Source organism: Candidatus Tumulicola sp., assembly GCA_036490475.1.
Lineage (GTDB): Bacteria > Vulcanimicrobiota > Vulcanimicrobiia > Vulcanimicrobiales > Vulcanimicrobiaceae > Tumulicola.
In genome coordinates, this window is the sequence record DASXDT010000005.1 from 230,686 (window position 1) to 286,141 (window position 55,456).

Sequence of the window (55,456 nt, forward strand, 5' to 3'; positions counted from 1 at the left end):
GTCTCGCATGCCGGCCCGGTCGACGAAATCGACGAACTCGGTGCAACACGCCAAAAACACGTGCTGACCGTTATCGACTTCGCGTCCACCGACTTCGAACGACGTAGCGCGCCCGCCCAGCAGCCTCGACCGCTCGAACACTTCGACCGCGACGCCGGCGTCGGCCAAATCCATCGCCGCCGCCAACCCCGCGAGACCGGCACCGACGACGGCTACGCGCTGCTGAGCCACGACCGCACGACGACGCGCAACTTTTCGGTTTTCGACAGCGCGGCTCGCGCGCGTAGCGGAAGCGCCGGATCGCGTTCGATCTTCTTCAGCAACTCCTGGTAGATGCCGGCCATCGTTTGTACGCAGGCCGCCGGGCGGCGCGGGATATAGTTGAGCACTTGGTAACCGCTCACGAAATACTCGTGCGCGCGGCGCGCGTAGCCGGCGACGAAATCGTTCCAACGCGGGGCAACCGTGCCGTCGGCGAAGCCGGCTTCCGCAATGCCGTAGCGTTGCAACTCATCCTGCGGCAAGTACACCCGATTCATATCCACCGCATCTTCGCGAACGTCGCGCAGAATGTTAATCAGTTGCAAGGCCAAACCTAAATCATCCGCCCGTTGCAGCGCCACCGGATCGGTGAAACCGAAGATTCGCACGCACATGCGTCCGACCACCGAGGCGACCAGATTGCAGTACTCGCGGAGTTCCTCGAACGACGCGTAGCGCGCGTGGCTAAAATCCATCTCGACGCCGTCGACCAACATCTGCAACTCGCGCTCCGGAATCGAATAGCGCTGCATGGCTTCGGCCAGAACGTGCAAGATCGGATCGTCCCCGGCATCACCTCGGCCGGCCCGGACGATGCGGTCGCGATGCACCAGCAGCCGCTGCGGAAGGTTCTCGACCCCGCCCGAGTCCGCTTCGTCGTCGACTTGGCGTGCGAAATTGTAGAGCGCGTAGATGGCCATGCGCTCGTGGTATCCCAGCGAGATAAATCCCCAATAAAAATTGCCGGCTTCGCGCCGGGCCATATCGCGGTTGAAGCGCTCGGCGCTTTGCAATCCTGCCATTAACCCGCCGCCAACGCGCGCACCGCGAGCGCCAGCTTCACCGGCGTCGGAACGCTCGGACGGATATTGACGGTGTCGTAGTTCACGCGTTGGATCGCGTCGCAGATCGCCCGGCCGCCCAAGCGATAGAGCGCCAATTGCAGACGCAACGCCATCGGCGCCCGGCGTTCCAACTGCAGGCCCGACTCCAACAGCGTGCGGGCGCGATTCACCAGAGATTCGACTGCGAATGCCACACCGCCGCTACGTACGTCTTCTTGCAGCAAGTACGAACGTCCGATCTTGCGATCGCGGCTGACATCCTGCGCGTGATTGGCCAGTTGCAGCCCGACGCAGACGTCGTCCGACCAGCGTTGGTTCTCTTCGCCGGCGATACCGAACACGTGCAACACCATACGCCCGACCGGCGCAGCCGATAGCATGCAATATCCCAAGAGTTCGGGCCATGATTCGTACGATGTCACGCGTTGATCCATCAAATTCGCTTCGATCAAGTCCAAGAACGGCTGCGCCGGAATCCCGCACCGGGCGACCGTCTGCGACAGCGCCAGCAACACCGGGTGCACCGGCGCGACGCCTGCGAACGCATCGCAAACTTCGGAACGCCAACGCTCCAATCTCGGGACGGCTTGTGCGCTCGCACTTTCGTCGCCGAGATCGTCGGTGGTCCGGCAGAACGCGTACAAACGCGCCAGGTCGGTACGACGGCTCCGGTCTACGAAGGCCGATGCGACGCTAAAGTTTTCGTAATGGCGTCCCGTTAGATACCGGCAGTAGGCATCGGCGGCATCCAAGGTGAGGCCGGCCGTCGCGGAGGGTTCCCGCATAACCGGCTTCCTCTTTCCCCCCGTTGCGTGCCGAACCTCCGCCGTCAATCGTGCGGCTCCGCTCGGTGAAGACGTTGCGTGCGACGTAAGTCCGCAATCGTTCGCGCACCGATGCAGAACATCGCCACGCGCAACGTTTCGATCAACTCGCGCGCTAAATTAGCCGTTTCGACCGTTCCTGCATCGGCCGCCCGCAAAAAGGCGCCCGCCACACCTGCGAAATCCGCGCCGAGCGCGATCGCTTTGGCGACGTCGATACCGTTGCGAATTCCTCCGCTCGCGCCGATCGTCGCGTGCGGCGCGACCCGGCGAGCATCCACCACACAACGCGCCGTTGGTATGCCCCAACCCGCAAACGCTCCGGCAACGCGCGCGCGCCAGGGTTCGGCGATACGAAATCGCTCGACCTCGCTCCACGATGTTCCGCCCGCGCCGGCCACGTCGATCCCGCGTACGCCGGCATCGATGAGGCGACGGACGGTATCCGGGGCGATTCCGTTGCCGACTTCCTTCACAATAACGGGCACGCCGACACCGGCGCACACGTCCGCAATCTGCGGCAACAAATTCGCAAAGCGCGTGTCGCCCTCGGGCTGCAACGCTTCCTGGAGCGGATTACAGTGAATCGCCAACACGTCTGCCTGCAATAGATCGACCAAACGACGGCATTCGTCGGCGCCGTAACCTCGATTCAATTGCACGGCGCCGACATTCGCGAAGAGGACGACGCTGGGCGCGATCTCGCGCACCGCGAATGTCGAAAGTTGCTCGGGCGATTCGATCAGCGCGCGGCCGGAACCGAGCCCCATCGCTAGGCCGAACGATTCCGCCGTTTCCGCCAGCCGGCGATTGATGCGGGTCGCTTCGGGCGTGCCTCCGGTCATGCACGAAATCAACAGCGGCGCCGCCAACGGCCGACCGAACAATTGGCACGACGTGTCGACCGTAGAAAAATCGAGGTCGGGCAGCGCTTCGTGGACGAAAACGTAATCCTCGAAACCGGCGGTTACACCTTTGGCGTCGACGTCGCATTCGAGGTTGATTCGAATGTGTTCGGCTTTGCGCGACGACGTCGCGCGATCAGGCGGCCTGCGCGACGACGTAGTCGACCACCTCACGAAATCCGCGCGCGGGTTCGGGCGCGGTCAAACAGCGATCGACCGCGGCGGCGGCTTTGGCCGCAATGCGAGCGCATAGCGCGCGATCTCCGCTCGACTCGGCCGCCGCCAGCAGCCGTCCGGCGCGGTCGAATCCGCGTGTGACGAAGGCATCCGCGCCGGCGACGATCGCCCCGGCAGCGAGGGCCGCTCCCGTCAGCGTCGCGCTGCGGCGGCGGACCGATCGGACGCGCTGCAACAATCCGGCGCGGTGGCCGCGGACTTCGAGCTCGACATCGCTGGTGCGGCCCTCGATGGCTTCGAGTACCGCTCGTCCGAGCGAGGCGGCGACCTCCAACCGGCGCGACGCGTTCACAACGTCTTGCGCCAGCGCCCGCAAGGCGAGCGCATACAGGGCATCGCCCGCGTTCAAGCTCTGCCCTAAACCCCATCGCGCGACGAGCGACTCGCTGCCCTCGGCCGAAGCGCCGTCGACCAATTCGTCGTGCAGCAGCATGAAGCGGTCGAACAGATCCATTGCCGCGGCCACCGGAACGGCGTCTTCGATCGGACCGCCGCAGGCGTCGCAGGCCCACAACACGAGGGTCGGCCGAAGCAACGCGCGAGCCTGTGCGCCCTCCGACGAACGTTCGATGATCGTCCATGCAGTCGACCGAAGTGGCAGCGCGATTCCTTGCAGATACTGCAGGATGCGGGCACGATAGTCGCCCAACGGAAGCGGCTCGAAGGTCGTCGCCATACGGGGACTGGCCTTCGTCGCCCGCCATCATCGTCCGCTTTGGAGAATTACATGCTGATCGGTTCGGAAGAACACAAACGGCTTTTCTGCGAAACGTTTATCGCGTCGCACAACCGCTACGAACCGCAAGACATGCCGTGGCCGCAACTCGACGACGTTTCGCTGGCGCGTCTGCGCGCGATCCCGATCTGGACGATGGCGCTCGATATCGAGTTCAGCGCCGGTGCGATGCTGCAAGGCTTTTCTACAACCGAAAGCGATCCGCTGGTACGCGATGCGCTGGCGATGCAGGGATTCGAAGAAGATCGCCACGGGCGCATCCTTGCGGAAATGATTCGCCGCTACGGTCTAACGGTCCAAACGAAAGAACCGACTAAAGACCCGACGCGTCGGGCGTTCGTACACTTCGGCTACGACGAGTGCGTCGACTCGTTCGCGGGTTTCGGCATCTTTAAACTAGCGCGCGACGCGCGCATTCTTCCCGAGTCGTTAACGTCGCTGTTTGCGCGCGTACTCGAGGAGGAAGCACGGCACATCGTCTTCTTCGTCAACTGGATCGCTTGGGATCGCGCGCGGAGCGGCTTGACGCCGCCATACATGCAGATCGTGCCGTCCCTCGTGAGTTACGTCGCCGCGATCGTTCGCCGCGTACAAGGCGGCAGCGCTATGGCCGGCAGCGGCAACAACGACGGAAGTGCCGCGATGGGTCTATTTTCGGACGTGATGCGCGATCTCACGCCGGCCAAATTTCTGCGGGCGTGCCTTACCGAAAACGATCGTTACATGCGCTCGTTCGACCGGCGGCTTTTGCGGCCGCGCGTCATACCTACGTTAGGAATGGCCGTACTCGTCGTCATGGAACTGATCGACGCGGTGCGGGCGCTTCTCGGCCGCGCGCAAGCGCGAGCATAAAAACCACACGAACTTCGGAGGACAACAGCCATGGCGTTACGCCGATATGTCATCGAACGCGCGATCCCGGGCGTCGGAACGCTCGAACGCGAGCAGCTGCGCGAAGCGGCCGCAACATCCAACGCAGCCCTCGCCCAACTGGCTCCCGACATCCAATGGGTCGAGAGCTACGTCGCCGGCGATAAGACGTTTTGCGTCTATCTGGCTAAAGACGAAGACGTGATCCGCAAACATGCCGAGATCAGCGGATTTCCCGCCACGACGATCACCGAAATTCGCAAGACGATCGACCCGACCACCGAACGCGCTTAACCCGGAGACGACTTTTCCACGGCGCGGGCCGTTTCGGTTTCGAGCCGGTCCACCGCCGTTCGTAGATCCGTCGCCTCGGCCATCTGCTCGGCTTCCGAATCGTTGCGATCGGGCAGCGTCGGATCGTCTTTGCGTAACGTCTCGAGCAATTCGACGATTTTCGCGGCTTTACGATCGATAACTAGCGCCAACTGCAGTGTCACTTGGGCGCGCTGATCGGCGAGTCGACCCTGCCGGTTCTCGCTGATCAAAATCAGCGCCGCCATCATGAGCGAGAACGTTCCGACGATCAATTGCAGCCACGAAAACGCGCCGGTATCGAAGGGACGATGCAGTCGCCCGGCAACAATATCGACCCCACTCCATAACAGGACGAAGGCAACAAGCGAGTACGCGAACCACGGTCGGCCGATCGTATCGGTCAGCCACTCGATCCCTCGTTGCGAGCGCGGCACCCGCCGTAAATTGTCGGCGTGGATCTCCGCCAACATTTTGACCGCGTTTTCAACCGGGTGCGGACTTTTCTCGTCGTTCATGCCCCCGGGGCCGTTTACGGGCGCTGGGGCCAGTTCCCGCCGAAGACGGTCAGCCGGCGACCCTGGACGCGGCGGCGCACGGCACCCGCCGAGCGTAGGCGCGCTCCCACTTGCTCTTCGGATTCCTCGCCGATGTAGTTGCGCAATGCGATTTCCACAATCGCCGAAGTGGAGCAAGAGTGCCGTGCCTTGAGGCGCTCGAGCCGCTCCAGCAAGGGAGCGGTGAGGGTCACGGTGATGCGGCCGAGATTTGCCTTCGTATCCATAATCTTATTGAGAACGGGCGACGACGCCGGTTGGATTGTTTGAATTCGGGGCGATTTTACCCGAGGCGTTCGATCTGCCGCAGCGATGGGAACAGTTTCAACCACAAAACGGCGATGGCGATGCATGCCAAGCCGCCGAGCCCGGCCGCGGCCACCGGCCCGAGCAATGCCGCCGCCGTTCCGCTCTCGAACTCGCCTAGTTGATTCGACGCATTGATGAACAGATAGTTGATGGCGCCGACCCGCCCGCGCATCTCGTCCGGGGTAGATAACTGAACGAGCGAGGCTCGAATCACGACGCTCACCGTATCGGCGGCACCCATCAGCGCCAGCGCGGCCAGTGACAGCGCCGTCCAGCGCGATAGGGCGAATACCACCGTCGCCGCCCCGAACACGCCGACCGCCGCCAGCATTTTGATGCCGACTCGCCGCCGGATGGTCCGGCGTGCCAGAACGATCGTCATCGCCAGGGCGCCGACAGCCGGAGCGGCTCGCAGCGCACCTAAAGCCCAGGGGCCCGCGTGCAAGATGTCGCGCGCGTAAATCGGTAAGAGCGCGGTCGCACCACCGAACAACACGGCGAAGAGATCCAACGAGATGGTGCCGAGGATCGCGGGATTGTCGCGCACGAACGCGATGCCGGCGAAGGCGTCGCGCAGTGTCGGACGTTCCTCCGGCGCGGGCGAACGGTCGACTCGAATCGAGGCGCTCAGCAAGGACGCCAAGAGCCAAAACGCGGCCATGATTACGCACGGAACGCCCGGCGAAAATGCATACGAAATGCCGCCGAGCGCCGGCCCAGCGATCGCCGCGACCTGAAAGGCTCCCGACGATAGCGCAGCTCCGCGCGACAAGTCTTTGTCGCTGGTGACGCCCGGCAAGAGCGCGGCCGACGACGGACTTTCGTACGCGCCGGCGATGCCGAGAAGCAACACCGCGGCGTACAACTCCCAAACGTTCAGCCGATGTGCGAATGCGCCCCACGCAAGAAATCCGGCGGTTATTCCCTCGACCGTTTGGCAAATCTGTACGATGCGCCGCCGCTCGAAGCGATCCGCCGCATGTCCCGCGACGAACACCAACGCCGCTGACGGAACGAATTGCACCAGGCCCGCCAATCCGAGGGCGAACGCGCTTCCGGTGATGGCGTAAATCTGCCAACCAATGAAAACGGCCGAGATCGTGTACGCGAACTCCGATCCGGCTCGCGACGAAAAGTACAGGACGAACGGCCGATGCCGCAACAAGCTGCGTGCGGACGTCACGATGCCGAAAGGAGCTTTACGAGCTGAGCTTGACCAGCGCGATCGGTTTGGTAGTCGGTTTGAGCGATCCGCCTTCGGGCTCGACGCTCAGGGCCACCATCGCCAGCGATTGCGCCGACGCCGGAATTTCTATTATCGTCATCGAGCTGCCCGGCGCACTGAAAGTAATCGACGGTCGAACGACCTTCGAACCTTTAGCAATCGTCCAGGCTTGATACACGCGACCCTTCGGAAGCGATTCGGGCGCGCGCATCGCGACGTACAGATGCGAACCGCGCGTGACAATCACACCGTTTTCGAACGGGTACCGCCGCGCATCGCCCGCAGCGAGATCGGCCAACATCCGATGCTCGCGCTGCGCCGACGCGTTGGCTGCGAGCAGAGCCGTCTGCTCCGATGCAGAGGTCGCACGCTGGGCCGCTATATCGCGTTGTAACCGTTGGTTTTGCGCGCCGAATCCGAGCGCAATGGCGACGCATGCCGCGGCAGCCAGCCAACCGGGCCAAGCCGAGATCGAACGCCTTGCCAGCACCGGCGGGCGGGCGGCCTGCATGATGCGCGCCTTGAGTTCGGGTCCGGGAAGTTGCGCTGCAGTCGCCTCCGCGGAGTACGCGATTGCCGTAACTGCCGGCGCGAGCGCATCGTATTCCGCGCGACACTCCGCGCACGTGTCCATGTGCGTTTGCACCGCTGCGGCTTGGCTCGCCGGAAGAACGCCTAACGCGTATGCTGCGACGTCGTCGAGCATCGTCTCGTGCGAATCCATCACGATATCGCCACGTGTAGCAGCTCGCGAAGCCGGCGCAGTCCGGATCGAATTCGCGTTTTTACCGTGCCGAGGGGCAAACCAGTTTGCCGCGCGATCGCGTCGTGCGTCATGCCTCCGAAAAATCCCAGTTCGAGTAGCAAGCGCTGTTCGTCGGGTAACCGACCCATTGCGGCTCGCGCGCGCTCCCCGTCCAAGCGTTCCATCGCCGACTGTTCCAACGTAGAATCCGCAGGAATTGATTCGGAGAGTTCGCTTTCGGAGCGCAGCTTTTTCGAACGTAGGACGTCGATGGCGCGATTCCGGGCAACGCGAGCGAGCCAACCTTCGAGGTTGCCCGATTGAAACGCATCCGGAGCGGTCCAAATTTTGAGGAACACGTTCTGCGTCACGTCCTCGGCCGCAGAAGGATCGGCTAGGACGCGCAAAGCCAGACCGTATACCAGCGCGTGGTAACGGTCGTAGAGGCTCTCGAAAGCGTCCGCATCACGAGCGCGCACGCGCTCCATGAGGCGCGACGCATCTTGCATGTCAGCAACATTCGCGCCACTCCCAACGAAGGTCCGTTTTTTCATCAACGGCCGCCGGGACGCCGCGGATTGGCCGCGACATGCAGAGAGCCGGCGCAGAGACGTTCCACGCCGGCTGGTATGACGATCATCGAGGCCGGGGCGCTAATTCGGCTATCCGCGCAGAACGGCTAGCGAGCGGCGTTCGGTGACGGTGGTGTCATCGGCGTGGGAACGGTCGCCGGCGAGGGCAACTGGCCGGGCGACGGAATCGCACCCGGCGTCGGCGCGGGCATTCCGGATGCCGAAGGCGAGGGCATCTGCATCGGCATCATCGTAGCCGCCGGGCTGGGCATCGTTTGTTGAGCGGACGCGACGGCCGTGCCGGCGCCCATGCCGATCGCCACGGCGACCGAAAGAATTGTCAAGGCTTTGTTCATCATAGCTCGTGCTACCCAATTGCACGCTCGTCTACTCAGCGGGTGTCACGCGAAGCACGATCTTCGCGCCCGCGCGACCGGCCGATAGATCGTCGAGAATCTCCGGCGCCTCCTCCAATGGCCGTTCGGAATACTGGACTTTTATCGTCCCGTCGGCGACGAATCGGGCGACGGTTTCCAGTCCCTGCGGCGACGATTGCGGCGTTTGCGCCATCGCGATATTCGATGCGACCCGGTCGCGCGCCGCAAACCACTCGACGTCGGCATCGTGAATGGTGGTAACCAAAGAGCCGCCGGGGCGCAGCACCGTGTTATATTCCTTGAGCGTTTCGCCGTCACTGACCAAATCTAAAACGGCGTCGTACTTTTCATCGCCGAGCCCTGCGATGCCGGAGGATTCGTCGACGGCACGCGATGCACCCAACGCGCGAACCCGTTCGATTTGACTGGCTTTCACGATCGCCGTTATCTCGGCGCCGCGAGCCCGCGCCATCTGCAGCGCAGCCGAACCGACGGAACCGGCCGCACCCGCGATGATCAAGCGCGTACCGCGGCCCACGTTCAACATTTCCAACGCACCTAATGCCGTCAACAAGGGAGTCGGTAATGCGGCAGCCGTCGCGTCGTCGACGCCATCGGGGATACGCGCGAACGGCGACGCCGCGACATGTTCGCGCAGCATCGTTCGCTCGACGTAACTACCCGAACCGCGCGCTACGCCGAAGACGCGGTCGCCCGCTGCGACGCTTCGAACATCGCTGCCCGCCGATTCGACGACGCCGGCGAAATCTTGACCCAACACGAACGGGAACCGCTCGATTTGGCCGGCAAGCCCGTCGCGCACTTTCCAATCGATCGGGTTGACTCCGGCGTACGTAACGCGGACGATCGCATCGCCTGGACCGGGCGCCGGAGCCGGAATATCTGCGAGACGGCCGTGCTCGCCGGCGCGATCGATGACGATGGCTTTCATAGGGACGTCGTTACCCGCGCCGCCTGCAAACGACCCAACAATAAGTGAAAGTACAAGAGGCCGCGACGGTCGCCCAGTTCGTGGAGCAACTCTGACAGATCGACCCCGGAATCGCCCGACAACGCGTGCACGGCGGCACGCACGCCGGAATCTCCCGGCGGGAAAGCGTCGAGCCGCCCGCATCCGCGCAGCAGCGCCACGTTAGCGCTCCAGACGCCGATACCCGGAAGCGCTCGCAATGCCACCACGGCGGCGTCCAGCGGGGCCGCGCGCAACGCGGCAACGTCGAACGCACCGTGTTCGCGTGCGATCGCACGAACGTAGGCCGCCTTCTGGCGGCTAAGTCCCAGGCCGCGCAGCTCTTCTTCCCCGGCGCCGGCAATCGACGCGGCTGCCGGAAACGGATACAGCTTCGTATCTCCAGCGCGCACCGGTGATGAAAATCGCAAGACGAGACGCTCCATGATTGCCGCCGCCGCAACCAGGCTGATCTGTTGAAAGACGACGGCGTTGCACAGCGCCTCCCACAACGACGGGTACCGTGGCGGCCGGAGGCCGCGCAGCCTGCGCGCTAATCGATACAGCCACGGAAACCGTCGCGTGCGCGATTCCCACGGTGCGACGACGACGCCGGTGCCGAGCATGACGGCGATTCGCTCCGGCGCGTCCGCAGGAGTTGCTCCGCGCATTCGAACCCGCACGGCGCCGGTATCGGGTTGGTCGACCGTCACCGACCACGCGCCGCTTGTGTCGTCGAAGGCGCGCAGATACCGGCCCCGCTCGTCGACCCGATCGACGGCATTTACCGACGTTCGCTGTAGTGCCGTCGCCGTGAGATCCAGGCGGTACGGAGGCCGTACCGCTATCGCGAACTCCCTATCCGAGATAGGCGATCGCCGTTTGTATCACGCCTTTGGTGTCTTCCGGATCGCGAACGGAAATGCAATCGGCTCCGGTCGAGCGCGCCGGATAATCGTTGCCGCCCGGAAACAGCGCGTCGCCGACGTACAACATTCGCTCGATCGGAATCTTCAGAACATCGCGCAATTTATAGATGCCGTAAGCTTTATCGATGCCGGGCTTGGTGACGTCGATCGACGTCTCCCCGCCCATCCGGACCGAGAAATCTTTGAGTGCCGGAGCGGCCAACTCCGCGATTTTCTTACGTTTGCTAAAATCGGGATCCCACGTTTTTTTTGCGTCCAGCGGCGCCTGCTGTCCCAGGGCGGAATACGTAATCTGGCTGCCCCGGTCTTCGATCGCGGGTCCCCACGTTTTCGCAACGCCGAATCCCGACTCGGCGACGGCGGCGTCGAGCGCGCTCTCGATCAACTTCTTTTGATCCGGCGTCAAGTCTTCAGAGTACAGCTTTTGCCAACCGTTGTCGTAACGGAAGAATTTAGTTCCGCATGTCGGCAGCAGCGTCAGTCGCGTCAAATCGCTGCCGGGCGCGAGACGGTCCACGACCTGCTTCTGAAATTGCGGAAAGTCGCCGCCCGAGATGATCGATACTTGGCTGCGCGCGAGCAAGTCGCGCAACAGTCCGGCCATCTCGTCGTCGATCGAAGATTTGCTCGGCGCTAGGGTGCCGTCTAAGTCGAAGACCATCAGTTGCTTCATTGGCCGATTGTCTCGGGGCGGCACCCTGTTGTCAATCGTCTAAGGGCGCCAGCCGGAGTTTTGGTGCCTAAGCCGTAATCCCAGAGAATCTAGAGCCTAACCCCGTTCGTTCTACGAACGAAGGAGAACCTATGAAATTTTTTACTATTCCTCTCGCCCTTGTGGCGGTCGTTCTCAGCTCGCATGTCGCGCTCGCACAAACGTCGGGATCGAGCATGCAATCCAGCAGCATGATGTCGAGCATGCCGAAATGCGCCTCCGGCGATTCGGTCGTCGCCGTCAACACCAGCACCAAGATGTACATGACCATGGCGCAAGTGAAGGCCGCCACGGCCAACATGACCCCGGCGCAAAAACAGGCCATGATGGCCAAGAATCACGCCAAAATGATGTGTACGTCGCAGGCGACCGCGATGGGCGCCAAACCGATGACCAAGCCCCCGATGTAAACCCACGTGACGGGCGGTCTCGGCGCAACCGAGCCGCCCGTTTCCGGTTCGAGCCAAAATAGTGGGTTCGCTCTTCCGCCGGCGCGAGCAAGCGCCAGTCGCCCTGATCACCATCACGGTCATGCTCGGCATGATCATGGCGATCATCGACACGACGATCGTCAATGTAGCGTTGAATACCATCGGTGGAAACCTCGGCGCAACGGTCGACGAGGTCGCATGGGTGGCGACCGGATACATCCTCGCCAGCGTGATCGTGATGCCGCTCAACGGCTGGCTCACGGCGCTTCTCGGCCGCAAAACGTTTTACGCTATTTCGCTCGGACTCTTCACCGTGGCGTCGCTCTTATGCGGCACCGCACATTCCATATGGATGTTGGTGTTCTATCGCGTGCTGCAAGGTTTCGGCGGCGGCGCGCTACAGCCGACCGCGCAAGCGATCATGTTCGAAACCTATCCACCAGCGCGACGTGGCGCAGCCATGGCGATCTTCGGTTTGGGCGCGATGGTTGGTCCGGCCATCGGTCCGGTGTTCGGCGGCTATATCGTCGATAACGCGAGCTGGCCGCTGATTTTCTACATCAATATTCCAATTGGAATCGTCGCCTTCTTGATGACGTTAGCGTTCATTCCGAATCCAAAATTTCTCGAGAAACCCAAGGGCGGTATCGACTGGACGGGGCTCGCTCTACTCAGTGCCGGTTTAGCCTGTCTGCAATACGTGCTGGAGCGCGGCGAACGCGACGACTGGTTCCAGTCCTCGACCATCACGATCTTGACCGTCGTGGCAGTGTTCTCGCTGATTTGGTTCGTCGTGAAGTCGTTGCGCGACAAGTATCCGATCGTCGAGTTGGATGTCTTCAAACACCGCTCGTTCTCAATCGGATCGATTTTGGCGGTCGTCATGGGATTCGGTCTCTACGGTACCGCGCTCATCTTGCCGTTGTTCTTCCAGTCGATCCTGAACTTCACGGCCTTCGACACCGGGATGGCGCTGCTGCCCGGCGCATTATCGACCGCCGTTTCGATGCTGATCATCGGACGGATGCTCAATCGCGTCGACCCGCGCTGGCCGATCGTAATCGGCATCCTCATCTTTGCCTATTCGACGTGGATGCTCGGCGCTTTGAATGCGCAGGCGGGATATTGGGACGTCTTCTGGCCGCGGCTGATCCAAGGATTCGGTCTGGGTTTCTTATTCGTGCCGCTCACGACGGTGTCGCTCAACGACGTTCCGATTCACGAGATGGCCGGTGCGACCGGCGTGTACACGCTCTTGCGGCAATTGGGCGGGAGTTTCGGCATCGCCATCCTCACGACGATGTTGACCCATCAAACCGCAGTCGCGTGGAACGTCCTGGCCTCGGGCGTAACGACACTGCACGGACAAAGTACCGGCGCGATAACGCAACTCGTCGCGCAACAGTCGAGCATGATCGCTTACGACTACCTGTTCCGCATTTGTGCGATCGTCTTCGTGTTGGTTACGCCGCTCGTGTTTTTCATCAAGAAGCCGAGGGCCGCCGGTGCGTCCGCGCCGATGGCGATGGCCGCAGCGGAATAACCGCTACCGCGATCGGGCCCATTCACGCCACGACGCTTGCATCTCAGGAACCAGCAGTTCGCTGGAACGCTCGTGCTCGAACATACGAATTCGCGCCGCATCCCTAATCGTCAAACGATGCGCGGGGCGCCAGATCACTTCGATCTCGTCGCCGGCAGCGATGCGCCCCTCCGTAACGATGGAAAGATACGGGCCGGGACGCAATGCCTGCGCGAACTGCTTTAGAAACCGCGGGTCGCCCATCTTCAGTCCGAGCTTGAAGCACGGCACCCTCGGGATGGTTATGCGGAGTACGGTCGAGCCAATACGCCATCGTTCGCCGACGAGCGCGTCGTTGACGTCGATTCCTTTGGTCGTTACGTTTTCGCCGAATTGCCCGGGCTCCATCGGACGGCCGAGCGTCTGCGACCACCACCCATAATCTTCAATCGCGTATGCGTAGACGGCTTGGTATGGACCGCCGTGAACGGAGCGATCGGCTTGATCGTCGCCGTCGAGATTGACGCCCCGCACGGCGACCGGGCCTTCAACCGGCTCTTTGAAAATAGCGGTCGTTATTTCTTCGCCAGCATATGAAACCGCGCGAATGGCGCCCACGTTCACAGAAGTTAGCGTCGCCATCGTCATGCAGCGAGCATGCGAGTTAGGGCCACGCCAGCCCTTGTACGCTGAGCGAAGGCTTCGCAACACTTTTATAAGGAGCCGGATACATGAGCTTTATCACGACCCGAGACGGGACCGAGATCTTCTATAAGGACTGGGGCACCGGAAGGCCGATCGTCTTTCATCACGGCTGGCCCTTGTCGGCTGACGACTGGGACGCCCAGATGATGTTTTTTGTGCTCAAAGGTTTTCGCGTCATCGCGCACGATCGCCGCGGTCACGGCCGGTCGAGCCAGACCGACACCGGCAACGAGATGGACACCTACGCGTCGGACGTCGACCAGCTCACCGCACACCTCAAGCTCAAAGACGCGGTGCATATCGGGCATTCGACCGGTGGTGGCGAGGTAGCGCGATACGTGGCACGCTACGGCGGGAACGGTCGCGTTGCGAAAGCCGTCCTGCTCGACGCCGTGCCGCCGATCATGGTCCAATCAGACAAAAACCCGGGCGGCCTTCCCATCGCGGTATTTGACAGCTTTCGAGCCGGTCTCACGGAAAATCGCCCGCAGTTTTATCTCGACATCGCGTCCGGCCCGTTCTACGGTTTCAACCGGCCCGGCGCGAAAGTGTCGCAAGGTCTCATCGATAACTGGTGGCGCCAGGGAATGGACGGCGGGGCCAAGGCGCATTACGACTGCATCAAAGCGTTCTCCGAGACCGACTTCACCGAAGATTTGAAAAACATCGACGTTCCGGTTCTCGTGATCCACGGTGACGACGATCAGATCGTCCCGTACGCCGACGCAGGTCCGTTGTCAGCCAAACTCCTCAAACACGGAACGCTCAAAACCTACAAGGGTACGCCGCACGGGGTGCACTCGACCAATCCGGACATGGTGAACGCAGATTTCTTAGCGTTCATCAACAGCTAGACTAACGAAGAAGGCTACGGGCGAGCGGGTCCAGCGCTCGTCCGCGCCAACGTAATTCGTAGTTGGCTGCGCGCGCGAGGTTGCGCAGCTTGACACTCACCGGCTGTTCCCGCACCACGCGCTCCGTGAGCGAGTGCCACGGCGCCAAAGCCGGGCGCAAACGTTGTAAGGTCGCGGCGGCTGCAGAAGGATGGCGGCCGTAAAAACGCAGCAACCGCGGATATTCCGGCGCGAAGTAGCGGCGCACGTCAAAATCGTCAAGCTGATCTTCACGTAACACGTCGCCCGGCGCGCCCAGCGACGAGTAGTGGCGACCCTTCTCCGCGTGCCGCCGAGGTGCAAGCGTGTGCCCGTAGTGCGCGTACACGTACGGTAACGCGATCCGCCGGCCCGGCACACCCTCCAACCGTTCGTGCACGTCTCCGGTCCAGCGCGCCTGCGGATCGAATCGAAAAAACGCCATGCGGCGTTCGATCGACGTAAAGTATTCGAACGACTGAAAGAAGTGCCACGTATAACCGTCGACGAAGCCGGCGCCGGCCGGAACTCCGGGCAGATGTGACGCGATACGTGCGGCTGCTTCAGCGTGCACCTCGTCGGCATCGACGAATGCGACCCACGGCGACGTGAGATTCGCGGCGTGCGCGCGTAGACAGGCGTTTCGCGCTTCGGCAAAACTGGTGAACGGCGTACGGTCGACGATCAGCCGGCCCTCGCGGCCGAAGCGACTCCGTTCGAGCACGCCGCTGTGTGGAGACTCGCCGGGCCCATTATCGTTGACGACGAGATTGCCTGCGACGGGCTCGATCGATGCGAGAAGAGCCTCCAGAAACGGCTCTTCGCGCGGGCCGAGGATCAAATGCGCGGCGACTAGTTCGTCGGCCCAGGCCATCGTAGCCCCGTTCGTGCGCGCGAACGGAGTTTCCGCCGCACGGACGAACTCGCCGACCGATGCGCCCTCTGCGGCTCGCGGTCGATGCCGGTGTGGTCGACGAAGATACGCGCGGCATCGGACGCTACGCGCGCGCGTTGCTGCGTCGCATTGCCGTCCGCGACGATGTGGAACTGCTATTGCTGCGACACGGGCCGCTCGCGTTTCGTCATCGAGCTCGCTTGGAAAAGGCCCTCGAGTCGGATCGCTTTCGCATTCGTTCCGACGCGCCGGCGCAGTGTGCCGATGTGGTGTGGCATCCGGCCAACGGCATGTTTTTCCGTACCACGATTCCGGCCGTGGCGACGATTCACGATGCGGTGCCGTTTCGCTTTCCCGACCCGGACGAGCGCCGGCGCCGGCACGCACAAGCACCGTTCTTGCGCTCGGTGCGAACGGCAAAGCACTTCATCGCGGTTTCGGAGTTCGGACGCAACGAACTTTCCGACGTATTCGACATCGCTCCCGAACGCGTCGACGTCATCTATCACGGCGTCGAAGCATCCTTTGCGCCGGGTCCGGCGCAGCCGCTGCCGGCGGGCGTGCCGGAAGGCCGCTACTTTCTGTTCGTCGGCGACCCGACGGCCGAACCGCGCAAAAATTTCCCGTTGCTGTACGACGCGTACCGGCGTGCGTTTTCGGCCGACCGCCGTCCCCCATCGTTAGTGGTCGCGGGTAGCGGCGCCCCGCAACTTCCGGGGGTTATCGACGCGGGACGAATCTCCGACGACTTGCACGCGCGCGCCAACGACGTGCTACGGGCGCTGTACCGCGGTGCGATCGCACTCGCACTCGCGTCGTACCATGAGACGTTCGGAATGCCGCTGGTCGAAGCGATGGCGTGTGGAACGCCGGCTATCGCATCCGATGCCGGATCGTTGCCCGAAGTCGGCGCGGATGCGGCGCTCTACGCCCCGCCCGGCGATGCCGATGCCTGGGGCACGGCTCTGCGGAGGGTGTACGACGACGCAGCGTTACGAGATCGCTTGCGCACGCTCGGGCTCGAGCGTGCAACGCATTTCGATTGGGACGAAAGCGTCGAACGGCATCTCGCCGTTTTCCGAGCGACCGCGGCAGCGTGAAGCTGCTCGTTCTATGCGAGCGCGTCGATAACGAGGGCGGAACCGAAACGTACCTGCGCGTGCTGCTTCCGGCTCTGGCGGCGCGCGGCTACGAGATCGTGGTTGCGGCACGCACCGTTGGCCGAAAGGCCAGTTACGGCGTGCCGGATTACGAGGTGCCGTGGAGCGACGAGCACGACCCGCCGTCGAGAGACGCCGCCAACCGGATTGCCGAAATCGTAACGGCGTTCGAACCCGACGTCGTGGCCGCGCATAACGTGATGGACGCCGGCGTCCTCGAGGCAGCGCGTTTCCAGACACGTCGCTTCGTGTATCACTTGCACGATCATCGTCCGTTCTGTCCGAACGGCGACCGGTTGTATCCGCGAAGTTCGGACATTTGCGGCCTCACCATGAGCGCCATTGTGTGCGGCTGGCATTCTGCGATCGACGGCTGCGCGTACGGGCCTCGTCCGCGAACGATGCAGTTAATCGGACTGCGCGAAACCCTCGCCGCCGGCGTTCGCGAAGCCGATTCCGTCATCGCCTTATCCGAATACGTTGCCGGCTTGGCACGGCGAAACGGCGTTGCAAACGTCCGAGTCGTTACGCCGCCGATCTCCGCTGACGCGTTCGCGTCAGCTCCCGCTCCGCGGCCGGAGGCTGACGCAGTGTTGTTTGCCGGACGGATCGTGCCGTCCAAAGGCGGCCGTTCGCTGGTTCGCGCGATCGCGCGGATCTCAGCAGAACGACGCCCGCTTCTGCGGGTCGCGGGCGACGGCCCCGATCTCGACGCGCTGTTGCTCCTGGCGAAACGTCTCGGCGTTCGCACCGAACCGTTGGGGCGGCTCGAGCCGAACCGGCTGCGTGGGGCGATCGACGCGTCGACGCTGGTAGCCGTTCCGTCGCTGTGGGGCGAACCATTTGGACTCGCCGGGATCGAAGCGTTTGCGCGCGGACGCCCGGTCGCGGCCTACGACTCCGGCGCGATCGGCGAGTGGCTCGATCCGGCTGCCGGCACGATCGTCGCGCGCGGCGACGAAGTGGCGCTTGCCATAGCCGTCGAGCGGCTGTGCGAGCCGGCCGTGTGGCCCGACCGTGCCGTTGGCGCGCTCGCCGCGGCGCAGCGCTACGCGCTCGAACCGCACGTCGAAGCGATCGCGCGGGAATACGAAATAGCGTGACGCACATTCACCTCGCGCAGGCCCTCATCGTTCATGACGACCGCGTTCTGTTGGTTGCTTCAAGTTACCCGAATCACCCCGAACCGCTGTGGAACTTGCCGGGCGGCCGGCAGCGTTTCGGCGAGCTGCTCAGCGAAACGGCCGAACGCGAGTTATTCGAGGAGACCGGACTGCGCGGCGTCGCCGGCGAGCTTGCGTATATCAACGAAAGCTACGATGGCGCACGGCATTTTATCGCCGCCGTTTTTCACACCAACGTTCGCGGCGGAACGCCACGAACGGCGCCAAACGATCACGTCGAACAGGTGGAGTGGGTGCCGCTGGATGCGATTGCCGGACGCATCGTTGCGGATGTCGTGCGAGCGCCGCTGCTCGCGTGTCTCAGCGGCGGCCAGCGTCGCCGTTACGCCGGACGGCTCGTCGCGGGCATCTCCGTCGAATGGCCCGACGAAGCGTGACCCCGCAGGGTCTCCCAGCGCTCGCGTTGGAGCAGATGCGCGACGACGTCGACCGCGCGTCCGGCGACCATCGCTCCGTTCGGTACCAATCCATCGTCCTCGAACCCGTTGCGGATCAATACTTCGCGAGAAGCGCGATTGTCCGGAACGCAATACGCACGCACGTTGCGCAGCTTGGCCGTTTCGAATCCCTCCGCGAGGATCGCCGCGACGGCTTCGGTCGCAACGCCTAGGCCGCGACGTTCGCGCACCAAGCTATACCCGATCTCGGCGCTCGTGGGCTCGCGGTCGGCGACTCGCAAGGAAACCCACCCCAGCGGATCCCGCTCGGCCGACCCGACAAGATAGATCAGCCATTCGAAACGTCCGACCGCCTCAGGCGTTAGCACCGGCGGCCGCGACGCGACGGTACGGCGAAATTGCGCGGCGTCGACGCTCGGCAGGTCCTGAAAGTCGCGCAGTCCGGGCTCCTGCAGGACGTGCCACAGCGCCGATGCGTTCTGCGGACGTACCGGAACGAGCAGCAACCGCTTCGTCCGGATGCGCTTCATAAGGCGCGACTGTTCGCTTCGGCCGCCGGGCGCTCTTGTCGCCACCGAGCCGAGCGTGAACGAGACATGCGATGAATTTGGTGAGCGCCTACGCGCAGCAGCAACCCGCGCGGGTCGATTTCACGGCCACGGTGACGTCGGCTCCGCATTTCTTCTACGGGTCGCGATCGCACGCGATGCACGAAGCATTAGACGCTAACACACCGGCCGGGCCGGTCGAGGTCGTCGACAACGTTTCGATCGCGCCTCGCTGTCCGGTGAACGTCGGCGATCGCATCGAGGTGCGCGGCGAGATGGTGCACGATCCCGGCCGCCCGCCGGTGGTGCACTGGACACATCACGACCCGTCCGGCCGTCACAACGGCGGGTTTATTCGCCTTCGCGGACGTGAGTACGCGTAGCCGCACCGGCGTCGGCTCGCAGCAGTTCCGGAATCGTCACGAAACGATAGCCGCGACGCTTGAGCGCGTCGACGATCATCCGGGTCGCCGCCACGTCGCTACTGCGATCGCAAACATGGGCCGGCACGCCATCGTGCCCGCAAACGATCCCGCGATTGCCATCGTGCAAGTCGATGATCGAGCCGTTGCCGACATAGCGCAACACACGACCGGCGATCGTCGCCGCCGGCGGATACTCCCAGTCGTGAGGCAGCGGAACCGACCACATGACAGGCGTGTATCCGAGTTTGCGCGCTTCGTCCAGCACCAGCCAGTCGCGTCCGCCGTAGGGCGGACGCATGATGCGCGGACGCGTCCCGGTCGCGGCAAAAATGGCAGCGTCGGTTCGTTGCAGCGTCTCTTGCAAACCCGCGGTGTCGTATAACACGAGATGTCCGTGATTCCACGTATGATTACCGATTGCGTCGCCGTCAAGGTACGCTCGGCGCACGACAGCGGGATACGTTGCCACGGCTCTTCCCACTACAAAAAATGTCGCGGGGACGTGTTCGCGTTCCAGCACGGTGAGAATCGCATCCGTGTATGGCGGGTTCGGGCCGTCGTCGTACGTGAGCGCAACGATCCGTTCGTTCTTTGGACCCGAAACGATCGTGCGTCCGAATAGCTGGCTCGATGGACTCTCCGCGATCTCGTACACTGCGAAGACGATCGTGGCCAACAACGTTACACCGAGTACGGATCGGATCAAGCGCCGCCGCGTCAGTGACACGCGTTCTCTTTGGCGCGAGTTTGCGCCGCGGCAACGTTACGCCGAAATTCATCCGGCCCAAAGGTGCGAAAGTCGTCGATGATCTTCAGGTAGCGCGGATCCGGACTCGGCGCCGACATCCGCAAGATGTTGTCGCCGTCACCTTTCGAGAGATCTAATTGGACTTCGCGGTGCGGCCCGTGGGTGGCCCAGTAATTCGGATCGGTGAAGACGACGGTGCGATCGCCTTGCTTGAAGTCGGCGACCTGCTTGACGTACACGGTGTAGGTTGCCGCTGCGTGCGGCAACGGTGCTTGATTCGTCAGCTGCCAGATGCCGTCTTGATCTAAACCGCCAAAGAAAAAGCTGACGTCGTACGTGTGCCCTTCCGGGGCTTGAATCGTGACCAACCGGCAGTTATAACCCCGAATCCGATAGTTGAAGGTCGACAGCCCGTCGATGTCTTGCATGGAGTATTGTTCTTGGAAAATCGGCGGGTGCGCGTAGTCGATGGTCAGCCTCGCGTACAAGCGGCTGGGCGCGTTTTTTGCGTGCCCGAGGCCGGGTACCGCATGAAATCCGCCAGAAAACCGCCAGGCGAGGATCACAAACACGATCGCCAGGCCGACGATGAACAGCTCGAGGGGCGAAGACCGTCGCATGTTCGCCGCCTACTCGGAGGCTCGCCGCGCCTCCTGGGCGCGAGCGGCTTCAGCGTCGAGAACTTGGTTGACCAATGCATCCGCCAGAGCATTCTGCTTACGCGGGACGTGACGGATTTCAACGCGCTCGAAGGCGCGACAAAGTTGGCTCGCCCGGCGATGCAGGGGCTGTAGATCCGGGTGCTTGACGCGGTATTCGCCGCTCATCTGCTTCACAACCAGCTCCGAATCCAGGCGTACGGCTAACCGGCGGATGCCCAAGCGGCTTGCCGCTTCCAAGCCCTGCACCAGCGCCGTCCACTCGGCGACGTTGTTGGTGGCGACGTTCAAAAAGGTACCGACCGTTTCGATCTGTACCCCGGCCGGATCGATCAGCACCGACCCGCTGGCAGCCGGCCCTGGATTACCGCGCGACCCGCCGTCAGCGAACAGCGTCGCCTCATACCCGCCCTCGTCAGCCACGGGCAGCCTGGTGCCGGCGCCAGGAGTTAAGTGTTTGCTTCTGGGGAATAACGTGCATATGAGATCTTTCTTTTCTGCCATAGCGGCCTCGGCCGTTTTCGCCTCGTTCGCGACCGTTCCGTACGTCGCTTCCGCGATGACCACCCAGACCTTCTACGGGATCGTCATACACGTTTCCACCAGTAACATCAAAGTACAGAATCCGAAGACGAAGCAGTCGTTGAGCTTTACGATCGTTCCGAAGTTCGATCAAGTCTTTTCCAGTAATGGCAAGACGACCATGCAGATGTCCGCCGTCAAGGCCGGACAGTACGTCGGAATCATCTTCGACCAAGCAGCGCTCGGAATGCGCCACGCCGACAAAATCTATCTGCTGAACAACGCCAACGAAAAGATCGGAACGCAGTAAGGAGCCTGGAGCTACCTTAAGGAGTGACTAAAACTCTGGCGCTGCGAGTTTCGTCGTGGGTTCGGTGGGTACTCAAAGAAGCATGAAATACCTACTGCAAACGACAATCGCGGCGCTCGCGTTCGGCGCGCTCGTTGGAACGTTCGGCTCGGCGCTCCCCGCCTCCGCGCAGGCGTATCCGTATCCGAATTACACCTCGTGGCAAAATGGCTGGGACACTCCTCAGTATGATAAGAAGCACGTCATGGTCGGCATCGTGCAAAACTTCAGTCCCTATCGGTTGACCGTTATGCGCAAAAATGGCGAAGAGCAAACAGTCGACCTGAAGAACGGAACGGTGATCTACCCGACCGGCGGAACTCCGCAACCGGGACAGCGCGTCGCGTTAGTCGGTCACTACAGCAACGGCGTCTTCGTCGTCGGCCGAGTCATCCTCCACTAAACAACCGCTCCTTCTCTAGCAGCACAGACCCCGCTATCACGCGGGGTTTGTGTTTTTCTTTACGCGTCTGCGACCAGAACCAGCCGGCGCGAACCCGAATCCCGTTGCCACGCCGATTCAACCTCTTCGAGCGGAGCCGTGACAATATCGATGGTGAGTCCGGCGCCGGTTGCTTCGCGCAACATCTCACCGATCGAAGCGATCAGCGTTTTGTTGGTGACGCTGCGCAAGCCGCTTCCCATGATCTCCACGCCCGACGAACGCAACGCGCTGCCCGGCAAGCGGATATCGGCTCCCGATGCTGCGCCGATTTGCACGAATCGAATGCGCGGCGCGGCGTCTCCCCCGGAGTTCCGGGCGATCGCAGCAACGAGCCGCTCGGCCGACGTGCCCCACAAATAGTCCAAGATAACGCCGACGCGATGCGTTCGTAGCGCTTGGTCGAATCGCGTTTCGAGCTCGGCCGGCTCCAACGACAACGGAATCGCTTCGTCGACGAGGTCGCGCAATGCCTCGAGTTGCGACTCGTTCCGTCCCGTGACGACGACCGCGCGCGCACCCAAATAGCGCGCGATTCGAACTGCCAAGCGGCCGGCAGAACCGGTCGCTCCGTTGATCAACACCGACTCGCCGCGCTCGAACTTCGCACGCTCGCGCAATGCGACCCACGACGACATGCCCGGATTGCCCAGCGCCGCGGCGGTTACGTCGTCGAGATCGTCGGGCACCAACGTGCAGTTATCCAGCGAAACGGGTGCGCGTTCGGCCATCGTGCCGAATGGTGCACGCGGAAACGCGAAAAATACTCGCCGTCCGTCGGGCGTTATTCCCACGCCGTCGACGCCGGCCACGAACGAATCGGCACCGGACGCGCTGTAATGCGTTCCCGAGGCGCGCCCGCGCGCCAGCGGACTCAGCGCCGCGGCGCGTACCGACACGACGATTTCCTTTGCCGCCGGTAACGGATCGGCGAACTCCAACCAGCGCGGCGGTTTGGTAACGTCGGTAACGACAGCTGCATGCATGGTGGGGCGATTCGAACTGCCGTCCGAAGGCCCATGCTATACTTGCAGTATGTTTACGACGACCGGCAGCGAGCTCGAGCAAGCCTGGAGACTCGATCTCTTCCGGCTCCTACACCCGCATCTCGGGTTTCCTAAGAAGGACGGTTCGAACGACCGCCGGCGCTTCTCGGAGTTTTGGGTGTCTTGCACGTTTTCGAACAATAAAGCTCTCATAGAGTTCGACGCGTTACCCAAGCCCGGGCGGCGTGAGTCGCCGAAGGACATACGCGAATACGATATCGCCACGTACAGCGCGGCCAAAGCGGTCGAAGACCTGCGCGCAGATCTCTTACCGCCGCTGCGACAGAGAATTGCCGCCGCCCAGCGCCGGCGCGCACGGCCTTTCTAACACAACGTATGTTTGCGTAGAGGCAAGTCAGGGGAAGGTTGCCAGCACAGGTGCCCGTTGGGTGCCAGACATTAGGAGATATTGAACTTTATGGCAGCTAAGAAAACGACGGCCAAGAAAACCGGTAAGAAATCGATCGCAAAGCGCGCCGGTGCTTCGATGAAAAAGACCGCTAAGAAAGTAACCTCTGCAGCATCTAGCGTCGCTCGCAAAACGAAACAGGTCGCGCAAGGAGCTCAGAAAGCCGGCAAAGTTATTGCCGCTATTGGCTCCGTTGTTGAGAGCGGCGGCAAAGTCGCCGAGGAGCTCACCGCAAAGGTTGGAAGCGCCGGCCGCGGAGCGTTAGCAAAAGCGAAGAAGTCGTCCACGAAGAAGACCTCCGTGAAAAAATCGTCCGCAAAAAAGTCGACCGCGAAGAAAAGCGCCCGAAAGAAGCGCTAGTCTTCCACCGAATCAAAAGGTGTTAGCGTCTGCCGAAGTGACGATGACGCCTTTCGCCGTTGCGCCATATTGCGTTACGATTCCGCGGATTGAGTCCTCGACCGCGTTCATACGGCGCTGAGCGGCGCCAAGGGTTTCGCCGCGCGCCCGAATCTCAACCGACACCCCAGTGGCGTCGCCAAGGTTATACTGCGGCGGAGGCCCAGTATGCGTGCCGAGAACCGAAATCGGAACGCCTCCGGCATCGAAGGTTACTGCTAGCATAACGACACCGCTTGCAGGCGCCGAAACTGACGCACTTCTTGGCGCAGGCATCGGCGCGAGTCGTCCGGCGCCGATATAGCCGGTGCCACCTAGGGTTGGCGCGACTTCATCGACGCTTCGCACGTTTCCGAGTCTAACTCGAGCATAAGTGGCGATCGCTTGGGCTTTAGCGCGAGCGTCGTCGAGCGCCGCAGTATAGACGTTCGCTTCGACGTTGGTAGAGCTTCGCATCGCGTATGTCGGATAAATCTGCAGCGCCACCGTTGCGTCATCGAGCGTTGCGCTGCCTTGTAACGCCCGTATCGCTTGGGGAACCAATGCCGGCGCTAAGCGCACGTTCAACGTCTCCCCAACGTTTGCGCGGAGGGGCGTTGCATTTGGTGCTCGATTCGTGCAAGCGCTCACGATAGCGACCGCGGCAATTACCAGCAAAAGCTGTTTGCGAAGTCTCAACCTTCGGCGTCAGTTCTTCTCAGGTGTGCCAAAGCAAGTTCCCTTCGGCGCCGGATCGTCGAGGTAGATGGGTCCTGCGTTCTCGACCGACAAACCGTCGTCGGGATTTAGCACGACCTGCACCTTACCGTTCGGCGTCAAATGATTCTCGCACCAAAACACGTCGTGCGGTATCGACGCCTTATCGCCGCCGATCCAAAGATCGAACCATAAGCCCGAGCAGCCGTTATGTCCGTGACCGCGATGCGGTCCCGAGTGGGCGCAGTCGTCTTCGCGAATAAAGTATTGCTCCAGAAATGGCACGTATATTTTAATGCCGTACGGAATCTGGTTGTCATTCTTTTTCTCGGTGGCGAATGTCGTAGGATTGCAATACGTTCCGTCGCCCGAGGCGACTTGGTGCAGCACGGGATGTGCGATCGCATTTCCTGGCGGGCTGTTGTCGGGCCAACCGTAGAACGTGATCGTCGCGTCCACCGTCGTGGGGTCGATTTTCGATACGTAACAGCCAGTGGGCAACGCGGACAGTCCCGCTCCGCCGGCGGGCTGCGAAGTCTGCCCGGGTGGGCCTCCGCACGATGCGAGCACCACTCCGACCACCAACAATATGCTAATTCTCGCCGCGTGCTTCATCGTTCGATATCCCCCGTTAAACCAAGTTCGGCGCTATGTTTGTTTGATCCCCGAAGAAGCTCGAGAGTCTGGGTACCCGCTCACGCTGTGCTACGATTGGCGGTTTAACAAGTCTTTTGAGCCCCCAATCATTTTCCGCAATGCTTCTGGTCAAGCCCCTCCTATTGTCTTTAAGCCTTCCAAAATGATAAAGTGACGGCAGTTACCCGAGCAATCTCGGGCACGCCTACCATTTCCGTTCGCATAAGACGCGGAAAAGGAGTGTATCGTGCGAACTCTATGTTTGTCGTTTGTCGGCCTATTCACCGCGGCCGCGATTCTCGCGCTGAATGCTTGCAGCAGCAACCAAATCGTTGCACCCTCAGCGCCGGGGCTCGCGTCGCCGACTCCTACGGCGACGCCTCTAACGCTGGATGGCGAAACGTTCGTTGGAACGTCAATAAAGTTTAGCTGCAGGGCGTCTGGAGGAAGGACGAAGCAGTTTGAAACGATTCGATTCCACGTTTCCGGCACAGCGCAAGGCCCGCTTCCCGGCACGTTTCAAGCAAAAGGCGTCGCGGTCTATGCACTCTATCTAAGCGCGCCTCCGGGATTTCTAACATTGAATGAGACCTTCTCCGTCACATCGGGCGCGAACGCGTTTGACGGCACTGCGACGGCCAATAATCTGAACTATTACGATACCGTGTGCTACCCAAAGGACGGCGGCATGAAGATACCGCACATTTCGTTCCTATTTGCACCCGTAAAGCAAAAGGGCGCGTCAACGCTGGACCTTAAGACGGCGACCTTTAGCCAAAAGTTCTATTCTTCTTGAATCGACGGGGATTCGTCTCGGTTCTGGCCCACTTCGCGGATCCTTGAGGTCGCTCAACACCGCGCCTCTCCCCGATACTTGGGTCTACCGCAACGACCGCTTCATCGCTTCGACGCGTCATCGCGCCCAACCGCAAGTCTTCAAGCGTGATGACTGCGGTGCCGCTCGGTACCTGCGTTGCTGCTTCGACTACGGCTTCAAGACGCTCGATTCACCTGGCACCTGGGGCAAAAGCTGCTCCGGGGAGCATGCAGCCGACGTCTCGGCTACGTACGATCGACTCTGTGGGCTGTACGTAAAATTGCACGGCTCTCCGATGACGTGAAACCACGGCGATGGGGCGGCGGCCAAATCGTGCTCGTTCTCCCGATCGATCCCTTGAGCATCGAATACGACCAAGGGAGGATCGGATGGTAGCTTGGGACTCGGTTGCTTCACAAAGCGCATGTATGACCACCGCTTCCTATAGGTCGGAACCGCGTGAATTAAATGCAGCCATCGAGCCTGCAGCGTTGTAAGTTGCGGAACTCCGGTCTTGCCGACGTCCAAAACGGAGTACGTTCCGAACCAGACGTGGACTGCGAGTAGAACCGCTAACATGTAGATGAAGCCATAATGCTAAATCTTACTCCTTTTGACCGAAGCTTGACACTCTTCTAACTGCGTCGCTGGAACGGCTAAGAGCGCGCCACAAACAAAAACGCCGATGGTTACGGCGTTTTATCTGGTCGGGCTGACTGGATTCGAACCAGCGACCTCTTGACCCCCAGTCAATTCCTGAGGCACTCCGCTACGGTGTTGTACGCATTCTAGCGCTCAAATATGCCTCCCACTGTCTCCCGGCGTCGCTGTTCGTCGCACTGATAGGTTGTAGATAGGCTGTACTTCTGGTACACTTTCTATCAGAAGGCCCCGCCGGTTAGAGCTCCGGCGAGGCCCGAGCCAAGGGAAGGGTAAGTTCCATTGACCACCTCTACCATACAGCATTACCCCGTGCCGGTTGCAAGTGCCGACAATCGCGCGACCCTCGCGCACACGATCGACCAGGCGCAGACCTACGCCGAAGCCAGCCACGCGAAAAACACGCTCCGCGGTTATGGGAGCGATCTTCGGCTGTTCGACGGCTGGTGCGCCCGCCGTGGCCTACGCGGGCAGCCGGCGGAGCCGCAAACGGTCGTTCTTTACATCACCGAGCTGGCGCAGACACTAAAACTCGCTACGATTCAGCACCACCTGGCGGCGATCGCTTTCAGACACCGAGAAACCGGCCTACATTCGCCCGTAGCGCATCCAATGGTGCGTCGGACACTTCGCGGCATCGCGCGCACAATAGGGGCAGCAAAGACCCGGAAATCGGCCCTCACGCTCGACGCGCTACGCGCGCTCCTCCTCGAGATCCGCGGCGACGGCTCCAAAGCCAAGCGCGACCGGGCGATTCTTCTTCTCGGCTTCGCGGCTGCGCTCCGACGCTCCGAGATCGCCGAGCTTATCGTTGGCGACGTAACCTTTTGCACTGAAGGACTTCGACTCCGCATCCGCCGGTCGAAAACCGATCAGATCGGCGAAGGCGTCGAACTCGCCGTTCCTAGCGTCGCAAACCGGTCGCTCTGTGCCGTCCGCGCCGTGCGGGAGTGGCTCGACGCCGCGGGACTCGACTGCGGCCCCCTATTTCGCGCGTACAGCCTCCAGGGCGCCGCGACAGACCATTCCATCGACGGCCGCGACGTCGCGAACCTCATCAAGAAACTCGCCGCACGTGCTCGGGTCGCCGGCGATTTCTCGGGACACAGTCTTAGAGCCGGCTTCGCGACGGTTGCAGCATCAGCCAAAGTGTCGCTCGACACGATCGCGCGCACTACACGTCACAAATCATTGGCCGTATTAATGACCTACGTACGACCCGCGCAAGCGTTTGACGACGTCGCTCTCTCGACGATGATCGCTTAACCTCTTCCGCAACGTTACCGACATTGAACTTTGTTGACTCGTCTATTTCTCCACTCACACCGTTCTCGAAAGGATTCCATCGTGGATAAGCCATCACTCTTGAGAGCCTGCTTCGCGTTCGCTTCCGTCAAGAGCGATCGCACTAAGCTCGCAAACTGCGCTGTATGCGACAACCCGCGTGATGCGCATGACGCCGCCGAACCCGAACGAATTGTAAGCGCTGCTCAAGCCTTCCACTCACGTCGAGGAATGCTCCAGCATGCGCTCGGAACATTAACGGAGAATAAGCCAAACGTCGTCGAGCAGACATTCTCGCCAAACGATGCATTACGCGCAGCAAATGCGATAATCGCGCGCCTTGGCAACGATGTCGAGATCGATTGGAGTCGCGACCCTCTTTCCGAGCGCGAACGTGAGCTGCGCGCCGCGATGATACGGCGCGCAGAAATCGATGGCACAACCGGATCAAGCCTGACTGGCCCGCAGTGGGTACTTTTAAACCTCTCTTGCCTGGCCCACGGGTCTCGCGTACGAATCAATGGCGACTTGTGGCGAGCACATAAAAAGTGGTCCGCCCTCGATGCAGATGATACCGCTGACAGGCGACGCGCGCAAATAGAGCAGGCGAAGCGCGATGTGGAAAACGGATGGATTGAAGGCGAACGGCTGTAATGAAGAACGTTATTAGCCTCGACGTTTTTCGCGCGCGTCGTCGGCCGACCGAAGCTGACCAAATTAAGGAGTTCAACCTTGCTCGCGCCGCTGTGACGAAGTTGCTTGCCGATCCGGCGGCAGTCAGCGCCGAAGATGCGATGAAGATTGCGGCAAAGGTGGTCGACCCCTTGGAAGCAGCCGAAGTATATGCTGCAATCGTTCGAGCAGAGATTGAACGGGCAAAGCAATGAGTGAAAATGCTCCGCTTAGCGAATTTGCGCAGTTGTGTTTTGTCCTAGGGCAGCTCGACGTTCGTTTAAAGTCTCTCGAGGGGCGCACCGCTTCGACCCGATTCAGGCGTCCCCGACCGCGACGCAAAGCGTCATTGCTCGATCAGACGAAAGGACAAGTTATTCCGTTTCGCGCCAGAAAGTGAGTGACCGATAACTTTGCGTCGCGGTCGGGGACCGGGCGCGGTCCTCGGCTCCCTTTAACGCAGCGCCGGCCGCGTTCAGCAGCCTTTTTTCGGCAAAGGCTCGGCGCTAGGATCGATCCGGCCGTGATCATCGACCCATCGGAGGATCCATCGTCGGAGATACGCTCGATCGGCGTCCTTGCAGACCAGAAGAGCATTTCGAACGGCTTGAAACTCGTTCGATGTATATCCGTCGGCCATGCCGGCCGTGACCGCGTTACGGCTCGATAGGATGCAGTTTGATCCGCCAACGAGCTCGGGGCGACCGAAAAGGCTCCGATCGACCCGAGCATGAACCCGTCTTCTCAACGAATCTGGATGCTTTGCTCATTGCTTTATTGAGTGGAGGTTTAACGTGACGTCGAAACATCTCGCGGTCTCTTTTGCTATCGTTTTGAGCCTCTTTATTTCGGGCTGCGGTAACCACCACGCTTCAACTGATGACTCGCAGTCGGCGGACAATTTATCGACCACCACACAGGATGCATCTAGCTCGCAGGATACGCCGCTATCAAAAGCAGACGAAGTGGCGCAGGTGAATCATGGCGCAACGGCGTCGAAGGTTTACGGAAATCCAGACAAATGGACGGGAACATACGTCAGGTTTCCCTGCAAAATCTCAAACGTCGTCGATGCCGGAGACGGCACTAAAGAAGCAAACGCGATCTGCGGAGAGTCCGTCACCGTAAACTTCACATCGGGGCTTTCGAACACTTCGGACGTCGACTATTCCGATCCCGACGCAGTTGCAAAAGCCCAGGCGCGCCAACAGAACGAGATGAATGTGCAAATGAAAAAAGCCAGTGACTCGGCGCTTCTCTTGCTGACGGGAGACAAGGTCGGGGATTTCGACGGCGGCCAAGTAGTCACGATCATCGGTAAAGTTACGGGCACTACGGAAGGCCAGAATACCATGGGCGCGTCTACCCAGTTCCCAACCATCCGCGTCGACTACGCGCGGTAACGATAGCACAAGACCGACCGATGCCTTGGCGGATCGTACAACCTCGGAACGTGCAAGCAGCATAGCAAAGAGCTACGCTGAGCTTTCGCCGGTTGCAACCGTTACCGATAAGAAACCTTGTCGAAGAAGCTCTGACTCAGATTTAGCGGGCGCCTTTTAGGGAGACCGAATGACAAATAATAAGCATCAGCGTTACGCGCGACTTGCCGAGCGGCTCTATAAAGCCTATACGCGCATTGAGGAAGAGGTCGCCCGCGAGGCGCAACATCCGAATCCTCTTAGAATCCCCGATCCAGATTGGTTCATCTACTCTCTCGGGGAGTGGCGCGTTATTTTCCAACGACCCGAGACTAGGAAAGCTTTGCGGGACCTAATAAGTGCATTGGAAGAAGGCACCAAAAAGGACTGGCTTAGTAAATGGTCGGCTGAACACATAAACAAGCGCTTCCTATCAGCAATCGGTTACATCCATTACAAGAAGCCCGAACAAAAGGACGCGATCGAGCTTTTGCGCGGAGTTGCAGAGGAATTTGATGTGGCACCAATGACGTGGAAATCCTATCATTCGTTGGGCGGTGTTTTCTTTGAAGGGGAGTTTAGCTTCGGCGATGTGCGGTGCTTCCGAATGATTGATTCGGAATATGATGCCTTTCTGGAGAGTCTCAAAACCGGATTAAGCGAAACGATAGACACTGAAGAAATGAGAGCCGCCCATTCTAAGATATGGACTGAAGAGCTCTCAAAATTTCAAGGTATGCCCTGCGTTGAGGTCAAGATTGCCGGCGCTGACGACGATGAATTTCTCGGCACATTAGCGAGTCGAAAGCTAGAGGTCGCCGTCGACTTCTTACAGCTCATGGTGGATGTAACCACGAAAGGACCGGCAACTGTAATTGTGGCCGACGTCCTACCTTATGATGTCCCGTCGCGAGTCATTTTCAGCGATCACGGCGGACTTGGCAAACTCAACAAGAGTTTCAAGCATACGCATCGCGCGACGCTAAGCGCTGGGTCACTCGATAGAATGAGGGAACTTGGTTTTCAACCTCTCATTGAAAAACTCCACTGCGACGCCTCTAGGCTGTCCGATCTTGAAGAGACATTTATGCGGTCCATGCACTGGGTGGCGGACTCCCGACGGCAGGGTAATCCAGAAAATAGTGTCACGAGCGCCATGACATCGATCGAGATGTTCTTTTCGAAGGAGCAGGAAGCTCCCATAACTCGCGACGTCTCGGAAGGCGTCGCCATGCTGTTGGGTAAGGACCTGGCGCAGCGTAGGTATCTGAGGAAGACGGTTGGACGGCTATATGGTTTCCGCTCAAAAGTATCACATACAGGATCACGTAATGTCTCTGATGAGGACGTCATAGAGGCGCGCAACATCGCGGTCAATCTCTTGGAGCGCATCTGTCAGCTTAGCACTAAGTTGCAAACTCGAGTTCAGGTCAGTGAACTATTGGCCGACAATCGAATGGAAGGGCCAACGATCGACGCGGCGACCATCTGAAGCTTTTTCGCTCGTTGCCGACAACCGATATTGTTACGCTTCGATGACGTTTACGGACCGCTGACTACCGGCATCCGCGCCTATGACTTGTGTGTCGGGCATTCGTCGTTGATCTCATCGACGGAGCATGTGCAGGCCGCATCAAGCTTTGTCCCCTCCGAGTCCGAGATTTGCTGGATGCTGACAATCTCACTCGCCAGGGTCATGGAGTGGTTTTGCGAGCCGTCCTTTTCGGTCCTGAGCACCTCGTAGAAACCGGGGACCTTATCTGACTTCTGGAAGTGGCCGTGGCTCGATGGCCCGAACGTTCGCGTGATACGAACCTTCTTTCCAAGGTGCTGCTCAATCTCTCGTAACTCCATTCGTGATATCTCCTTCATGTGAAAGTAAATCGTAGAGGCGCGCCTCTAAACCCCTGACGGCAGTGTGTGATTGACCGTGTCGATCTCCCACTGCCACCCGGACTTCGGAGATAAACGTTCAATGATTTGACGTGGCCAAACCTGCGTGTTGAACAAGGCCATGGGAAGTCCGCTTATCTCTAAGAGAGCTGTTACGTCCATGGCGGCTAGGTTTTTCAGAGTCACGGGCACATCGATCTTCAGCGCGTACTCGTGCATCGAGATCTGTCGCCATATTTTCTGCGCTTGATCTTGACACATAGCTCGCGTCGCGTTCTTCAATGGTATGAGATAGTGCTCGATGTTGGAATCACCCTCTACCCCGGTGCTTCCGCTTGCTGCGCCACCACTTACCGTTTGCAATGATGTGGTAACGTCCCCATTTTTACCGATCGATGTTACGAGACTGGACGTGGTGCCAAAGATTGGCGCAGAAGTGACCCGCCGGCTGTACGCGGAGACATCCGTCCCGCCATCCGCGTTAGTCGTGACCCGCGAAATGGAAGCCGTTCTTGTCCGCTTCGTGTACGATCGAACAGTGACGCGTACCGTTTTTGAAAACTGTGGGGCGTGCGTGCCGTCTATGGCGTGAATGTCTTCGCCCCACACGAGCGGAATTTTCGTTCGCTTGACGCGCGAGGCAGCCTCGTAACGTAACGTGCCGGTGCGGTCGACCCAAACGTCGACGTCGTCGGTTTGAGCGCACTGGAGGATAACGTCCCAGATGTACCAGTCCTGGACGCCTGAGATGAACTCCGCGCCGAACACATCGATCATTAGAACCGGATCGCCCACAAGATTCGGGGGAGCCATACGGATCCCAAATCGTTTACACTGCTGCTGGATGAATGCGACCGTCGTTACCGAGTTCTCACGCGGGAACGGGAATACGATCTTGTTCGTGGTCAGCGGATATGCCATCGAACGGCAGCTAAACGTCGTCTTATTGTCATCGAACTGAACAGAATATAAATCGACGATCCCACTGAACCGCTTCGTTAGCCCGGCGAGGTTGGTCGCGCGGAATGCGCTAGGGTTGACTGGTTCGCCCGCCCAAATCTCAATCAGCACTGGCGTGCCGGCGTTCTTCTCGGTACGCTTAATACTGAGCGTCCAGTCCGGATAGAGAACAGCCTTGCCGTCCTTGACGGTGGGACTCATATTAGAGTTTCCCATAATCGGCATAACAACCGTCGCCGAGTCCGTTGCTCCGTGCGCGTTTATCGACGTTTCGAAGGATTCAGCAATGTACTGATGACCGTCGATCTTGACGACGAAGCGCGGCTGCATTGTTTCGTATTTCGGGCGCCACTGCGTCGGGGAGAGACGAGCTTTGATACCTGGTTGTGTAGGGGCTGTCACTGCGGTAACCTCTTCTTGTCGGCAAGAGTGATTGTTGGTACGGCTACCGCGGCGGAACGGTTTGCACCATCGGAATGCGCGCGTTTGTTCTATAGTTTCCGCTTCGCGCGTTAATAGAGCGTGGGTCGCTTTCGATCTGGCGCAGTACGTCTAGCGGCGACTTGCTGCTGTCATTGTTCTGAATCGTTATATGCTCAATATGGTAGACGACCGCTTGACCGTGAAGCCTGCGGCCGTCACGAATCTGTTGCGATACCGGGGCCTTCATGTATCGCTGCAGATTTGCCCGATCGTAGATCGGACGGCCGAAGATGTCGACCTGCTGGCCCGTATTGGGCGGGCTCATGCCGGAGTTTGATCCTGCGGCTGCCCAATTTAGTCTCGCACTGAGGGCCTTGGCGTGTGGCGAATCACCGGACGCTTCCCTTGCGTTCAGATATGCACCGAATAGCAGTGCCAGCGGCGCGATGGCGACGGCTCCAATACCCAGCGTACTGACGGACATGCCTGTAACGGCCATCGTTACGACATCCAGCACTGCCAGGGTTCGCGCTACCTTACCGAGCTGCACTGCCTCCTCCCCTTCACGCAGCGCGGTACCGGCAAAGGGTGCCACTCGCGAAATCACGCGACCGTCCGGGCCGAGGATCGTGCCTCCTATCGATTCGCCGCGCAAGATCGCCGCATTAACCACGATGTTCTTAGTTAACACGTCGAGCGACGTCGCCATTGCGGTAACAGCGCCGGGCATCTTCCAAGCACTTGCGATGAACGACCCGACCCCGATCAGAGTTCGAGCGCCGAAAAGACCAGTGACAATCATGAAGCCATTGGCCCATTTTTTTGCCGCGTCCGGGTGCTCGGCCAGGTAGGAAACGAGATCGCCTAGGTCGCTACCGAGCTTTTCGACTATTTTAGCGTCGTTATCGAGCGTTGGCCAAAATGCGGCTTTCGCGACATTTTGCAGGTTCGTCGTAAAAATGCCCCACTCGTACAAGAAGTTGTGGCGATATTGATCCCACATCTTATCGACGCCACCGATTTCGTTCATCCGCTGAAAGTTTTCCTGGGATTTCTTGTAGACGGCCGGCAGTAATGCCGTTTCCTCGTATCGACCACCCTGCTTTAGAAACGCGTTTATGAGCAGATTACCAAAGTCGCTCATTCCGAACTTGCTGCGGATCGATTCTAAGTGATCTTCGATCTTTCCAAGCAATTGCTCGCCATGCGGCCCCAAAAAGGCTTTCTTGAGCATACCGTTGTTGTCGGTAAGCCCCAGGGTGTGCATCGCGCGATGCTGAGCCTTGCTTAAATGCCCGGTAACGCTGGCTGCACCGCTCAAGTACTCGATAACGTTCGCAAGGCCGGCGCCGCCACGACCGCGCAAGAAGCCGGTCTGGCCCATCGTCATGGCCTGTTTGAACAGGTCGTCTTCACTGACGCCGTGCCCCAAGCCCGTCGAGATGAACATACGGCCTTGAGTCACCAGTGCGCTCAGTGCCTCGGGTTGCACAAACATCATCTGAGCAGATCGGTCGATCATGTGCTGCAACGGCGCGCCCGAATAAACGCCGAACATGTGCGCAAGTTGTGACATGTCCTTAACGGCTTCGACTGGATCGATGTGCTTCGGACTCATCCAAAGAACATCGGCCGCCTTGGCAATCCGAGTGAAGGCGCTCTCAAGCTTCTTCGGGTCGTTAAGGCCGGATGTCGCGGCCATGGCCATCTCACTGGCGATCGTGCCAACATCTTGCGCGGTAATGCCAGACGTACGAAATGCGAGCTTCGCGTAACGGTTCATCGAGGCTTGCGACGACGAGTGCAGAGCAATACCAACGCCGGTTAATGAACGTTGCATCTCGGCTGCTCCACGCACGCCATAGGCCGTGATCGCGACACCCAGAGTGAACGCGCTACCGGAGAATGCTGTTCCAAGCTGCAGCGATTTGAGCCGGTACGCCTCGAGAGCCGCGGTGGCTTTACCGACTTTAGCAGTGTGCGCATCGAGCACCGTATTGGTTCGAGCCGTGGCTGCCGCCAACTGGCTCATCACATTGACCCCATTCGAACTAAACCGAATGACGGATTCGACGACCCAACCACCGATTGGCATCTTTTACTCTCCGATTAGCTGTGGCTGCTTCGGTAGCGGCGCTACCGACAATAAAGCTTGCTGCGTAGGAGCTACGGCCGAAAGCACACGACGAAGCGAGCGGATCACAATCCCGCTCGTCTCGTCAGCCCTACGTATCTTTGTAAATGAACTATTTCTCAGGCGGCTCGCGGAATTCGCCGGTGTTTTCGTCGTATTCGAGTCCCCGCGCCTCACGCAAATAGACAACCCAGTCCCACAACTCGATCTCGGTCATGCCGAGCGCAGTATCGAACGGGATGCCCTCCGCGACTGCTACTGCGACGAGTCGCTTGACGGGGGACTCAACTCGTTTTTTAGGATTTCTCCGCGAGTCGAGAACTTGTCGAGATAAACATAGCCAAGCTCGTCGACATCGAGTCCGGAGAGCCGGTCAATGCGTTCTTCCAGGTCTTTTGCCGACTGCGCAGGCTGAAACGTTTCCGTACCGAGACGCTCGACGGCCATAACCGTGCGGAAATATAGGAGTTTGGTCGTGTTGCCGTGCGCCCATGCGTCAGCGCACATCTGCTCGCGCGCCGAGATGGCGCGCAACTCGGCTTCACGATCGGACGAAAGCGGTACGACGTAGTTGCCGCTGATATCGAGTTGCGTAACGAGGGATTTGATAGCCAAGGACGGATCCTCGATCAGTTGCTCGGCCGTAAGGTCTTGATACGCCGCTTTCTGGATGACAGCCGTGAACGGAGAGAACTCCGTTCTGTAGGCAGACTCCATCTCGTCGATCTCAAAGCCCTTAAACTTGTCGATTATCGTGTCCAGATGAAGGCTGGAGCTCGCGATGATCTCCAGGACTCCGCTGCCCTTACCGGTGCCCACTTTGATGGGTGACTGGCCGTCGATTTTTGCGACGGCCATTGCAAGGCGATAGTAGTTGACCTTAGACTGCTCGCCGCCGGCCGAGATGTCGGCATTCATTTGCTCTTTTGCGGACAGACCGCGCAGCTCTACGACCTTGCCGGAAGAAAGCTTGACTTCAATGTTTTTCAACAGTATCGGGCTCCTTAGTCCCGTTTCCAATCGAGTTAATATTTCAGGGCGGCCAGATCAATGACAATCGGACCGCCCGGCGCCGCACGTTCCAAGCGGCTTTTCTCACGCGAGCGAGTCGTACGCGCGAGAACTCTTACAAACAAAAGAACCAAGGGGCGAGCGGGCTGACGTTCCCAACTCGCCCCAACGCCACCGAGGAGTGTCGGCGGCTTTTCTCGCGCGCTCTTGGACACGCGAGAACCCTTGCACACAACAACTAGCCGCGTCATGGAAAATCGATGTAGAAGCGGGCAGCCGTAGCCGCCCGCCCACGATCGCCGGCGTCACGCCGACGTTTTTCCGCGACGGTGCCGTTTGCATCATCGGAAAATCTAAAAGCTATTGTTTCTCAGCCAGTTTTATCGAGCCGGCTCTGCCAGAACGGTATTGGATCGCACCTTCGTCGCGCAGCACCTTGAGCCACCGGTGAACGGTCGCCGTCGAATAGATTCCGGCTGCCGCGCAGAGATCTCGGATAATCGGTGGAGGCCGTGCTCCGCCCAATACTGCTTGATCGCGTCGTAGACGCGTGCCTTATTCCCGCTAATCGCGACGGGTGCTCATCTTGTACTTGTGAATGGCCTCGCGACGCTGTCTGGGCGTCATTCCACGCAAATCAGCCAGTTCAACCGGTGTTCGATCGCGGAGGGAAGTTTTGTAGTCTTTCAACGCGGCACGCTTTTCTTTGTCCGACAGACCTTCTAGGTCGGGGGCATTTTCTGGCGGAGGGAAAGTCGGCGGTGGGTGACCGTGAGATACAAATGGCATTGGTTAGGCTCTCCTGAATGCTTAAGTGTTGGTCGAACGACGACGCCCATTCAACTTTAGCGCAGCCATGTATGGGCATCGGTGGCCGGCCGCTCATGTTGATTGTCGGTAACGCCTACACTACGTGACCGAGTTAAACTCTTCGGACGTATTATCGAGAGCATTTGACGCTGGCTGCGTGTCGGAAATGTAACCCGGAGCGGCAGGGCTTTCGCTAACCTGCCCAAGGTGCGAAGGGTAGAATATCCGACTACCTGAGCCGATTTTCGCAGCGGCCGCAGCAGCTAGTTGGTCTGGAGTCATCTCCAATGGGTCCATTTTTGAAGCCTCGACTTTCGTACGCTATGTCGTAACAGTGGTTTTTGAGGGAACGCACTCACGCGCTGCGACCGCGATCTCGTTGGCCTCTGCCTTGGTCAGCTCCGCGCCGCGAAGTATGTCCAAAATCTCGTCGCGGAAGCTGTACACAGACCGATGTCTATTCCGCAGCTTTACGCCATATTGGACACAAAGATCGTATTGCTTACGGCTGAGAATTTCTTGATCTCGAACGAACCTAATCGTCGAGTGTACTATCTGTATAACTTTCCACTGCTTTTCGTCGACGATCGCAAACACCACCGGGCGTTCCAGCCCGCGGGCCACGTGTGGCGGCAACGCACCGGCGGCGTTAACTGGTTTCGAATCAAGCATGACTTTTCTCCAAAGAAAAGAGGGCGTTGTTACTAGCCCCCTTTGAGCTTCTAGTTTTGGCTAATGGCCCGGCCGTACATATCGGTCGGCACAACCACCGGATCTAAGCGACGCATCACGATCTGCAACGGACCACGCTCTTCCGGTGCCGGCGCGACGTTCGGCCCGTAAATTGACGGGTAAAGTCTCTCCAACAGAAACATTATGCCCTTGGCATCACCCTTCGATGCCTTGAGTAATTTGGCGTGCAAATCGCAGACGGCCTTCGCTTGCGCGACTTCCACTGCTTTGACGAATGCCGCATACCGCCGATTACCCGCACGACCTTTTCGCATCCATTCGTAAGCGGTCGCGCTGCCGATACCGACCGCACCGCAGGCGTACTTGAACGGCACCGCTCTCTCGAGGTCGGCGCAGATTTGCTTGGTTAGCTCGGTGGTTAAATTAGTTTTACGACCGCTCACGGCCCTAATCTCCTGATGGAATACTGCCCCTCGCGCGTGCGCGCGAAAGGCTGGATATCCCGACTGCTAGGATAAAACTACTACAAACACGCGGTTTTGAGCGTAGCGTGGCGCTGGCCGCCTACGGGCGGGCCGCACTTCGGTGCGGCTTCGATGCCGAGCTGCGCAGTTTTTGCACGCTGTCCGTCCATTTTCGGTCAACTCTGTGGGCGAACCAACTGGCGCGGAACAGCATATCTTGTAGCGCGACCACGACGACCCCGGCTTGTTCAACCTCGGACAGAAGCGTTGCGATCGTCACCTAAGCCACCCCCTGAAGCCGTAGTTCCTCGAAGCGAGCCTTACGGCACTGATACGTCTGGCGTACGTCTGTTTTTCCGCGCAGTAAATCAAAGCGGATCACCTCGAAAGCCCTGTCCTCGGTAACGGTGAATCCACGAAAAAACTGGTCGACCCAAAGACTATTGGCACAGCACCAGTTTTCGTCGACATACTTCGCACATGCTTCGTCCGCGACTAGGCGATCGATGACTCGTTGCACGTTCTCCGATGCTGCATCGCGCCATGTCGGCTTGGGGCGCGGCATCGTGCTTACGAGCAGTTCACTCGACAACGCAGGTGCTGCCTCGTCTTGGAAAAGGTCGCGTGCCTCACGTTGCCGACGATCGTAGCCGGTCTCGCCCGGGACGGAGACGACGGGAACGTCGGGCATCTGACCCTCGGCGATCTGAGTATCAACGAAGCCACGGGGAGACCTTACCGAGCGATAACGGCCCTGCGTCCAGTCGATGGTCTTAATGGCGTCGGCCCATGCGAGGATTTGCGACGCCCGGCCTGCTTCGAGGGATCGCTTAACCTGTGATGGCATGAGGCCCCAGTCCGTGAGCGCGGTAATCGCTTGCCGTAACTCCTCAGTCATCTTTGAGTCCTTCTCGTCGTCGACGTTCTCTGTTACTAATTCTCTGTTAGGAATTACCTTATATGCACCACTGCAAATTGGAGGGGTAGTCGCCACCAAATCGGAGGGGTAGTCGTCTGGATTACCTCTCTCGTTGGGAAGGTAGTCGGCTTCCTCACTACCACTCTTTTTGGAGGGGTAGTCTTTAAACCGAAAGTGTCTTCTGGCTGATGACCGAGGGCCGGTTCGGACGATGTTCCAGTCGATGATCTCGAGGCGCTTTAGTCCTCTCAATGCGCGTTCGAGGTGACCTTCAGTGGTGTTGCAAACGTCGATAAGATCGCTCGTAAGCGGATTGCATTGGCCAGTCTTGCTGTTGCGGAACGCAAGAAGCGCTATATGGACGCGCGACTGAAGACTAGGGATGTTGGCGATATAATCTAAGGGCACGAGCGCGAACTCGGGCAGCTTTCTTTTCGCCGTCCGGCTACCATCGGTATCGCCTGCATGCCCACCACGGATCAAGCTGACAACCGACGCGCGATTGCACGCCGGTTCGCGAGGTCGCCGATCATTCGATCACAGATGCGAGCCTCTGCGGCCCATAAGGCTTTGAGCTTCTGCATTGATCGATCGATGGCTCGGTCAAGCTGACGATGCATGTGGCGAGGAGCACCGCGTCTCTGGGCGACGAGGTCGCGCAACTTGGCCTGCGTTTCGAGAATTGCTTCACCGTCACGCGTCAAAAACATAGCGCCTCCAACCAATACGTAGCCGCGTCACGGAAAATGGTTTTCCGGTCGGATTTGGGCTTCGCGCCACTCGGACGAACGACCGAACGCCTCGGACAGCACCTTATTCACGCCTGCGGCGCCGCTTTCAAGATAAACCTCGTGGAGTCGCGACCGCAGTTCTGGCCCCAGCGCGGACTCGAGTCCCCACCAAGGGTTAAAGCGCCGGAGCGCGGCGCGGAAGCCTTTGCGACCGCCGCGGACACGCGATGGTTGGCTGTCGAGGTCTTTCCACGGCAGCGCCGACCAATTCGCGCCCTGACGTTCTCTGCGCGCGATCCAAGCCGCGAGCGCTTCTTGGCATGCCCGTGAGTGAAACAGCTTCGGCCGGCCGCGCCCGCCGTTGTTTTGCTGGATCGGCTGAAGGCAATTAGGGTGCCGGCACAAGCGACCTAACAAACGATCGTGATCGCGCAAAAATTCTTCGGCGATCTGCACAATCGCAGCGTTGCTGCCACGGGCGGCCTCGTCACGCGCTGAGCGGAGGGCCATTGGATCGAACAGATTTTGCTGACGTCGTTTCGGCGCAAAGAGCGGGTCGCTGGAGAAGTGGCCGCGCTCCTCTTCCTGCCGTTCGAGAGCTTTTGCAATGGCGCGCTGAAGGCAGTCCTGATACCTCATTACCGGGCTACGCGCTTCCGAGTCGCGACTGAGGTCTTACGTTGCCGACAATAGTGGTGGTCGACGCAAATATCTGGTTAGGCAACGCTCGAGGTCGATCCACCAGTGAGGTACTCATTAATGGCGTGGACCGGAACTCTAATCTCTCCGCCAGCGAGTCTAGTAAATTTAAGCAATCCGGCTTCGATTAAACGATAAACGCTGTTCCGGTGGACCCCTAGGGCTCGTGCGGCCTCGCAGACGGTGTAGGCTAGTCGCGGGACGGCATCCGCGGGCTGTCTTGGGCTGAGTAGGTTCTTCTTGGGCCTTGCGGGACTTGGCATGTCTCTATGGTATCTTGCGGTAAACACCACAAGAAAGATGGAGAAATCTTGCGATCTAAGACCCGTTTCTCTGCGCTCGAGAAGTATGTTGATCCGTCTCCAGACCGGCATCCCCTCATGACGGAGGTGGCTCGGATTGCCGTTTTCCGAGGTTTATCGCAAGAAACTCTAGCTAAATTGTACGGTGAGGCCGTTGGAAGCCCCAGGCATAACGGCGGCAACATCGACAAACATTTCACCCGAAAAACTAGCCGGCCGCCTCAGGAGCATGTGCAAATCGGGTACGCTACGGCTCTCGATGTCCCGCGGCGCTATCTTAACTTGTTGGTGTATCCGTTTAAGCCTGAACCCGTGGGTGTCAAAGCATTTGCGCTTATCGATGCGCACCTACTTCCCGGAGACATGGAACCACTCTTCGAGGATAACGTCATAAGCGAGGCAGTGGAGTTGATGCTCGCGGATCCCATACTGCGGGATGAGTGTCTGCACGCTGGGTTTCTTGCGGAATACCGACAACGATATTTGACGAACTCTCGCTGGACTACGCGTCTACCTATAGCTCCGGACGCCATAGATTGCACCAACGCCAGCGCCGCGTACGTGGGCCGGTGGGCTGGCGTTTCAAACGTGCTGCGCGAACAACGTGGCTTTGATCTCGCATCAAGAGTGCGGCGGAAAGATGCGTGGCTTATTGAGCGGGAGGAGTTCTTAACGCAAACGTGGTTGTCGTTGCAAACGGTTCTGGGTGACTATACGGAGCCTGTCGAGCTTCTACGCATTGATGAGTGGAAAGCGCTTGAATCGATTTTCATGATGATCTTCAACAGACGGAACTATGCCACTGATAAGATGCTCGACCGTTTACGCAAACATCGAAATTGGGATTACTTTGAATCTGGAGAATGGACGGCGAGGCACAACGAACTCTTCCAACTGAAGTCGAAATGAGGAGCCGTCGACGCGCCAAGGGCGAGGGTTCGATCGTCCAGCACAAGAGCTCGGGCCTCTGGACCTACGCCATCGAGTTGCCAGCCGGTGCGGACGGAAAGCGTAAGCGACGCTTCGTCTACGCGAAAACGAAGGCCGAACTCATGCGCAAGATCACGGACCTTCGCGCCGCCGGCGGTGGGTCGATCGCGCCGCGCGCAATTGGGACCGTTGGCGAATGGATTGAGAAATGGCTCGAGGACGTGCGCCTGCAACGCCGCGAGAACACACACCTGGCCTATAAAAATGCGTGGACTCTTCACGCCAAGGACCGCATCGCGGGAATCCCTCTAGAGAAGTTTGACAACGATAGTGCGCGCGATCTGTTTTCGCACTTAGCTGCGAAGAAAGTAACGCAAGCGACAATCCAGAAGGTCGGCGTCGCAATGCGGCGCGCGTTCAACGTCGCGATCAAAGAGGGCCGCTATCGGCGCGCGAACCCGTTCGCGATGGTCGGGATCCCTCGACATACCGCAAAAGAAAAATCCGTAATGACTCCCGCTCAAGCTCGAGCGTTCGTCGCGGCCGCGCACGGTAATCGATACGAGGCCGCCTGGATCCTCATGCTGACCGCGGGAACGCGACTCGGCGAAACGTTCGGCCTCGAGTGGAAAGACGTCGACCTGCGACGACGCACCTTGACCGTTCGGCAGGCACTTGTCGAGGTGCGCGGTTACACGCAAATCACGGAACCCAAGACGAAAGGTTCGCGGCGCACCATCGATATCGGCAGCACAGCGGTCGACGCGTTAAGACGCCGTAAGAAAGATGCCGCCAAGGAAGAGCATGGGTCTTCGTTCGTGTTCGTAACGCCGGGCGGGACGCATCCACGTAGGAGCAACCTGCGGCGCGACAACCTCAATCCGATCGCCAAGAAGGCGAAGGTGGAGGGCGTTACGCCTCACGGACTTCGACATACCAGCGCCACCATGTCGCTCATCGCTGGCACGTCACCAAAAACGGTAGCCGCTCGCCTCGGTCATGCGGATCCGCAGATAACGCTGGGACTTTATTCCCACTACGTGCCCGAGCTCGGGCGCCAGGCTGCACGCGAGATCGATGCTCTCCTTACGCCCCCTTCGAAAGCCAAACGCTCCCGATAGGTTGTAGTTTAGGTTGTACGAGCTCGCCTGCCGATTCGGCCCACTAATAAAAAAGAGCCCTAAAATAAGGCTCTTTCACTCTCGGGCTGACTGGATTCGAACCAGCGACCTCTTGACCCCCAGTCAAGCGCGCTAACCAAACTGCGCCACAGCCCGATGCCGATTGCGCCGATTCGCCTACCGCGTCGGACGTTTTTGCGAAACGTTCTTGCGGCCGACCGAATCCTTCAGAGCTTTACCGGCGAGGAATGCCGGCGCTCTGTGCGCTGAGATCTCGATCTTCTCACCCGTCTTAGGATTTCTTCCTTCGCGCGCCTTACGATCGCGTACGACAAAACTCCCAAATGGCATCAATGCGACGCGATCGCCGCGACAAAGCGCCGCTTCGATCTCTTTTAGCACCACGTCGATGACCTGCGCGGCCTGGCGTTTCCGAAGCTCCGCCCGATCCGCCACAGCCTCGACTAAGTCGGCTTTGGTCATGGCGCTCTCCTACAGGCCGATTGAGCTTGCGCTTGCCTGCCCGGACGCTTGTTCACCGTCATTTCTCGTTTTCCGCTAGCGCCCGCAGAGCCACCGAGTAGCCCGCGGCACCCAGGCCGGCAATTGTGCCTTTGCACGCTGCAGCCGTGACGCTCCTTTGTCGAAACTCGTCGCGAGCGGCTACGTTCGACAGATGCACTTCGATCGCCGGAATGCCGATCGACGCGAGCGCGTCGGCGATCGCATACGAGTAGTGCGCGTAAGCCCCGGGATTGATCACGATTGCGTCATATTTTCCGCGCGCCGCGTGCAACGCATCGATGATACTGCCTTCGCCGTTATACTGCTCGCACTGCACGGTGACGTTCAATTCCAACGCGGTCGCGCGGATCCGTTGGTTGACCTCGTCGAGCGTCTGCGTACCGTACGTCGCCGGATCGCGAACGCCGAGCAAGTTCAAGTTCGGACCGTGCAGCACCAAAACGCGCATCGGCGCCCCTTCCGTACAGGAAAAGCGCGCGCCTTTCGAGAGAAAGCGCCGGATGCCCGACGCACTCCTCAGCGCGACCGCGACTGGCAGCGGCATCGCGGTCAGCGCCGTCGTCACGACCGACCTGGTTCGCGAAATCCGTGCTCGGCACGACCTCTCCCCCACGATCGCTGCGGCCCTAGGGCGGCTTACGACCGGCGCGGTGCTGTTTGGAGCAAGCCTCAAAGGCAGCGAGCGCATCTCGCTGCAGATTTCGGGGAACGGGCCGGCCGGTGCGATCACCGCCGAGTCGTGGTTACTCGACGCGGGAGCCGTCATCGGCGCGCGTGGATACGCGCGCAATCCGTTGGCCGAACTTCCCGTCGACCAGCGCGGCAAATTCGCGGTAGGAAGCGTCGTGGGCAACGGCGTGCTTCAAGTGACGAAGTCCTACGAAGTCGGACAGCCCTACGTCGGTGTCGTGCCGCTACAGACCGGTGAGATCGCCGAAGATCTCGCGTATTATCTTGCGAACTCGGAACAAATACCGAGCATCGTCGCGCTGGGCGTCCTGGCCGATCCGACCGGCATCGTGGCCGCCGGCGGCATTCTCGCACAGGCGTTGCCCGGCGCGCCCGACGACGCGCTCGAACGCATCGAGCGTCGAGCGCTCGCGATGCCGTCCGTCACGACGCTCGTTCGAGAAAACCCAACTGCCGAACATCTGCTGCACGCGCTGCTGGGCGATGTCGATCTTCGCGCCCACCGCGAAATGCCGGTGCGATTTGATTGTCGCTGCACGCGCGAAAAAGTGGAAACCGCACTGACCGGTTTGGGCGCCGACGGTCTGCGACGTCTGCGGGAAGAGCGCGACAGCGCCGAGGCGACCTGCGAATTCTGCGGGCGGCGCTACGAGCTAAGCGGCGCCGAACTCGATGCGCTCGCCGAACGCGTCGAGCGAGCGAAGTCCTAAGGAGTCGCTAGCGCCGCTCGAAGAGCGTGCGCAGATTCGCGGGCGTGCGATACGGCTCGAGCCGTTGCTGATACGATTCCCGAATGCCCGCACCGTCGTTGTAATACCACCAGCCACACTCGCACCGAATCGGCCGATCGTTGGCCTCCGGGTAGGCATAGACTCGCTGGCAACGCTTGCACGTAAAGCGGCGTCCTTCGATCGGAGTGTCGGGGGTATACGTGATCGCTGCTGCCATTGCTATTCTTTCTGCGCGCGTACGCGCACGAACTTTCGCGAACCGACGGAGAGGACCGCCGAATCGGCCGTCCACACCCCTCGCGGATCGTTGACGACTATACCATCGATCTTCACGCCGTTCCCGGAGATTAGTCGCTCGGCCGCACGCTTGCTCTCGGCCAAGCCGGCGCGTACCAGCACGTCGCCGATCCGCGTTCCGTGCGGCACCTCGTATTCGGCGAGTTCCGTTTGCGGCAACTCCTTGCGCTGCACCGTCCGCTCGAAATGCTCCCGCGCCGCGCTCCCCGCGGCCGCGCCGTGATAGCGCGCAACGATGCTTTCGGCCACGTCTTTTTTCACGACCATCGGGTTGACCGAACCGCCGGAAATATCGGCGGCCATGCGATCGCATTCGGCCTGCGAACGAAACGCAGCCAGACGTGCGTACGTCGGCACCAGCGAATCGGCGATGCTCATCAGCTTCCCGAACTGTTGCTCGGGCGCTTCGTCGATCCCGACGTAGTTGCCCAAGCTCTTGCTCATCTTCTTCTCGCCATCCAAGCCGACCAGCAATGGAACGGTCGCACAAATTTGCGGCTGTTGACCGTATTCGCGCTGATAGTGACGCCCTAACAACAGATTGAACAGCTGATCGCTGCCACCCAGCTCGACGTCGGATTCGACCGCAATCGAGTCGTACGCTTGTGCGACCGGATATAAAAATTCGTGCAACGAGATCGCGGCGCCGCCGCGGTACCGATTGGAGAAATCGTTGCGTTCCAACATTTGCGCGACCGTCGTCTTGGACAAGAGTTTGATCAAATCGGCGAGATCCAACTTGTCGAGCCATTCGGAGTTGTAGCGCACGGAGATGCGCTCCAAATCTAGTACTTTTTCGGCTTGACGGCGGTAGGTGTTCATATTGGCGTCGATCGCTTCGGGCGTCAACTGTGGGCGGGTCGCGTTCTTCCCGCTCGGATCGCCGATGCGCGCGGTGAAATCGCCGATAATCCACGTTACGCGATGGCCTGCTTCCGCGAAACGTTGCAGTTTGGAAAGCACGACCATGAAGCCCAGATGCAGATCGGGGCTGGTCGGATCGATGCCGAGTTTGACGTTGAGCGGCCGTCCCGAGCGCAACCGCTCGCGAAAGTCGTTCACCGTTTCGACCGTTTCGAAGCCGTCGAGCAAATAGTCGACGTCGTCGAATCGTGCGTCGCGCGTCATTCGCGCAGGTCCACGATGGTCACGCCCGCAGAGCCCTCCTCTTCGTTACCGTAGCGCACGCTGCTAACCGCCGGGTGCGAACGTAGATACTCTTGCAGCCCGCGGCCTAACATTCCGGTACCTTTTCCGTGAATCAACCGCAAAGGCGAGTTGCCTGCCAGCATCGCCTCGTCGAGCCATTGCTCGACGATCGGCTCGGCGTCCACGAATCGCTTTCCTCGAACGTCCAACTCCGCCGAACTGCGCGTCGCTGCCTCCAGCCGCGGCGTCCCGCCGCCGGCTCGCAACGTTCGCGCCGGCGCGACTTGCCGTCGCACCACGTCGGTCTTGTCGACGACGGTCTTCATCGGCCCAATCGCGACCAGAACGTTTCTACCGTAATCCTCGACCACGCTGCCATCTTGGCGCAAGGACGTGATCCGCACCGGATCGCCGGACGCAAACGCGCCGTTGTCGAGGGTTCCAGGTGCTTCGGGCCGGATGCCGAGGTCTCGATGCATCGCATCGAGCGTCTGCGAGAGCAGTTGGGATTGTGCCGGCGTGGCCTTGGGTCGTCGCTGCTCGCGCTCTTCGGCTCGCTGTTGCAAATCGCGCACAAAATCGCGCAGCGCATCGCGCATTCGGTCCTCGGCGCGCAAGGCAAAACTTCTGCGCTCGGCGTCGAGCTGGTCGCGGTCGCCGCGTACCCGTTCGAGTTCGCGGCGCAGGTCGGCGCGCTCGCCTTCGAGCGCCCGAGTACGCTCGTGGAGTTCGGCCGAACGTTCCGACAATTCGGCCAATGCAGACTCATAATCTCGTTCTTTATTATCCAACAGCCGTTGCGCCGCGTCGACAATCGATTCGTCGATGCCCACAGCGCGCGCCAGCGGGAACGCCAGCGACTGCCCGGGTGCACCGATATCGAGATGAAAGGTCGGCGCGAACGTGCGCGCGTCGAAGCGGACGCTCGCATTGGCCACGCCTGCGGCCGCATGGGCGAACAGTTTGAGTTCGGTCGCATGCGTGGTCACCACCGCCCGCGACCCGGCCTCCAATAAGCGCTCGAGCATCGCTACCGCCAGTGCGGCACCGGCGTTCGGCTCGGTGCCGCCACCGATCTCGTCGACCAACACCAGCGTGCGCGGGCCGGCACCGGTCAGCGCATCGCGCATGCGATCGAGGTGGGCCGAAAAGGTCGACGCGTTGGCGACGATCGACTGTTCGTCGCCGATGTCCGCCACGACGCGGTCGAACCGTCCGACCGACGAGCCGTCGGATGCGGGTATCTGCATGCCGCAGTACGTCATGATGGTGAACAGCCCAACGAGTTTGAGCGCGACCGTCTTGCCGCCCATGTTGGGACCGCTGATCACGACGACGCGCGTCTCGTCGTCCACCGCGATCGATTGCGGCACCGCGCGCCCGCCAAGCAACGGATGCCGTCCGTTGCGTACGTCGATTGCGGCTTCGTCGCGCAACAGTGGCTGCACCGCGTCCATCGATTTTGCAACCTGCGCTTTCGCGACGATACCATCGAGGTCGGCCAGAATGTCGATATTGCCTTCGATCGCGCTCGCATCGGCCCCGACGCGTCGCGACAACTCGCCTAAGATGCGCTGAATCTCGCGCTCTTCTTCGAGTCGTAGCGTGCGCAAGCGATTGTTGGTTTCGAGCGCCGCTAGCGGCTCCACGAATAGCGTCTGGCCGCTCGAACTCGTATCGTGGACGATACCGGGAAACTCACCGGAAAACTCGGCCTTGATCGGCACGACGAACCGGCCTTCGCGAATCGTTACGACCTGATCTTGAATCGCATTAGCATACCGCGACGAACGCAAGATCGAGCCGACGCGATCGCGCGCATCCGACTGTGCTTGCACGAGCGAACGGCGAATGCGCCCCAGCGCCGGAGAGGCGCGATCCAGCACGACACCGCGTTCGTCGATGCCGTCGACGATAGCGCGCTGCAATTCTTTCACCGGCACGTACCCGACGGTGACCTCACGCAACACGGGATCGTGGCCGGCGACGTTATACGCCGCGGCTGCGGCCGCTAACGCATCGCCAACCGCGCGCAACTCGATGGCGCCGAGCGTGCGCCCGAGCGCCGCCGTCTTCGTTAACTCGCCGGTATCGATCGCCGCCATCACGTGGAAATCGGCGGAAGCCACTAAATCGCGCGCCGCAGCGGTGCGGCGCTGCTGCACCGCCACCAGATCGAACGCAAGCTCTGGAGACAGCGCCTCGGCCAGACCGCGGCCGCGCTGCGTGCGTGTCGCTCCGACGACGCGTTCGCGAATCCGTTCGAAGTCGAGCGCCTCGAGCGTCTTCTCGTCGGCGAGCATCTCGTTATTCCAGCTTGCGCTTCAGAACGGTGTTCACCAAGGCTGGATCGGCTTTTCCGCGCGACGCCTTCATGATTTGGCCAACCAAGAAACCAGCGACGTTGGTCTTGCCGGCGCGGTATTCCGCGACGATGTTCGGATTGGCCGCAAGCACGTCGTCGACGAACGTTTCGACCGCTCCCGGATCGCTCGTCTGCGACAGACCTTCGCGCTCGACGATCGCTTTGGGCGAGCCATCGCCCTTCCACATCCGTTCGACCAGCGTCTTGGCGATCTTCGAGTTGATCGTTTTCGCATCGACCATAGCGATCAGCTCGGCGACATCGTCAGGGGACGCCTTCGAATCGGCTACGGCCACGCCGCTCTCGTTTGCCAGGCGCGAAAGATCGCCTAACACGAAGTTGGTCGACTGCTGTGGATTCCGGCTCGCGGTGACGACACGATCGAAATACTCGGCCAGCCGCGCGTTGTCGATCAGTTGACCGGCTTGCTTGACGTTCAGCCCGTATTCGCCGGTGAGCCTTTGAAAGCGCTGCCACGGTAACTCCGCTAAGCTCGAGCGCAGCCGGTCGATATCGTCGCCCTGGAGTTCCATCGGAACCAGATCGGGATCGGGGAAATAGCGGTAATCGTGCGCTTCTTCTTTGCTTCGCATGGTGTGTGTTTCGCCACGCGCTTCGTCCCAGCCGCGCGTCTCTTGAACCACGCGGCCGCCGGCTTCGACCGTCTCAATCTGCCGCCGGATTTCGCTATCGATTGCCCGCTGAACCGAACGAAACGAGTTCATGTTTTTGATCTCGGTCTTCGTTCCGAGCTCGGTGGCCCCGACCGGCCGGATCGACACGTTGGCATCGCAGCGCAGCGAGCCTTCTTCCATCTTTACGTCGCTGACGTCGAGCTGCAGCAACGTCTCGCGCAGCGACGTAAGATACGCGACGGCGTCTTGCGAGCTACGAATCTCCGGTTCGGAGACGCACTCCATCAGCGGAACGCCCGCGCGGTTGAAGTCGACCAACGAATACTCGCTGCCGGCGATGCGACCGTCGCCCGAGCCGGCGTGCGACGACTTGCCGGTGTCCTCTTCCAAATGGATGCGCGTCAGGCGGCACGATTTCATCGTTCCGTCGTCGAGCCAATACTTCACCTCGCCGCCCGACGTCAACGGCATGTCGAACTGCGAGATCTGATAATCTTTCGGCATGTCCGGATAAAAATAATTCTTGCGGTCGAACTTCGAAAATGCCGGAATCTCCGCACCGAACGCGAGACCGGCTCGCACCATGTGCTCGATTGCGACGCGATTGGGCACGGGCAACGCGCCCGGCATTCCCAAACAAACCGGACAAACGTTGGTGTTGGGCTCGGCGCCGAACTCGTTCGGACAACCACAGAACATCTTCGTCTGCGTCTTCAACTCGACGTGGCACTCGATGCCGATCACCGCTTCCCAATTCACGGCGACACCGCCTCGACGCGCGGTGAATGCTGGGTAGCATGTTTGGTTGCACGCTCGTAGGCGTGAGCGGCGCCGAGCAACAACGGCTCGGCGAACAGCGGTGCACAGAGTTGTAAGCCGAGCGGCATCGGAGCGCTCCCACCCGGCGGCGTCACCCACCCGCACGGCACGGATAGCGCCGGAAGACCGGCGAGCGACATCGGAATCGTGTAGTAGTCCATCATATACATACTGTACGGATCGCTCTTCGCGTTGAATGCGAACGCCGGAGAACTCGCCGCCGGACACGCGATCAGATCGCAGCCCGCGAACGCTTTTTCGAAATCGTGCGCGATGAGCGTCCGCGCTTTTTGTGCGCGAACGTAGTATGCGTCGTAATAGCCGCTCGACAATGCGTGCGTTCCGATCAAGATGCGGCGCTTCACCTCGGGCCCGAAGCCCGCGGCACGCGTTTCCTCGTACATTGCTTGTACGTCTTTTGCCTCGACACGCAAGCCGTAGCGCACGCCGTCGAAGCGCGACAGGTTCGACGAGCATTCGGCCGGCGCGATCAAATAATAGGTCGCGAGGCCGTAGTCGGCCGTCGGTAGTGTGACCTCGACGATCTCGGCACCGCATGCGGCCAAGTCGTCGTACGCCTTCTTGTAGATGGCGTCGACGTCGGTGCCTAACAGCTTCGTGTCGAATTGGCGAACCAAACCGATGCGCAGGCCTCGTAAATCCTCGCGCAACGCAGTCGCCGACGGCTCGACCTCGCGGTCGAGCGACGTCGCGTCCATCGTGTCGAAGCCCGCCATCGCATCGTAGGTCAGCGCCGCATCCTCGACCGAACGCGTGAGCGGACCGATCTGGTCGAGGCTCGAGGCGAATGCGATTAAACCGTAGCGCGAAACGCGTCCGTACGTCGGTTTGAATCCGACCAGATTGCAGAACGCCGCCGGTTCGCGGATCGATCCACCGGTATCGCTACCCAGCGCGATGGTCGCTTCGAGCGCGGCGACGGCGGCGGCCGAACCGCCGCTGGATCCGCCGGGAACGCGTGACAAGTCGTACGGATTGCGCGTGACACCCAACGCCGAGTTTTCGCACGAACTGCCCATCGCAAATTCGTCGAGATTCGCCTTACCGATCGGAACGCAACCGGCATTCAGCAAACGCGCTACGGCGGTAGCCGTATACGGCGCGACCCAATGTTCCAAAATTTTACTGCCGGCGGTAGTCCGCGTTCCGGTCAGACACATGTTGTCTTTTACGGCTAACGGCACGCCCGCGAGTGGGAGCCGCTCACCGGCTCGGACGCGCGCGTCGACGTTCGCAGCGGTGCCGCGTGCGAGATCGTGCAACGGCGTTAAGTATGCTCCAACCGAACCATCGACCGCGTCGACGCGCGACAAGACGGCTTCGACGATGTCTGCCGCCGAAAGGGAACCTGCGGTAACGGCGCGCGCGATGTCGGCCGCGCCGCGTTCGATCGAGAAGTCGCTCACGTTATTCGGCGATAATCCGCGGGACGCGAAAGAAGTTGCCCTGCCTGCGCGGCGCTTGTTCGAGAACCGTCTCGCGATCCAACGACGGCCGGCGCTCGTCGGAGCGCGTGACGTTGCGCGACTCTACCACTTGCGCGGTCGCCGCGACGCTATTGGTGTCCAGTTCGGATAGCGCGTCGACGTGATGCAGCAAATCGCCGAGCTGCTCCGAAAAGCGGTCGACTTCTTCGTCGGTCAATGCGATGCGCGCCAGTCGTGCGACGTAGCGGACGTCGATGGAATCGGATTGCACGATAAACTCCGGTCGGTTAGGATTGTCGCTCGAGCGTGGCCAGCGCCTCAACGTGTCCCGTTTGCGGGAACATGTCGAACGGCTGCACGGTTCCGAGGCGATATCCTTTTGCCGTGAGGAACTTCAAATCCCGGGCTAACGTCGCCGGGTCGCACGAGAGATACCAGATCGATGGCACACCGGCCGCAGCCAAGGCGTCCAGCGCAGCCTCGTCACTGCCCTTGCGTGGGGGATCCAAAAACGCTAATTCGCATGCGGCTAACTCGTTTCGCCCACGTTCGTCGGCGGCGATGCGCTCCACGCGGCCCTTCGCGAATCGAACGCGCTTCGATAAGCCGTTGAGCTCCGCGTTCGCTCGAGCTTCCTCGATCGCTCCCGCGCTTTCTTCGATACCAAGCACGTCGGCGCCGCGGCGCGCAAAAAATAGCGAGAACGTGCCGACGCCGCAGTAGAGGTCCAGCACCCGCCCTACGCGCGGCGCGCGCGCATCGAGATACTCGAAGATGCGCGCTACGACATTCGTGTTTACCTGAAAGAATGACGACGACGAAACGCGATAGCGCAAGGCGTCGATGGTCTCCTCGATTTCCGCGTTGCCGGCCAACAGACGTTGCTTCTTTCCGAGGATCGCATTCGCGCTCCCAAGGTCGTAGGAGTTTGTGAGGCCCGAGGCGCCGGGCAAGGATGCCAACAGTCCGGTTGCTGCGCGCTCGGCCTCGTCCGACGGGCGGTCGGTCGTCAACGTCACGACTGCCGTTCCATCCAACGAAGCGCGCGCAACGATGTGCCGCGACGACGCAATCGCGCGCGCCGCATCCGGGCTAGGCGGATGCTGTAACGCCTCGACGTACCCGCTTAACTGCGGTAACACGATCGGACATGCATCGATCGGCACGACGTCGTGCGAGCGCTGGCGATAAAAGCCGAGTGGTGTGCGGTCACCCTCACGGGCAACCACGAGCGACATTTTGTTGCGATAATTTCGCGGGGCCGCCATGCCGGCGGTGTCGTTGACTTCGACGTCCCGAAAACCGCCGATGCGTTCGAGCGCGTTGACGACGACGCGCTTCTTCCAAGCGAGCTGTGCCGGATACGTCCAGTGCTGGATCTGGCAGCCCCCGCATTCTCCAAAGACCGGGCAAAACGGTTCGGCACGTTCCGGCGATTCGACCAGCAGTTGGATGAGCCCGGCGACGGCGTACTTCGGCTTGACGTCGGAAATTTGCACCAAAGCGCGTTCGCCGGGAAGCGGACCAAAACAAAACACCACCAAGCCGGCATGCCGGCCGACGGCCTGTCCGTTGGCGAGAAGATCGTGGAAATCGAGTTCGAGCTGGTCACCGGCCCGTGGCGCTCCGTCCGGCTTAGCCGCCGCGTTGATCGTCAAGAGTCTTAAGCAGCGTGTTCGCTTCGTCGATCAGCTGCTGAATGCGCTTGCTGGTCGGATCGTCCGGAAGCCGCCGTGCGCCGATGATCGCGCGCGCTACAGTAAAGGCGAGTGCGGCTCCGAGGCCGGCGACGCTGACGCCGACGCCGATCCAGACCAGCGACCGTTTCAAACCGCCGCCATGTGCGTCTTCGTGACCGAACGCCGCTTCCCCAGAACCCGAATCAGACGGTTGCACTGCGTTCCCCCTTTCCACGTTTCGCCGTTCGCGCTACAGGTCGAAGTCACCCGGTAGAAGTCACCCGGGACGGGGTGTGTCGAAACGTGCGACATGCTTTCCGGACGGCGCGGCGATCGCGAGCGGGGGCCACTGCTTTGGGCGTTCGTTGTCTCGCTCGCGTTGCACGCACTGCTTGTGCCGTTAGGCGCGTGGAATTGGATCGTACTCGCTCCACTCGTTCCGCCGCATACCGAACGCGTCGTTGCGTCCACCGCCGTTCGCATCGATCGGCACCCGATTCCGGTTCCGCGAACTCCCCCGGCCACTCGTCCCGTTCCACAGCCGCGGCCGCAAACGGCGCAACGCGCCGCGCAGCCGGTCGCTCCAGTCGCGCCGCGCCCTTCGGCCGCGCCCAAACACGAGTTGTCACGACAAGATGCCCGAGCCACGCCGCAACCGCAAACCACCGCTCCGCCGACGCCCGGCAAGCCCGCGGCCGAGGCGGCGGCACCATCGGTGAGCGAACAGATCGCACGGCAAGAGCAGAACTTCGCTCGCGTCGCCGCCCAGTTGCGAACGACCAACAACCCGCTGAGCTTAGCTACGGTAAAACGTCAAGCGCCGGCAGCGTTCCGGCGATCGTACTTCGATGCTCCCGGACACGTTCAAGAAAACGCCGTTCAGATGCAGTTGATTCCCTTGCGGCGTTGGTCGTCGGGGGCGACGATCTGCTATTACGCGCGCTACGTCGCACAGTTTGCCACGGGTGCGGGCGAGGACGGCACGATTCCCTGGCCCGTCTGCTATCCGGCGGGCGACGACAGGATTGCTAATCCGCCATACGTGCACGACGTACCGCTTCCACTTCCTCCGCTTGGGTACGTGCTGCCATCCGGGACGTACCTCACGCCGTTGTTGTCTCGGATCTACGCCGGCCGCGAGCCCCCGCGCTAACTCGCACTCCGAACGGAACGTTAGCGGTCAAAGGTCCGCGCGAAGCGTTCGGCGCGGAGCCAGTCGTCTTGCGTATCGATGTCGAGAAATGCGCCGGCATCGTCGCAAGGAATCGCGGCCGAGGTTAACAGGGCATGCCCGCGGAGTTCACGCAGCGTGTCGCCGTTCGGCAAATGGGCGACGTGCGCTCGGGCTCGACGCGACAGATACACGGGATGGCCCGGAACGCCGGTTGCCGACTGCGGATACACGATGTCGAGCGGCGACCACGACACGATCGATTCTAGTCGATCGAGCGTCTCTCTCGCCAGCAGCGGCTTGTCACCCAATAAAACTCCGATGCACTCGTGATCCGCGACAGATTCTAGCGACACGCGCAGCGATGACGTCATTCCGTCTTGCGGACGTTCGTTCACCAGCGCGATCGCATTCGGCATCAGTTGCTTGCACGTTTCCAAACGCGACGCCGTAGTAACGATCGCCACCGCTCGCCCGTTCAGCAACGCCGCGAGGCGTTCCAACGGCGACCTCCCCGAGAGCGGCGAGGTCAGCTTGTCGCGTCCCATTCGTCTCGACGATCCCGCGGCTA

Annotated in this window: 65 protein-coding genes and 1 tRNA gene (2 of these 66 running past the window's edge); 23 read left to right on the plus strand and 43 right to left on the minus strand. The window is 60.5% G+C overall.

Going from position 1 to position 55,456, the window contains the following annotated elements; genetic code table 11:
• The 5 genes in view from hpnE to VGF98_04775 are tightly spaced (at most 44 nt apart) and all read right to left on the minus strand, a layout consistent with a single transcriptional unit that may run on beyond the window.
• On the minus strand, positions 1-231 hold the 5' end (the start) of the coding sequence (hpnE, locus tag VGF98_04755; GenBank protein HEY1680923.1) for a hydroxysqualene dehydroxylase HpnE. 1,077 nt of this gene lie to the left of the window's left edge; only the first 231 of its 1,308 coding nucleotides appear in the window; its start codon is at positions 229-231; its stop codon lies off the left edge, out of view.
• The gene (locus VGF98_04760; GenBank protein HEY1680924.1) at positions 213-1,064 is read right to left on the minus strand and encodes a squalene/phytoene synthase family protein; all 852 of its coding nucleotides are present in this window, start codon (positions 1,062-1,064) and stop codon (positions 213-215) included. Before VGF98_04760 ends, hpnE begins: the two co-directional genes overlap by 19 nt.
• On the minus strand, positions 1,064-1,891 hold the full coding sequence (locus VGF98_04765) for a squalene/phytoene synthase family protein (protein HEY1680925.1): 828 nt from the start codon (positions 1,889-1,891) through the stop codon (positions 1,064-1,066). Before VGF98_04765 ends, VGF98_04760 begins: the two co-directional genes overlap by 1 nt.
• A 44-nt stretch (positions 1,892-1,935) precedes the next feature.
• Positions 1,936-3,009, minus strand: a complete 1,074-nt coding sequence (gene fni / locus VGF98_04770; GenBank protein ID HEY1680926.1) for a type 2 isopentenyl-diphosphate Delta-isomerase — start codon at positions 3,007-3,009, stop codon at positions 1,936-1,938.
• Positions 2,972-3,748, minus strand: coding sequence for a polyprenyl synthetase family protein (locus VGF98_04775; GenBank protein HEY1680927.1), 777 nt, complete (start codon positions 3,746-3,748; stop codon positions 2,972-2,974). The genes fni and VGF98_04775 overlap by 38 nt, the downstream gene beginning before the upstream one ends.
• A 51-nt stretch (positions 3,749-3,799) precedes the next feature.
• Between VGF98_04775 and VGF98_04780 the strand changes: the two genes are divergently transcribed.
• Together VGF98_04780 and VGF98_04785 are read left to right on the plus strand one after the other, a co-directional pair.
• On the plus strand, positions 3,800-4,660 hold the full coding sequence (locus tag VGF98_04780) for a ferritin-like domain-containing protein (protein HEY1680928.1): 861 nt from the start codon (positions 3,800-3,802) through the stop codon (positions 4,658-4,660).
• A gap of 30 nt (positions 4,661-4,690) precedes the next feature.
• Positions 4,691-4,972 carry a DUF4242 domain-containing protein gene (locus tag VGF98_04785; protein ID HEY1680929.1) on the plus strand — a complete coding sequence of 94 codons (282 nt, stop codon included), beginning with the start codon at positions 4,691-4,693 and terminating at the stop codon, positions 4,970-4,972.
• Here the strand turns inward: VGF98_04785 and VGF98_04790 are convergent.
• From VGF98_04790 to VGF98_04830, 9 genes are all read right to left on the minus strand, one after another.
• Complete coding sequence (locus VGF98_04790; GenBank protein ID HEY1680930.1) at positions 4,969-5,508, minus strand: DUF1003 domain-containing protein; 540 nt, start codon at positions 5,506-5,508, stop codon at positions 4,969-4,971. The genes VGF98_04785 and VGF98_04790 overlap by 4 nt on opposite strands.
• A gap of 14 nt (positions 5,509-5,522) precedes the next feature.
• Entirely contained in the window at positions 5,523-5,774 is a 252-nt protein-coding gene (locus VGF98_04795) for a ribbon-helix-helix protein, CopG family (protein ID HEY1680931.1), read from the minus strand.
• A 56-nt stretch (positions 5,775-5,830) separates the two neighbouring features.
• Complete coding sequence (locus VGF98_04800; GenBank protein HEY1680932.1) at positions 5,831-7,039, minus strand: MFS transporter; 1,209 nt, start codon at positions 7,037-7,039, stop codon at positions 5,831-5,833.
• 16 nt (positions 7,040-7,055) lie between these two features.
• Positions 7,056-7,805, minus strand: coding sequence for an anti-sigma factor (locus tag VGF98_04805; protein ID HEY1680933.1), 750 nt, complete (start codon positions 7,803-7,805; stop codon positions 7,056-7,058).
• Entirely contained in the window at positions 7,805-8,335 is a 531-nt protein-coding gene (locus tag VGF98_04810; GenBank protein HEY1680934.1) for a sigma-70 family RNA polymerase sigma factor, read from the minus strand. The genes VGF98_04805 and VGF98_04810 overlap by 1 nt, the downstream gene beginning before the upstream one ends.
• A gap of 170 nt (positions 8,336-8,505) precedes the next feature.
• Complete coding sequence (locus tag VGF98_04815) at positions 8,506-8,757, minus strand: hypothetical protein (GenBank protein ID HEY1680935.1); 252 nt, start codon at positions 8,755-8,757, stop codon at positions 8,506-8,508.
• A gap of 28 nt (positions 8,758-8,785) precedes the next feature.
• Positions 8,786-9,727 (minus strand): NADP-dependent oxidoreductase, encoded by a 942-nt coding sequence (locus VGF98_04820; protein ID HEY1680936.1) that lies wholly within the window; start codon positions 9,725-9,727, stop codon positions 8,786-8,788.
• Positions 9,724-10,458 carry a hypothetical protein gene (locus VGF98_04825; protein HEY1680937.1) on the minus strand — a complete coding sequence of 245 codons (735 nt, stop codon included), beginning with the start codon at positions 10,456-10,458 and terminating at the stop codon, positions 9,724-9,726. The genes VGF98_04820 and VGF98_04825 overlap by 4 nt, the downstream gene beginning before the upstream one ends.
• A 145-nt stretch (positions 10,459-10,603) precedes the next feature.
• Positions 10,604-11,347, minus strand: a complete 744-nt coding sequence (locus VGF98_04830) for an HAD-IIB family hydrolase (protein ID HEY1680938.1) — start codon at positions 11,345-11,347, stop codon at positions 10,604-10,606.
• Between the two features lie 131 nt (positions 11,348-11,478).
• Here VGF98_04830 and VGF98_04835 point away from each other — a divergent pair, with 131 nt between their 5' ends.
• Both VGF98_04835 and VGF98_04840 read left to right on the plus strand, forming a co-directional pair.
• Positions 11,479-11,796, plus strand: coding sequence for a hypothetical protein (locus VGF98_04835; protein ID HEY1680939.1), 318 nt, complete (start codon positions 11,479-11,481; stop codon positions 11,794-11,796).
• A gap of 61 nt (positions 11,797-11,857) precedes the next feature.
• Complete coding sequence (locus tag VGF98_04840) at positions 11,858-13,360, plus strand: DHA2 family efflux MFS transporter permease subunit (protein HEY1680940.1); 1,503 nt, start codon at positions 11,858-11,860, stop codon at positions 13,358-13,360.
• 3 nt (positions 13,361-13,363) lie between these two features.
• On the opposite strand, the gene VGF98_04845 is transcribed toward VGF98_04840, so the two are convergent.
• Positions 13,364-13,957: an MOSC domain-containing protein gene (locus tag VGF98_04845; protein HEY1680941.1), complete on the minus strand. Its 594-nt coding sequence runs from the start codon at positions 13,955-13,957 to the stop codon at positions 13,364-13,366.
• Between the two features lie 113 nt (positions 13,958-14,070).
• On the opposite strand from VGF98_04845, the gene VGF98_04850 reads away from it, so the two are divergent.
• Entirely contained in the window at positions 14,071-14,898 is an 828-nt protein-coding gene (locus VGF98_04850) for an alpha/beta hydrolase (GenBank protein ID HEY1680942.1), read from the plus strand.
• 1 nt (position 14,899) lies between these two features.
• Here the strand turns inward: VGF98_04850 and VGF98_04855 are convergent, their stop codons facing one another.
• A complete protein-coding gene (locus VGF98_04855) occupies positions 14,900-15,790 on the minus strand; it encodes a hypothetical protein (protein HEY1680943.1) in 891 nt (296 codons plus the stop codon).
• A gap of 59 nt (positions 15,791-15,849) precedes the next feature.
• Between VGF98_04855 and VGF98_04860 the strand changes: the two genes are divergently transcribed.
• Genes VGF98_04860 through VGF98_04870 form a run of 3 tightly spaced genes read left to right on the plus strand, consistent with a single transcriptional unit; the run spans position 15,850 to position 18,532 of the window.
• A complete protein-coding gene (locus VGF98_04860; protein ID HEY1680944.1) occupies positions 15,850-16,911 on the plus strand; it encodes a glycosyltransferase family 1 protein in 1,062 nt (353 codons plus the stop codon).
• Positions 16,908-18,074 carry a glycosyltransferase family 4 protein gene (locus tag VGF98_04865; protein ID HEY1680945.1) on the plus strand — a complete coding sequence of 389 codons (1,167 nt, stop codon included), beginning with the start codon at positions 16,908-16,910 and terminating at the stop codon, positions 18,072-18,074. Before VGF98_04860 ends, VGF98_04865 begins: the two co-directional genes overlap by 4 nt.
• The gene (locus tag VGF98_04870) at positions 18,071-18,532 is read left to right on the plus strand and encodes an NUDIX domain-containing protein (protein ID HEY1680946.1); all 462 of its coding nucleotides are present in this window, start codon (positions 18,071-18,073) and stop codon (positions 18,530-18,532) included. The genes VGF98_04865 and VGF98_04870 overlap by 4 nt, the downstream gene beginning before the upstream one ends.
• Here the strand turns inward: VGF98_04870 and VGF98_04875 are convergent.
• On the minus strand, positions 18,478-19,083 hold the full coding sequence (locus VGF98_04875; protein ID HEY1680947.1) for a GNAT family N-acetyltransferase: 606 nt from the start codon (positions 19,081-19,083) through the stop codon (positions 18,478-18,480). The genes VGF98_04870 and VGF98_04875 overlap by 55 nt on opposite strands.
• Positions 19,084-19,154: 71 nt before the next feature.
• Between VGF98_04875 and VGF98_04880 the strand changes: the two genes are divergently transcribed.
• A complete protein-coding gene (locus VGF98_04880) occupies positions 19,155-19,484 on the plus strand; it encodes a DUF3465 domain-containing protein (protein ID HEY1680948.1) in 330 nt (109 codons plus the stop codon).
• Here VGF98_04880 and VGF98_04885 read toward each other — a convergent pair.
• From VGF98_04885 to VGF98_04895, 3 genes are read right to left on the minus strand one after another with little or no spacing between them, the layout of a single operon-like run.
• The gene (locus VGF98_04885) at positions 19,453-20,232 is read right to left on the minus strand and encodes a polysaccharide deacetylase family protein (protein HEY1680949.1); all 780 of its coding nucleotides are present in this window, start codon (positions 20,230-20,232) and stop codon (positions 19,453-19,455) included. The genes VGF98_04880 and VGF98_04885 overlap by 32 nt on opposite strands.
• An 11-nt stretch (positions 20,233-20,243) precedes the next feature.
• Complete coding sequence (locus VGF98_04890) at positions 20,244-20,894, minus strand: hypothetical protein (GenBank protein ID HEY1680950.1); 651 nt, start codon at positions 20,892-20,894, stop codon at positions 20,244-20,246.
• Between the two features lie 9 nt (positions 20,895-20,903).
• A complete protein-coding gene (locus VGF98_04895; GenBank protein ID HEY1680951.1) occupies positions 20,904-21,356 on the minus strand; it encodes a ribonuclease HI family protein in 453 nt (150 codons plus the stop codon).
• A gap of 58 nt (positions 21,357-21,414) precedes the next feature.
• Between VGF98_04895 and VGF98_04900 the strand changes: the two genes are divergently transcribed.
• Together VGF98_04900 and VGF98_04905 are read left to right on the plus strand one after the other, a co-directional pair.
• Positions 21,415-21,765, plus strand: coding sequence for a hypothetical protein (locus VGF98_04900; GenBank protein ID HEY1680952.1), 351 nt, complete (start codon positions 21,415-21,417; stop codon positions 21,763-21,765).
• Between the two features lie 82 nt (positions 21,766-21,847).
• Entirely contained in the window at positions 21,848-22,207 is a 360-nt protein-coding gene (locus VGF98_04905; protein ID HEY1680953.1) for a hypothetical protein, read from the plus strand.
• Positions 22,208-22,266: 59 nt separating this feature from the next.
• Here the strand turns inward: VGF98_04905 and VGF98_04910 are convergent, their stop codons facing one another.
• Entirely contained in the window at positions 22,267-23,232 is a 966-nt protein-coding gene (locus tag VGF98_04910; GenBank protein ID HEY1680954.1) for a zinc-binding alcohol dehydrogenase family protein, read from the minus strand.
• Between the two features lie 49 nt (positions 23,233-23,281).
• On the opposite strand from VGF98_04910, the gene VGF98_04915 reads away from it, so the two are divergent.
• Together VGF98_04915 and VGF98_04920 are read left to right on the plus strand one after the other, a co-directional pair.
• Positions 23,282-23,620, plus strand: a complete 339-nt coding sequence (locus VGF98_04915) for a hypothetical protein (protein HEY1680955.1) — start codon at positions 23,282-23,284, stop codon at positions 23,618-23,620.
• Between the two features lie 90 nt (positions 23,621-23,710).
• Positions 23,711-24,061 (plus strand): hypothetical protein, encoded by a 351-nt coding sequence (locus VGF98_04920; GenBank protein ID HEY1680956.1) that lies wholly within the window; start codon positions 23,711-23,713, stop codon positions 24,059-24,061.
• A 12-nt stretch (positions 24,062-24,073) separates the two neighbouring features.
• Here the strand turns inward: VGF98_04920 and VGF98_04925 are convergent, their stop codons facing one another.
• Both VGF98_04925 and VGF98_04930 read right to left on the minus strand, forming a co-directional pair.
• Positions 24,074-24,661, minus strand: coding sequence for an SIMPL domain-containing protein (locus tag VGF98_04925; GenBank protein ID HEY1680957.1), 588 nt, complete (start codon positions 24,659-24,661; stop codon positions 24,074-24,076).
• 126 nt (positions 24,662-24,787) lie between these two features.
• Positions 24,788-25,411 (minus strand): hypothetical protein, encoded by a 624-nt coding sequence (locus VGF98_04930; GenBank protein HEY1680958.1) that lies wholly within the window; start codon positions 25,409-25,411, stop codon positions 24,788-24,790.
• A gap of 268 nt (positions 25,412-25,679) precedes the next feature.
• Between VGF98_04930 and VGF98_04935 the strand changes: the two genes are divergently transcribed.
• From VGF98_04935 to VGF98_04960, 6 genes are all read left to right on the plus strand, one after another.
• The gene (locus VGF98_04935) at positions 25,680-26,228 is read left to right on the plus strand and encodes a hypothetical protein (protein ID HEY1680959.1); all 549 of its coding nucleotides are present in this window, start codon (positions 25,680-25,682) and stop codon (positions 26,226-26,228) included.
• A gap of 963 nt (positions 26,229-27,191) precedes the next feature.
• Entirely contained in the window at positions 27,192-28,175 is a 984-nt protein-coding gene (locus VGF98_04940) for a site-specific integrase (protein HEY1680960.1), read from the plus strand.
• Between the two features lie 81 nt (positions 28,176-28,256).
• Positions 28,257-28,847, plus strand: coding sequence for a hypothetical protein (locus tag VGF98_04945; protein ID HEY1680961.1), 591 nt, complete (start codon positions 28,257-28,259; stop codon positions 28,845-28,847).
• On the plus strand, positions 28,847-29,080 hold the full coding sequence (locus tag VGF98_04950; protein HEY1680962.1) for a hypothetical protein: 234 nt from the start codon (positions 28,847-28,849) through the stop codon (positions 29,078-29,080). The genes VGF98_04945 and VGF98_04950 overlap by 1 nt, the downstream gene beginning before the upstream one ends.
• A 579-nt stretch (positions 29,081-29,659) precedes the next feature.
• Positions 29,660-30,268: a hypothetical protein gene (locus VGF98_04955; protein HEY1680963.1), complete on the plus strand. Its 609-nt coding sequence runs from the start codon at positions 29,660-29,662 to the stop codon at positions 30,266-30,268.
• Between the two features lie 169 nt (positions 30,269-30,437).
• Positions 30,438-31,778 carry a hypothetical protein gene (locus VGF98_04960; GenBank protein HEY1680964.1) on the plus strand — a complete coding sequence of 447 codons (1,341 nt, stop codon included), beginning with the start codon at positions 30,438-30,440 and terminating at the stop codon, positions 31,776-31,778.
• 80 nt (positions 31,779-31,858) lie between these two features.
• Here VGF98_04960 and VGF98_04965 read toward each other — a convergent pair whose 3' ends face one another.
• From VGF98_04965 to VGF98_05000, 8 genes are all read right to left on the minus strand, one after another.
• Positions 31,859-32,158 (minus strand): hypothetical protein, encoded by a 300-nt coding sequence (locus VGF98_04965; GenBank protein ID HEY1680965.1) that lies wholly within the window; start codon positions 32,156-32,158, stop codon positions 31,859-31,861.
• A 27-nt stretch (positions 32,159-32,185) separates the two neighbouring features.
• The gene (locus tag VGF98_04970; GenBank protein ID HEY1680966.1) at positions 32,186-33,469 is read right to left on the minus strand and encodes a hypothetical protein; all 1,284 of its coding nucleotides are present in this window, start codon (positions 33,467-33,469) and stop codon (positions 32,186-32,188) included.
• Positions 33,470-33,584: 115 nt separating this feature from the next.
• On the minus strand, positions 33,585-35,597 hold the full coding sequence (locus tag VGF98_04975) for a hypothetical protein (protein ID HEY1680967.1): 2,013 nt from the start codon (positions 35,595-35,597) through the stop codon (positions 33,585-33,587).
• 354 nt (positions 35,598-35,951) lie between these two features.
• Complete coding sequence (locus VGF98_04980; GenBank protein HEY1680968.1) at positions 35,952-36,686, minus strand: hypothetical protein; 735 nt, start codon at positions 36,684-36,686, stop codon at positions 35,952-35,954.
• Between the two features lie 1,152 nt (positions 36,687-37,838).
• Positions 37,839-38,189, minus strand: coding sequence for a hypothetical protein (locus VGF98_04985; GenBank protein HEY1680969.1), 351 nt, complete (start codon positions 38,187-38,189; stop codon positions 37,839-37,841).
• Positions 38,190-38,239: 50 nt separating this feature from the next.
• Complete coding sequence (locus VGF98_04990) at positions 38,240-38,653, minus strand: hypothetical protein (GenBank protein HEY1680970.1); 414 nt, start codon at positions 38,651-38,653, stop codon at positions 38,240-38,242.
• 301 nt (positions 38,654-38,954) lie between these two features.
• Positions 38,955-40,076, minus strand: a complete 1,122-nt coding sequence (locus tag VGF98_04995) for a hypothetical protein (GenBank protein ID HEY1680971.1) — start codon at positions 40,074-40,076, stop codon at positions 38,955-38,957.
• A 254-nt stretch (positions 40,077-40,330) separates the two neighbouring features.
• On the minus strand, positions 40,331-40,963 hold the full coding sequence (locus VGF98_05000) for a hypothetical protein (protein ID HEY1680972.1): 633 nt from the start codon (positions 40,961-40,963) through the stop codon (positions 40,331-40,333).
• A gap of 371 nt (positions 40,964-41,334) precedes the next feature.
• On the opposite strand from VGF98_05000, the gene VGF98_05005 reads away from it, so the two are divergent.
• Together VGF98_05005 and VGF98_05010 are read left to right on the plus strand one after the other, a co-directional pair.
• Positions 41,335-42,234, plus strand: coding sequence for a hypothetical protein (locus VGF98_05005; protein HEY1680973.1), 900 nt, complete (start codon positions 41,335-41,337; stop codon positions 42,232-42,234).
• Complete coding sequence (locus VGF98_05010) at positions 42,231-43,376, plus strand: tyrosine-type recombinase/integrase (protein HEY1680974.1); 1,146 nt, start codon at positions 42,231-42,233, stop codon at positions 43,374-43,376. Before VGF98_05005 ends, VGF98_05010 begins: the two co-directional genes overlap by 4 nt.
• Before the next feature lie 81 nt (positions 43,377-43,457).
• Here the strand turns inward: VGF98_05010 and VGF98_05015 are convergent.
• From VGF98_05015 to aroQ, 3 genes are all read right to left on the minus strand, one after another.
• Positions 43,458-43,532, minus strand: a tRNA-Pro gene (locus tag VGF98_05015).
• A 21-nt stretch (positions 43,533-43,553) separates the two neighbouring features.
• A complete protein-coding gene (locus VGF98_05020) occupies positions 43,554-43,859 on the minus strand; it encodes an HU family DNA-binding protein (GenBank protein ID HEY1680975.1) in 306 nt (101 codons plus the stop codon).
• 58 nt (positions 43,860-43,917) lie between these two features.
• On the minus strand, positions 43,918-44,349 hold the full coding sequence (aroQ, locus tag VGF98_05025) for a type II 3-dehydroquinate dehydratase (protein HEY1680976.1): 432 nt from the start codon (positions 44,347-44,349) through the stop codon (positions 43,918-43,920).
• Between the two features lie 52 nt (positions 44,350-44,401).
• Between aroQ and hslO the strand changes: the two genes are divergently transcribed.
• Entirely contained in the window at positions 44,402-45,301 is a 900-nt protein-coding gene (gene hslO, locus VGF98_05030) for an Hsp33 family molecular chaperone HslO (GenBank protein HEY1680977.1), read from the plus strand.
• Between the two features lie 7 nt (positions 45,302-45,308).
• Here the strand turns inward: hslO and VGF98_05035 are convergent, their stop codons facing one another.
• The 8 genes from VGF98_05035 to VGF98_05070 are packed head-to-tail and all read right to left on the minus strand — an operon-like array spanning position 45,309 to position 53,931.
• Positions 45,309-45,539, minus strand: a complete 231-nt coding sequence (locus VGF98_05035; protein HEY1680978.1) for a hypothetical protein — start codon at positions 45,537-45,539, stop codon at positions 45,309-45,311.
• A gap of 2 nt (positions 45,540-45,541) precedes the next feature.
• Positions 45,542-46,747 carry a tyrosine--tRNA ligase gene (tyrS, locus tag VGF98_05040; GenBank protein HEY1680979.1) on the minus strand — a complete coding sequence of 402 codons (1,206 nt, stop codon included), beginning with the start codon at positions 46,745-46,747 and terminating at the stop codon, positions 45,542-45,544.
• Complete coding sequence (locus VGF98_05045; protein HEY1680980.1) at positions 46,744-49,071, minus strand: Smr/MutS family protein; 2,328 nt, start codon at positions 49,069-49,071, stop codon at positions 46,744-46,746. Before VGF98_05045 ends, tyrS begins: the two co-directional genes overlap by 4 nt.
• A 4-nt stretch (positions 49,072-49,075) precedes the next feature.
• Positions 49,076-50,527, minus strand: a complete 1,452-nt coding sequence (gatB, locus tag VGF98_05050; protein ID HEY1680981.1) for an Asp-tRNA(Asn)/Glu-tRNA(Gln) amidotransferase subunit GatB — start codon at positions 50,525-50,527, stop codon at positions 49,076-49,078.
• Positions 50,524-52,014, minus strand: a complete 1,491-nt coding sequence (gene gatA, locus VGF98_05055; protein ID HEY1680982.1) for an Asp-tRNA(Asn)/Glu-tRNA(Gln) amidotransferase subunit GatA — start codon at positions 52,012-52,014, stop codon at positions 50,524-50,526. The genes gatB and gatA overlap by 4 nt, the downstream gene beginning before the upstream one ends.
• A 1-nt stretch (position 52,015) precedes the next feature.
• A complete protein-coding gene (gene gatC / locus VGF98_05060) occupies positions 52,016-52,306 on the minus strand; it encodes an Asp-tRNA(Asn)/Glu-tRNA(Gln) amidotransferase subunit GatC (GenBank protein HEY1680983.1) in 291 nt (96 codons plus the stop codon).
• A gap of 16 nt (positions 52,307-52,322) precedes the next feature.
• A complete protein-coding gene (gene rlmD / locus VGF98_05065) occupies positions 52,323-53,693 on the minus strand; it encodes a 23S rRNA (uracil(1939)-C(5))-methyltransferase RlmD (GenBank protein ID HEY1680984.1) in 1,371 nt (456 codons plus the stop codon).
• Positions 53,671-53,931: a hypothetical protein gene (locus tag VGF98_05070; protein HEY1680985.1), complete on the minus strand. Its 261-nt coding sequence runs from the start codon at positions 53,929-53,931 to the stop codon at positions 53,671-53,673. The genes rlmD and VGF98_05070 overlap by 23 nt, the downstream gene beginning before the upstream one ends.
• Positions 53,932-54,024: 93 nt before the next feature.
• Here VGF98_05070 and VGF98_05075 point away from each other — a divergent pair, with 93 nt between their 5' ends.
• Positions 54,025-54,867: a cell envelope integrity protein TolA gene (locus tag VGF98_05075; GenBank protein ID HEY1680986.1), complete on the plus strand. Its 843-nt coding sequence runs from the start codon at positions 54,025-54,027 to the stop codon at positions 54,865-54,867.
• A gap of 20 nt (positions 54,868-54,887) precedes the next feature.
• Here VGF98_05075 and VGF98_05080 read toward each other — a convergent pair whose 3' ends face one another.
• Positions 54,888-55,456: the 3' portion of an NTP transferase domain-containing protein gene (locus VGF98_05080; GenBank protein ID HEY1680987.1), read on the minus strand. It continues 22 nt past the right edge of the window; only the last 569 of its 591 coding nucleotides appear in the window; its start codon lies beyond the right edge, outside the window — the gene reads right to left on this strand; the stop codon is at positions 54,888-54,890.

Excerpts from the sequence above, each read along its gene's own strand:
- VGF98_04760 (HEY1680924.1), bottom strand. The coding sequence starts at position 1,064 with ATGGCAGGATTGCAAAGCGCCGAGCGCTTCAACCGCGATATGGCCCGG.
- VGF98_04765 (HEY1680925.1), bottom strand. The coding sequence starts at position 1,891 with ATGCGGGAACCCTCCGCGACGGCCGGCCTCACCTTGGATGCCGCCGAT.
- VGF98_04775 (HEY1680927.1), bottom strand. The coding sequence starts at position 3,748 with ATGGCGACGACCTTCGAGCCGCTTCCGTTGGGCGACTATCGTGCCCGC.
- VGF98_04780 (HEY1680928.1), top strand. The coding sequence starts at position 3,800 with ATGCTGATCGGTTCGGAAGAACACAAACGGCTTTTCTGCGAAACGTTT.
- VGF98_04785 (HEY1680929.1), top strand. The coding sequence starts at position 4,691 with ATGGCGTTACGCCGATATGTCATCGAACGCGCGATCCCGGGCGTCGGA.
- VGF98_04790 (HEY1680930.1), bottom strand. The coding sequence starts at position 5,508 with ATGAACGACGAGAAAAGTCCGCACCCGGTTGAAAACGCGGTCAAAATG.
- VGF98_04795 (HEY1680931.1), bottom strand. The coding sequence starts at position 5,774 with ATGGATACGAAGGCAAATCTCGGCCGCATCACCGTGACCCTCACCGCT.
- VGF98_04805 (HEY1680933.1), bottom strand. The coding sequence starts at position 7,805 with ATGGATTCGCACGAGACGATGCTCGACGACGTCGCAGCATACGCGTTA.
- VGF98_04810 (HEY1680934.1), bottom strand. The coding sequence starts at position 8,335 with ATGCAAGATGCGTCGCGCCTCATGGAGCGCGTGCGCGCTCGTGATGCG.
- VGF98_04815 (HEY1680935.1), bottom strand. The coding sequence starts at position 8,757 with ATGATGAACAAAGCCTTGACAATTCTTTCGGTCGCCGTGGCGATCGGC.
- VGF98_04820 (HEY1680936.1), bottom strand. The coding sequence starts at position 9,727 with ATGAAAGCCATCGTCATCGATCGCGCCGGCGAGCACGGCCGTCTCGCA.
- VGF98_04830 (HEY1680938.1), bottom strand. The coding sequence starts at position 11,347 with ATGAAGCAACTGATGGTCTTCGACTTAGACGGCACCCTAGCGCCGAGC.
- VGF98_04835 (HEY1680939.1), top strand. The coding sequence starts at position 11,479 with ATGAAATTTTTTACTATTCCTCTCGCCCTTGTGGCGGTCGTTCTCAGC.
- VGF98_04850 (HEY1680942.1), top strand. The coding sequence starts at position 14,071 with ATGAGCTTTATCACGACCCGAGACGGGACCGAGATCTTCTATAAGGAC.
- VGF98_04855 (HEY1680943.1), bottom strand. The coding sequence starts at position 15,790 with ATGGCCTGGGCCGACGAACTAGTCGCCGCGCATTTGATCCTCGGCCCG.
- VGF98_04860 (HEY1680944.1), top strand. The coding sequence starts at position 15,850 with ATGCGCCCTCTGCGGCTCGCGGTCGATGCCGGTGTGGTCGACGAAGAT.
- VGF98_04875 (HEY1680947.1), bottom strand. The coding sequence starts at position 19,083 with ATGAAGCGCATCCGGACGAAGCGGTTGCTGCTCGTTCCGGTACGTCCG.
- VGF98_04880 (HEY1680948.1), top strand. The coding sequence starts at position 19,155 with ATGAATTTGGTGAGCGCCTACGCGCAGCAGCAACCCGCGCGGGTCGAT.
- VGF98_04890 (HEY1680950.1), bottom strand. The coding sequence starts at position 20,894 with ATGCGACGGTCTTCGCCCCTCGAGCTGTTCATCGTCGGCCTGGCGATC.
- VGF98_04900 (HEY1680952.1), top strand. The coding sequence starts at position 21,415 with ATGAGATCTTTCTTTTCTGCCATAGCGGCCTCGGCCGTTTTCGCCTCG.
- VGF98_04905 (HEY1680953.1), top strand. The coding sequence starts at position 21,848 with ATGAAATACCTACTGCAAACGACAATCGCGGCGCTCGCGTTCGGCGCG.
- VGF98_04910 (HEY1680954.1), bottom strand. The coding sequence starts at position 23,232 with ATGCATGCAGCTGTCGTTACCGACGTTACCAAACCGCCGCGCTGGTTG.
- VGF98_04915 (HEY1680955.1), top strand. The coding sequence starts at position 23,282 with ATGTTTACGACGACCGGCAGCGAGCTCGAGCAAGCCTGGAGACTCGAT.
- VGF98_04920 (HEY1680956.1), top strand. The coding sequence starts at position 23,711 with ATGGCAGCTAAGAAAACGACGGCCAAGAAAACCGGTAAGAAATCGATC.
- VGF98_04930 (HEY1680958.1), bottom strand. The coding sequence starts at position 25,411 with ATGAAGCACGCGGCGAGAATTAGCATATTGTTGGTGGTCGGAGTGGTG.
- VGF98_04950 (HEY1680962.1), top strand. The coding sequence starts at position 28,847 with ATGAAGAACGTTATTAGCCTCGACGTTTTTCGCGCGCGTCGTCGGCCG.
- VGF98_04960 (HEY1680964.1), top strand. The coding sequence starts at position 30,438 with ATGACAAATAATAAGCATCAGCGTTACGCGCGACTTGCCGAGCGGCTC.
- VGF98_04965 (HEY1680965.1), bottom strand. The coding sequence starts at position 32,158 with ATGAAGGAGATATCACGAATGGAGTTACGAGAGATTGAGCAGCACCTT.
- VGF98_04970 (HEY1680966.1), bottom strand. The coding sequence starts at position 33,469 with ATGCAGCCGCGCTTCGTCGTCAAGATCGACGGTCATCAGTACATTGCT.
- VGF98_04985 (HEY1680969.1), bottom strand. The coding sequence starts at position 38,189 with ATGCTTGATTCGAAACCAGTTAACGCCGCCGGTGCGTTGCCGCCACAC.
- VGF98_05000 (HEY1680972.1), bottom strand. The coding sequence starts at position 40,963 with ATGAGGTATCAGGACTGCCTTCAGCGCGCCATTGCAAAAGCTCTCGAA.
- VGF98_05010 (HEY1680974.1), top strand. The coding sequence starts at position 42,231 with ATGAGGAGCCGTCGACGCGCCAAGGGCGAGGGTTCGATCGTCCAGCAC.
- VGF98_05020 (HEY1680975.1), bottom strand. The coding sequence starts at position 43,859 with ATGACCAAAGCCGACTTAGTCGAGGCTGTGGCGGATCGGGCGGAGCTT.
- aroQ (HEY1680976.1), bottom strand. The coding sequence starts at position 44,349 with ATGCGCGTTTTGGTGCTGCACGGTCCGAACTTGAACTTGCTCGGCGTT.
- hslO (HEY1680977.1), top strand. The coding sequence starts at position 44,402 with ATGCCCGACGCACTCCTCAGCGCGACCGCGACTGGCAGCGGCATCGCG.
- VGF98_05035 (HEY1680978.1), bottom strand. The coding sequence starts at position 45,539 with ATGGCAGCAGCGATCACGTATACCCCCGACACTCCGATCGAAGGACGC.
- tyrS (HEY1680979.1), bottom strand. The coding sequence starts at position 46,747 with ATGACGCGCGACGCACGATTCGACGACGTCGACTATTTGCTCGACGGC.
- VGF98_05045 (HEY1680980.1), bottom strand. The coding sequence starts at position 49,071 with ATGCTCGCCGACGAGAAGACGCTCGAGGCGCTCGACTTCGAACGGATT.
- VGF98_05075 (HEY1680986.1), top strand. The coding sequence starts at position 54,025 with ATGCTTTCCGGACGGCGCGGCGATCGCGAGCGGGGGCCACTGCTTTGG.